Origin of the sequence: uncultured Sphingomonas sp. (assembly GCF_902806265.1) — a bacterium.
GTDB lineage: Bacteria > Pseudomonadota > Alphaproteobacteria > Sphingomonadales > Sphingomonadaceae > Sphingomicrobium.
On record NZ_CADCVZ010000005.1, the window covers coordinates 1 to 54771 of the forward strand.

A 54771-nucleotide genomic window follows, 5' to 3' on the forward strand; every position below is an offset into this window, starting at 1 on the left:
AGGCGCTCGCCGACCTCGCCAACGACCTGCAGACCGACGCCGATACGCGGGCCCGGGTGGAGGGCTGGAAGGAGGAGCTGCTCGCCAACACGTCGGTGGCGCTGTGGCTCGACACCTTGTGGCAGAAAGGCCGGTCGGCGATCATCGCGGCGGCGCGCAATCCCGATGCGGTCATGGCCGGCAAGCTGGGCGAGGTGCTTCGCTCGATGGGCACGACCCTGGAACGAGACCCGCGCATCCGCGGCGCGGTGAACCAGTTCGTGCGGCGCGCGGTGGCCGGCATGGCCGCGAGCTACGGCGGGTCGATCGTCAAGCTGGTGAGCGATACGATCCGCGGCTGGGACGCGCGCACGATTACCTCGCGGTTGGAACAGGCGGTCGGCCGCGACCTCCAATACATCCGCATCAACGGCACGCTGGTTGGCGGACTAGTCGGGCTGGTCCTGCACATGGTCGACACGCTCTGAACCACTCGCTACGCGGCACCGCATGAGCGAGCCAGAAGTCCGCAGCTTCACAGTCGGCGAGGACGACGACGGCATTCGTCTGGACCGCTGGTTCAAGCGGCATCTGGCCGAGGCGAGCTTCAACACCATTTCGCGCTGGGCGCGGACTGGGCAGCTGCGGGTGGACGGCAAGCGGGCGACTCCCGGCGACCGGATCGAGGCCGGGCAGACCATTCGCGTGCCGCCGCCGGAACGCGCGCCGGTCAAGCCCGCTCGTCCTCAGCGCCGGGTCGAGCCGCTGACGTCTGACGAGGAAGCGTTCGTGCGCGAGATGGTGATTGCTGAGACGCCCGACGGCTTCGTGCTGAACAAGCCGCCGGGCCTGGCGACGCAGGGCGGGACCAAGACCAGTCAGCATCTCGACCGGCTGCTCGATGGGCTGGCCGGCGATGGTGAAGCTCGGCCCAAGCTGGTGCATCGGCTCGACAAGGACACCAGCGGAGTGCTGCTGGTGGCGCGGTCGGCCCGGGCGGCGGCGTTCTTCTCCAAGAGCTTCTCCGGCCGGACCGCGCGCAAGGTCTATTGGGCGCTAGTGGTCGGCGTGCCGTCGGCCGAAGACGGGCTGATCGACCTGCCGCTGGCCAAGCAGCCCGGAACCGGCGGCGAGAAGATGCACGTCGATGAGGAGAGCGGACAGGCCGCGCGGACCCGCTGGCGGCTGGTCGATCGAGCGGGCAACCGGGCGGCCTGGGTAGAGCTGCAGCCGCTGACCGGGCGGACGCATCAGCTACGCGCGCACATGGCGGCGCTCGGTCACCCGATCATCGGCGACGCCAAGTACGGCGGGGCGGAGGCGTTCCTGACCGGCGGGATCAGCCGCAAGCTCCACCTCCACGCCCGGCGGCTGAAGATCGATGGGCCCGGCGACGTCATCGACGTCACCGCCGAGCTGCCGGCGCACTTCGCGGAAAGCCTGGCGACGCTCGGCTTCGAGCCGCTGGCGGGCGACAATCTGCCGCTCGATACGCCCGACCCGGCCAAAGACCCGGCAGTCAAGGCTCGCCGTGCCGCCGCCGCCGCCAAGACCGCGCGCAAGGCCCGCAAGGGCGAGCGGCGCTCCCGCGGCGCCGCTCCGGCGAAGGCGAACCGGCGATGATCAAGCTCGCCATCTTCGACTGTGACGGAACGCTGGTCGACAGCGGCCACACCATCCACGCCGCGCTGAGCGACACCTTCGCGCATCACGGCCGCCCCGTGCCGCCGCAGGGCGAGGCCAAGCGGGTGGTCGGCCTCAGCCTGCCCGAAGCGATGGCGGCGCTCGCTCCGGAAGCGGAGGCGGCTGAGCATGCCGCGCTGGCCGATACCTACCGCGACGTGTTCGTCGGCATGCGGGCGCGCGGCTGCGTCGACGAGCCGCTGTTCCCGGGCATCCTCGAGCTGCTCGACACGTTGGAGGCGGACGGCTGGCTGCTGGCGGTGGCGACCGGCAAGTCGGACCGGGGCCTCAACCACTGCCTCAATGCTCACGGGCTGGGCGACCGTTTCCTCTCCCTGCAAACCGCCGACCGCCATCCGAGCAAGCCGCACCCGGGCATGGCTGTCACGGCAATGGCGGATGCGGGCGCGGAGCCCGGCCATTCGGTCGTGATCGGCGACACCGCTTGGGACATGGGCATGGCGCGGGCGGCGGGCGCAGGCGCGATCGGCGTGCTGTGGGGCTACCATGAAGCGGCCGAGCTGCTGTCCGGCGGAGCGCAGGCGCTGGCCGCGGCGCCTGGCGAGGTGGCAGCGCTGGCCCAGCAGCTGGTCGGGGGCGGCGTGCATGGATGACGAAGCCGCCTGGAAGCGCCGCTTCCTGGTTTTCACGGTCGTGCGGCTCGCCGGCCTGGCGTTGTTCCTCATCGGTATGGGGGTAGGCTTTGCCGACTGGCTGCGGCCGGGCGGCGTACCGGCGGCGGGCGTGCCGCTGATGTTCCTTGGCTTAGCCCAAGCGGTGCTCGCGCCGCGGCTGCTGAAGCGGATCTGGCGCGTTTAGCGCGGCCATGAAGCGCTTCTGGAAGTCAGCGGCTGCCGTGTCCTCGAGCGGTGGGTGGAGCATCGAGCTCGACGGCCGCCCGGTCCGCACCCCTGCGCGCGCGCTGCTGCAGGTCGGCCCGGAGCCGCTGGCCCGAGCCGTGGCCGAGGAATGGGGGGCAACCGGCGAGACGGTCGATCCGCGGTCCATGCCGCTCACCGGCCTCACCAATGCGGCGCTCGACCGGGTGCAGCCCGATGCCGAGACGTTCGCTGCCGGGCTCGCGAAGTATGGCGAAAGCGATCTCCTGACCTACCGCGCCGATGCACCGCAGGCGCTGGTAGAGCGGCAAGCGGCCGAGTGGGACCCGCTGCTTCTCTGGGCTCGCCGCCGCTACGACATCGACTTCGTGGTGACGCAGGGCATCAGCTATGTGCCGCAGCCGGCCGCCACCGTGTTCCGGCTGGCGCAGGCGGTCGCCGCGATGGATCCGTTCCGCCTGGCCGGCCTGTCGTCGTTGGTGACGATCGGCAGCTCGCTCGTTGGGGCGCTGGCCGTCGCGGAAGAAGCGATGGCGCCCGAGCAGGCCTGGTCCGCGGTCACGCTGGACGAGCGCTGGAGCCAAGAGAAGTGGGGCGTGGACGTGGAGGCCGAGGCGGCGCTGGAGAACCGCCGCGGCGACTTCATGGCGGCGGCGCGCTTCCTGGAGCTGCTGCGCTCCTAGGCTAGCGGCCCGCGACCAGGTCCCGCACGAATGGCACCAGCCCGAGCTGCCGCTGCCGCTTGAGCCGCTCGGCCGCCACGATGGCGCGGACCTGCGCCAGGCAGGTGTCGGTATCGCGGTTGACCAGCACATAGTCGTACTCGGCCCAATGGCTGATTTCGCTGCCGGCCCGCTGCATTCGAAAGGCGATCACCTCGTCGCCGTCGGTGCCGCGGGCGCGCAGCCGCCGTTCCAACTCCTGCACCGACGGCGGCAGGATGAAGATGCGCACCAGGTCCTCGCCCATGGCCGCGTGCAGCTGCTGCGTGCCCTGCCAGTCGATGTCGAACAGGATATCGCGCCCGGCTTTCAGCGCCGCCTTCACCGGCGCCTTGGGCGTGCCGTAGCGATAGTCGAACACCGGCGCCCATTCGACGAACTCGCCGGCCGCGATCAGCTGGTCGAACTCGCCTTCGCTGACGAAATGATAGTCGCGGTCCTGCTGCTCGCCTTTGCGGATCGGCCGGGTGGTGGCGGAGATCGACATGGTGACTTCCGGGTCGGCGCTCAGCAGCATGCGGGAGATCGTCGATTTCCCCGCCCCGGAAGGCGAAGACAAGACGATCAGGAGGCCGCGGCGTGTGCGGTTCGGCCCAGGCTCGACTGACAAGTCCATAGCCGCCTTTTCCCCACCGTCGCGCATGGGTCAATGCTGCACTGCACAAAGAGCTCTTGATCTTGGGTGCGACGCACTATATTGTGCAGTGCAACAATACACGGGTGAACGCATGGACGAGCATCAGGAACAGCACGCCGATCACGTCGTCGAGGCGATGGAGCCAGAGGTGGTGGAAGCGGTGAAGAAGGTCAACGCCCGCCGGGTGCGGACCGAGCGCAAGCCGCGCCCGAGCAAGGTCGAGCCGAGCCATGCAGAAGGGCTGACCGCCCAGGCCGAGACTGCCGCCATTCCGGCAGCCGAGGTCGAAGCGGCCTTCGCCGAGCCGCAGACCGAGACCGAGACAACCGCCATTCCGGCAGCCGAGGCCGAAGTGGCCTTCGCCGAGCCGCAGAATCAAAAGGAACCGACCATGAACTATGATGCCGCCAATTGGATGAACAGCTTCGCCCAGGTCCCGGGCGCCGACCGCCTGCAGACCATGTTCACCGAGGCCGGTGAGCGCGGTCAGCAGCTGGCCGAGCGTTCGCAGAAGACGACCGGCGAGCTGGTCGAGCTGACCCGCGCCAACGTCGAAGCGCTGGTGGAGAGCGGCCGCATTGCCGCTGCCGGCGCCCAGACCCTTGGCCAGGACGCAATCGCCCGGACCCGCGAAGGGCTCGAGCAGACGGTTGCGCAGGTGAAGAGCCTCACCCAGGCGCAGTCGCCGACCGAGTTCTTCCAACTGCAGGCCGAGATCGCCCGCAGCCAGTTCGACCGCACGGTGGCCGACGGTTCGCGCTTTGCCGAGTCGATGGTCAAGCTGGTCGGCGAGGCGATCCAGCCGCTGTCCAACCGCGCCGCGGTGAACGCGGAAAAGCTGAACAACCTTACTGCCTGACAATCCTCCTCCTGTTGGGCCAGTGGAACGGCCGCTCCTCCCGGGGCGGCCGTTTTTCCTTGCGCGGGCGAGGGGCTAGGCATGCTGCGGGTTGGCAAGCCTCGGGCGCATGCCATATCTCGCGGAGCATATGACCAAGCGATTCCACATGGGCCCCGAGAAGGACACGCCGGGCAAGGGCGACGGCGTCGAGGAGATCGAACGGGGCGTAGTCACCCGCACCCGCCCGCGGACCCGCAAGCCCAGCAACTACAAAGTGCTGATGCTGAACGACGACTACACGCCGATGGAGTTCGTGGTGCTGTGCCTGCAGCGCTTCTTCTCCATGAGCGTGGAGGATGCGACCCGAGTGATGCTGCAGGTCCATCAGCAGGGCGTGGCGGTGTGCGGGGTGTTCACCTACGAGGTCGCCGAAACCAAGGTCGCGCAGGTGATCGACTTTGCCCGCGAGAACCAGCACCCCCTGCAATGCACGCTGGAAAAGGCCTGAGCGTCACCCCGGCGTAGGCCGGGATCCCAGCGGACGAGCAGCGGTTTCACCATGGGAAGATCCCGGCCTGCGCCGGGATGACGTCCTCTTGCGCCACTGCAACGAAGCACTAAACGCCCGCCATGGACTCCATCCACATTCAGGGCGGCAAGCGGCTTGAAGGCGCGATCCCCATCTCCGGGGCGAAGAACGCGGCGCTGACCCTGCTGCCGTGCGCGCTGCTGACGCAGGACAAGCTGACCCTCACCAACCTGCCGCGGCTGGCGGACGTGGACAGCTTTGGCCACCTGCTCAACATGCTGGGCGTGTCGACCAAGGTCGAGGGCGTCAGGCCCGGCGAGTTCGGGCGGTGCATGACGCTGCAGGCGGATGATCTCCATTCGACCGTGGCGCCCTACGACATGGTGCGACGGATGCGCGCGTCGATCCTCGTGCTCGGGCCCATGCTGGCGCGGGCGGGCGAGTCGACCGTTTCGCTGCCCGGCGGCTGCGCCATCGGCGACCGGCCGATCGACCTCCACCTCCAGGCGCTGGAGGCGATGGGCGCCGAGATCGAGCTCGCCGCCGGCTACGTCAAGGCGACCGCGCCCAGGGGCCGGATCAGCGGCGGCGACTTCAGCTTCCCGGTGGTCTCGGTCGGGGCGACGGAGAACGCCCTGATGGCAGCGGTGACCGCTACCGGCCGCACCCAGCTGTTCAACGCCGCGCGCGAGCCGGAGATCGTCGACCTGTGCAAGCTGCTGGTCGCGATGGGCGCCAGGATCGAGGGGATCGGCTCCTCGCACCTGACCATCGACGGCGTTGAGGGACTGCATGGCTGCACCTATGCGGTGATGCCCGACCGGATCGAAGCGGGCAGCTATGCCTGCGCGGCAGGGATCACCGGCGGCTCCATCGATTTGGTAGGCGCCAGGCCCGAGGAGATGCTGGCGACCACCAACGCGCTGGCTCAATGCGGGCTGATGGTCGAGTTCCACGAGCACGGGATCAAGGTAACCGCCGACGGGCAACTGCGTCCGCTCGCCCTGTCGACCGCGCCCTTTCCCGGCTTCGCCACCGACATGCAGGCGCAGTTCATGGCAATGCTATGCCGGGCGGGCGGCGACAGCTTCCTTGAGGAGACGATCTTCGAGAACCGCTACATGCACGTGCCCGAACTGCGGCGGATGGGCGCGGACGTGGAGGTGCGCGGCCGTTCGGCGATCGTGCACGGCGTGCCCCGGCTAACCGGCGCGCAGGTGATGGCGACTGACCTCCGCGCCTCGATGAGCCTGATCCTTGCCGGGCTCGCGGCCGAGGGCGAGACGGAGGTGCTGCGCGTCTACCACCTCGACCGCGGCTACGAGCGGCTGGAGGAGAAGCTCTCCGCAGTCGGGGCGACGATCGAGCGACGATCGGCGGGTTAGTCCACAGCTGTCAGCTGCCGCTGCCCGCTCAGCTTGTGCACCCGGCCGTGCTTCATCACGAAGCCGACGTCCTCCAGGAGTTGGACGTTGCTGAGCGGATCGCCGTCGACCGCGACGATGTCCGCATCCTTGCCCGCTTCGATCGTGCCGATCTGGCTTCCTCGGCCGAGAAGGTCCGCGGCGTTGATCGTCGCCGCCTTGATCGCCGCCATCGGCTGCATGCCGTTGCGGACCATCAGCGCGAACTCCTGCGCGTTCTGGCCGTGCGGGCTGACGGCGGAGTCAGTGCCGAACGCGATCTTCACCCCTTCACGGATCGCGCGGGCGAAGCTGCGCTCGGCGTTGCCGGCGGCTTGGCGGGCTTTCTCATACTGTGCGGGCGTCAACGCACCGCGTTGTCCGTCGCGCACCGCCGCCGCAGGGGCGAGCAAGGTCGGGACGTAGTAAGCGCCGGTTTGGCGATAAAGGCGGAAGGTCTCGTCGTTGGTGAAGCTGCCGTGCTCGACCGAGTCGACCCCGGCGCGCAGGGCAGCGTTGATGCCGTCGACCCCGTGGGCGTGGCTCGCGACCTTGCGCCCGAAGCTGCGGGCGGTCTGAACGATCGCCCGCATCTCGTCCTCCATCATCTGCTGGTTGAGCCCGCCCGCGACGTTGCTCAGCACGCCGCCGGTCGCAGCGAACTTGATGACCTCCGCGCCCCCGCCGATCTGCTCGCGCGTGGCGCGGCGGCAGTCTTCGGGGCCGTTGCAGACGTTGCCCATCCGGTGCTCGGCAATGCCGGCAATGTCGCGGTTGGCGCCGTTGCGCGGATCGCCATGGCCGCCGCTGACCGAGACCATCCGCCCGGCCATCACGACGCTGGGCCCAGCGAACTGGCCCGAGTCAATGGCGTTCTTGAGCGCCCGCAGCGCCGGCGGGTCGCCGCCCAGGTCACGCACGGTGGTGAAGCCTGCGAGCAGCGTCTTCCGCGCGTTGGCCATCGCCGTGAAGGCCTCGTCCTCGTCGTTGCGGCTGTTCTCCAGCAGCCGCGCCTGCAGCCGGTCGTCGAGGCCGCTGAGATGGACGTGCATGTCGATGAAGCCCGGCATCACCGTGCCGCCGCGCAGGTCCACCACCCGCGCGCCGGGCGGAGTGACGAAGCCGTCGCGGACCTCGGCGATCCGGCGGCCCTGCACCAGCACGCTGGCATTCCGCCGCGGGGCCTGGCCGGGAACGGCGATCAGAGTTCCCGCGTGGATCACTGTCAGCGGCTCGGCCGCGGGCGTCTGTGCAGGCGCAGGCTGCTGGGCGACGGCAGGTACGACGAGGGCGGCGGCGGCGGCGCCGCCAAGCAGATGGGCAAGCTTCATGAATCCTCCTGATGTCGCGGAGGAACTTACCCGTCTAAGCGCCCGTGCCAATAGCGGAAGGCTTGCGCCTGCAGCCGTTCGACCAGCCTGCGCGCTTCGGGGCCTTCCCAATCGCCGGCGTGGCCGTGCTTCTCCCAGCTCCCGACCCACCAGCCCTGCCCGGGCAAGCCGTCCGATTGCCGCACCACCAGCACCGCCAATTCGGGTTCGCCGGCGGCCTGCGCGTCCTCGTCGACCGCGGTCAGGATCTTGCACAGGGCGCGCATCTTGGGCCGGGAGAACCGAAAGCCGAGCTGTTCCAGCAGCTCGCCGTAGCTGAGCGCTGTGCCGGCCGCGGCGGCCGCGATCAGGTGCGCCCGCACCTCCTCCGGGGTCGCCAGGCTCACGCGGTTTTTGGTTGCTCCGGCACCGGCGTCAGTTCGAACACATCGAGCTTGGACTGGCCGCGCGGCCACGGGATCACCAATCGCCAGCGGAACGGCGCGACCCGCTCCAGCACGCCGGCCATGTCGCGGCCGTGGTTCTCGCCATAGGCCAGCGGCTGCTCCTCGTTGCCGAGCGCGACGCTGCCGAGGAAGATCATTCGGGTCTCCGCCTCGTCCTCCCACAGCCGGCCAGCGGGCCGCTGGCTACCCGTCTGCTTGACTACCGTCAGCTGCCCGTCCGCGACCTCCACGTAGCAGAAGAAGGGCTTGAACCGCTCATAGGCCCGGGTCTTCTTGGTATATCGGCCGAGCCGCACCAAGCGGCACTGATAGCTGCCAGGAGTGGGCGCGGGCATCGGCAGCGCCGCCGACGGCCGCAGCAGCTCGCGTTCTGCCGCAACCTCCCTGCGGAAACCGGCCAGCCGGGCTTCGGCCAAGGCCGCCTGCCATGCGCCATCCAAGCGGCGAACCCGCTCAGCATCCTCATCGCTGGCGACGCTGAGCCAAGCATCCGTCTTGGCGGGTGGCTCCGCTGTTACCATCGCTCGCCGCACCGGCGGCGTGGGCTGGGCGGACTGACAGCCGCCGAGCAGCGTTGCCGCGGCCAGAAGAAGGAAGCAGGGAGCGATCAAGCGCACGTCAAGAAACCTTTACCGTAGATGTCCGCACGCCTCCGTGTGCCTCCCTACGGTGAGCGCTCAGAATAGTTAACAAGTTCTTTCCAGCAAGTCCGGCGCACCCTAAGCGACGGCGAATGGATGCCACCACCCGGACAACCCCGTCGACGACCCGGGCCGGACTGGCGTTCGGCATCGGAGCCTACGGCTTGTGGGGCCTGCTGCCGATCTATTTCAAGCTGTTGGAGCAGGTGCCGTCGATAGCGATTGTCGCGCACCGTATCGTTTGGTCGCTGTTGGCGCTGGGGCTGCTGGTCGCAGCGACTCGCGGCTGGGGTGAGCTGCGCGCGGCTCTCGCTCATCGCGCAACCCTGCGCCTGCTGCTGGCGACATCGGTGCTGATCGCAATCAACTGGCTGGTTTACGTCCATGCGGTCAATAGCGGGCACATTCTGGCGGGGAGCCTCGGCTATTACCTCAACCCGCTGGCCAACATCCTGCTCGGCTATTTCGTGCTGAAGGAGCCGCTCGGGCGGTTGCAGTGGCTGGCGGTCGGCATTGCGGCGGCCGGTGTCGCGGTGCTGGCGGCGGGCGCGCTGTCGCACCTGTGGATCAGCCTGGTCCTGTGCTGCAGCTTTTCGCTCTACGGCCTGCTGCGCAAGATCGCGCGGGTGGACTCGACCGCGGGGCTGACCATCGAGACCGCCTTCCTGTTTCCGCTCGCCCTGCTCTGGCTGCTGGCGGCGGGTGCCGGCACCGGGCCGGTGTGGGGCGGCAGCAACACGGAATTGCTCCTGCTGATGGGAACGGGAGTCGCTTCCACCGTGCCGCTGCTGTTCTTCACCGCCGCCGCCCGCCGGCTGCGCTACTCGACGCTCGGCATCCTTCAGTTCATCGCCCCTACCCTGCAGTTCCTGGTGGCCGTGTTCCTGTACGGCGAGGCGTTCACCACTGCCCACGCCATCGCCTTCGGCGCGATCTGGACTGCCGCCGTGCTTTACCTCATCTCGTCGTGGCACACCGCTCGGGCGCAGACGCCGGAATAGGTCAGCGCGTGGTGACGTAGCGGCCCGGCGCGTCCTCGATCGCAGGGAGCTTGCCTTTGCCGGGCACGCGCGCGGCGGTGGCGGGCACTTCGCCGGGCGCCTGAGCGCGGAGCCATTTGGCCCAGTCCGGCCACCAGCTGCCCTTGTGCTCGGTCGCGCCGGCGACGAACTCGTCCAGGCTCGTGACATCGCCCTCGTTGACCCAGTGCTGGTACTTGCCCGCGCTCGGCGGATTGACGACGCCGGCTATGTGGCCCGAACCGGCGAGCACGAACCGCTTGGGCCCGCGGAAGTGGTGCATGATCTTCCACACGCTTTCGGGCGGGGCGATATGGTCCTCGCGGCCGGCCTGGATGTAGCAGGACGTCTCGACCTGGCTGAGGTCGATAGGCATGCCGTCAACCGTGATCCCGCCACATTCAGCCAGCTTGTTCCCCTTGTAGAGCGTGTCGAGATAGTCCTTGTGCCAGCCCGCCGGCAGGTTGGTGACGTCGCTGTTCCAGTGGAGCAGGTCGAACGGCGCGGGCTCCTCGCCGAGCAGGTAGTTGCCCACGACATAGTTCCACACGAGGTCGCGGCCGCGCAGCAGGTTGAAGGTCGCGGCCATGTAGCGCCCGTCGAGATAGCCCTTTTCGGCGGTGAGTTGGGTCAGCAGCCCCATGGTTTCGTCGCCCAGGAACAGCTTGAGGTCACCGGCCGCGGCGAAATCGACCTGCGCAGTGAAGAAAGTCGCGGACTTGACCTTGTCGGCCTCGCCCTTCGCCTGGAGGTAGGCCAGCGTCGCCGCCAGCGTGGTGCCAGCGACGCAATAGCCGATGGCATGGACACTCTCGACCTCCAGCAGGTCGCGCACCGTGTCGATCGCATCGACCTGCCCGCGCAGGACGTAATCGTCGAGGGTGACGTGCGCGAGGCTCTCGTCCGCCGACTTCCAGCTGACCATGAACAGGGTGATGCCCTGCTCGACGCACCAGCGGACGAAGCTTTTCTCGGGCGTCAGGTCGAGGATGTAGAAGCGGTTGATCCACGGCGGAAAGACGACCAGCGGCGTCTTCAGCACCTTATCGGTCGTCGGAGTGTACTGGATCAGCTGGTAGAGCGGCGTTTCCTTGACGACCTTGCCCGGTGTGGTGGCAAGGTGGGTGCCGACCTCGAACGCGCCTTTCTTGGTTTGGGTCATCTGCCCGGCGCGGATATCGTCGAGCATGTGCCGGAGGCCGTTGAGCAGATTCTCGCCGCGGGTCTCGACCGTGCGCTTGAGCACCTGCGGGTTGGTCAGCGCGAAGTTGGACGGGCTCAACGCATCGACGAACGCCTTGGTCGCGAAGCGCAGCCGCTGCCGCGCGGCCTCGTCGAGGCCCTCGACCTGCTCGATCCCTGTGAGCAGCTGATCGGAGATGGCGAGGTAGCTCTGGCGGATGGTGTCGAACAGCGGGTTCTCCCGCCATTCGGGGGCGGCGAAACGCTTGTCCTTGGTCTCCGCAGCCTTCTGCGTCGCGGCGAGGAGGTTGCCCCAGGCCTCCAGCCCCTTGCTCCACGCCGCCGCGCCGGCGGTCAGCAGCGCCATGGCGTCCGGCGGTCCGGCTGGCTTCACGCCCGGCAGCGGCTCGCCCGCCTTGAGGCTTTCGGCCCAGGTCTCCATCAGCATCTGCTGCGCGCGCCCCATCACGGACGTCCAATGCTGCCAATCCTCAAGCGTCGGCAGCGGCGGGAGAGTCGTTTCGGTAGCCATGGCGAGAGCATACGCCTGCGCCCGAGTGGCGTCACTCCCAAGCGGGCGTGACGGGAGCGGTCTGCGCTGCCATGAGTTCGCCATGCCCGCTTGGCCCCCACGCTCGCTCCCGCGCCTGTACGTCCGGGCGGCGCTCAGCGAGGGCGCGGCGGTCCAGCTGGATGCGGCGCAGGCCAATTACCTCGGCAACGTGCTTCGGCTCGGAATCGACGCGGAGATGCTTCTGTTCGACGGCGCGTCGGGCGAATGGCTCGCCCGGATCGCGGACAGCGGCAGGAAGCGAATGACGCTCGTGGTCGAGCGCCGGACGCGACCGCTCGAGCAGGTGCCGGACCTCACGCTAGCCTTCGCACCGGTGAAGCGGGCCCAGGTCGACTGGCTGGTGGAAAAGGCGACGGAGCTGGGAGTTGCGCGGCTGCAGCCGGTCATCACGCAGCGCACGGTGGTCGAGCGGGTCAAGCTGGAGCGGCTGCAGGCCATCGCGATCGAGGCGGCGGAGCAGTGTGGACGCACCCTGCTGCCGGAGATCGCCGAGCCGGTGAGCTTGTCCTCCTTCCTATCTTCGCAGGAAGACGCCCTCTACTTCGCGGACGAGACCGGCGGCGAGCCGGTGCAAAGGGCGCTGCGACCTGGCCGAGCCACCATCCTGACCGGCCCCGAAGGCGGGTTCACCGACGACGAGCGAACCGCTGTTCGCGCCCGCCAAGCCGCCCACGCCATCTCGCTTGGCCCCCGCATCCTTCGCGCCGAGACCGCTGCGCTGGCCGCCGTCGCGGCCTATATGGCGCTTGCCGGAGACTGGCGCTAACGCGCCCGTAATGACCACCCGGACCGACACCTCGCCCAGCCCGCTCGTCGAGAGCCGCGACGACCTGCTGTCCGTGTTTGCGGGGGGCGAGAAGCCGCCAGCGCAATGGCGCATCGGCACCGAGCACGAGAAATTCGTCTATCGCGTCGCCGACCATCGCGCGCCGAGCTGGGACGAGCCCGGCGGCATCCGCGACCTGCTGCTCGGGCTCACCGAGTTCGGCTGGCGGCCGGTCGAGGAAGGCGGCAAGGTCATCGCCCTGGCCGGTGAGGACGGCACCATCAGCCTGGAGCCCGCCGGGCAGTTCGAGCTGTCCGGCGCCCCGCTCGAGAACCTGCACGAGACCTGTGCCGAGGCAGCGCGGCACCTTAAGCAGTGCGAGGCGGTCGGCGACCGCCTGGGGCTCGGTTTCCTGGGGCTCGGCATGTGGCCGGACAAGGCGCGGGCCGACCTGCCGATCATGCCCAAGGGCCGGTACAGGATCATGCTCGACCACATGCCGCGCGTGGGCACGCTGGGCCTCGACATGATGCTTCGCACCTGTACCATCCAGGTTAATCTCGACTATCAGTCCGAAGCCGACCTGGTGAAGAAGTTCCGCGTCGGCCTGGCCTTGCAGCCGGTCGCCACTGCCCTGTTCGCCAACTCGCCGCTGACCGAGGGCAGGCCCAACGGCTACAAGAGCTTCCGCAGCCATATCTGGGAGGACACCGACCCGCATCGCACCGGCATGCTGCCCTTCGTGTTCGACGACGGGTTCGGCTATGAACGCTACTGCGACTATGCGCTGGACGTGCCGATGTACTTCGTCTTCCGCGACGGTCGGTACATCGACTGCGCGGGCGAGAGCTTCCGCGCCTTCTTGAATGGTAAGCTGCCGCAGCTGCCCGGCGAGCGGCCGCGGGTCAGCGACTGGGTCGATCATCTCTCGACCGCCTTCCCCGAGGTGCGGCTGAAAAGCTTCTTGGAGATGCGGGGCGCGGACGGCGGGCGCTGGGGCCGGATCTGCGCGCTGCCGGCGCTGTGGGTGGGGCTGTTGTATGATGATGCTGCGCTGAATGCGGCGTGGGACCTGTGCAAGAGCTGGACCATCGAAGAGCGCGAGCGGCTACGCCACGACGTGCCGCGCCTCGCGCTTGAGGCGGCGGTGCCGGGCGGCGGGACCGTGCGGGAATTGGCCGACCGGGTGCTGGAGATCGCGGCGATCGGGCTGACCGCGCGGGCACGGCTGAACGCCGCTGGCGACAATGAGGGCGGGTTCCTCGACCCTCTGCGGGAAGTGGTCTCCACAGGGATAACGCCGGCCGATCGCCTGCTCCAACGATACCATGGCGACTGGAGCTGTGACGTTGATCGCGTTTACGAGGAGCTTAGCTTCTAGCCTGCGACCCGGTAGGTCCGCATCGCCGCCCTCCGCACCTCTTCTGGATAGAACGGAACGGCCCGTAGCCGCCCCTCAGGATAGAGCGGCGCTTGGTCGCGGAAGTGCGGGGACGGGCGGTCGCCGCTCTGCCCGCCCGCGGACAGCGCCATCGCCCGGACCCGCGGGCCGAACTCGACCACGGCGACAAAGCTGTTGCCGCTGTTGCCGTAGCGCCGGACCGAGCCTGGCGGCGTGATCGTCCCGAAGCTCGCCAGCGAGCCCCAGATGCCCGAGGTGAAGCCGACCGGCAGGCTGGGCGCGCGATCGTCGAACTGCGGGACGATGGATGGACTCACCCGCTGGAAGCGGTTGATCTCGCCCCAGGGCACACGCCAGCGCCCATGCTCGCGGGTGAGCTTGGCGACTGCGCGATCCAGCGCGGTCAGCAGCGCCGGACCGTTCGCCGGATCCTGGGCGAAGGCCGCGAAGGCGGTCCATTGCCGCGGGTTGCCGGGCAGCGCCTCACCCCAGTGCACCGCCAAGGTGGTCGGCTCCGAAGCGACGCCCCAAGACCCATCCCAGCGACGCAACAGCGCGACGGGCTCGCGGAGGCGCGCGCGAATGGCCGTGTTCGCCGCGTCGTAAGCGGCGAACAGCGACGGCAGGAGCAGGTCGAAGGCGGTGAGCCGCGAGTCGTAAGCCGCCGAGCGCAGCCGCTCAGGCGTCCAGCGGCGGCTGCCCTGCAGCAACTGGAGCGCGTGCAGCCCGCGCGGGTTCTCTCCCACCGTGTCCATGTAGCCTGGGTAGGAGGCCGGGTTGAGCGAGCCGACGCCCGCCGCCGAGTAGGACCAGTTGTTGGTGTTTAGCGTCCAGCCCGAGCCCGGGTTGACCAGGCTCGGCAGCTCCAACAGCGCATGCACGCCCTGCCAATCGGCCGTCGGATCGCTTCCGTCCGCGGGCTGGCGGCGGTCGAAGGCGGTGCTGCGCCGAGGCACGAACTGCGGATAGAGCATCGCGATCGTGCCCTCGCGGCTCGCCAGCAGCGTGTTGTTGGACGAGTTCGCCTGGAACCGCATCGCGGCCATATACTCGGCGAAGCTGCGCGCTTTGGTGCGGAGAAAGCCTTGTTGCAGCGCCTCCACTGGTCGGTGCATCATGGCCACCGCGAGCCACTTGCCCCCCTCGCTGCGGATCACCGGGCCATGATGCGTGCGCCAGATGGTGAATGTGCGCCCGATTTCGCCGCGCAAAGTGATGCTGACGGTGGAGCGCTCGAACGGCCGAAGCTCCTTGCCATACCGGTAGCAAAGCCCTGCGCCGCACTTTACCGGCGTCACCGCGAACTCATCGACGACGTCCGCGGTGCTGGTGGTGTGCATCCAACCCAGCCGCTCGTTGAAACCCTGGTAGATGAAGAACTGTCCCCAAGTCGCCGCGCCGTAGGCATTCAGCCCCTCGCCGCTCGTCACCTGCTGTTCGGAGCGGAAGTAGAAGCTGGTATGCGGATTGATCAGCAGCAGCGCGCGGCCGTCGCGGGTCAGGCGCGGCGCGATGGCGATGCCGTTGGAGCCGCGGGGTTCGCGGTCTGCGATGGGCGCAGCGGCGACTTGCGGGCCGGTGTAGAACGCCTCCAGAGCCTTTAGATCGATCGCTTCGATGTCACCACCGATGCTCCCTTCGGTGAAGCTCAGCGCCATCCACGGCTCAAACCGGGTGAGCACGCGCGGGCGGACTTGCGGGTGCGTCGCGAGGTAGCGGTTGAGGCCGTCGGCCCAAGCCGCCATGAGCCGCTGCAGCCACGCCGGGCCTTCGGCGAAGCGCCGCTGCAAGGTCTCGGGCCGGTTGACCATGCGGGCGCGGAGGTCGGCCCAGATCGCCTTCTCCCCTTCCGCCTCTGCCGTGCGGCCGAGCGCTGCGAGATAGTTGGCTTCGATCCGCGGGAAATCATCTTCGGCCTGCGCGTAGATCATCCCGAACACGGCATCGGCATCGGTGCGGCCGCTCACATGCGCGATGCCCCAGCGGTCGCGGGTGATGGTGGCGTCGTACGCGCTGGCGGGCGCAGCGGCGACCAGGAAGAGCAGCGAGAGGATCAGGGCGCGCATCGGGCGGAGGCTAGGCCAAGCCCGGTCCGCACGCTAGGCACCACACGAACAGGGAGCCTCCACATGACCGAACGCCGCACGCTCTACCCGCCGATCGAGCCTTACCGAACCGGCATGCTCGACGTCGGCGACGGGCACCGGCTCCACTGGGAGCTGTGCGGCAACTCCCAGGGCAAGCCGGTCGTCTTCCTCCATGGCGGTCCGGGCGGCGGCGCCAGCCCCGAGCACCGGCGGCAGTTCGATCCCGAGCGGTACAACATCCTCGTGTTCGACCAGCGCGGATGCGGCCGCTCGACGCCGCACGCGAGCCTGGAGGCGAACACCACCTGGTGCCTGGTCGACGACATTGAGCGGCTGCGCACCGAGGTCGTGGGCGTCGATAAGTGGATGGTGTTCGGCGGCAGCTGGGGCTCGACCCTCAGTCTGGCCTACGCGCAGACCTATCCGGAGCGGGTCGCCGAGCTTGTGCTGCGGGGGATCTTCCTGTTCGACCAGCATGAGATCGACTGGCTGTACAAGGAGGGCGGCGCCTCGTCGGTGTACCCTGATGGGTGGGAGCGCTTCGTCGAGGCGATCCCGGACGAGGAGCGCGGAGACCTCGTCGAGGCCTACTATCGCCGGCTGACCTCGCATGATCCCGAGGTGCAACTCGCTGCCGCCAAGGCGTGGAGCCGGTGGGAAGGCGAGACCGTGACGCTGCTGCCGAATGCCGAGGTGATTGAGGAGTTCACCGAGCCGCACAAGGCGATCGCCGTAGCACGCATCGAGAACCACTATATGCGCGCAGGCGGCTGGCTGGAGGAAGGCCAGCTGCTGCGCGGAGCCGAGAAGATTCGCGGCATCCCGGGCGCGATCGTGCAAGGCCGCCACGACATGTGCACCCCGCCCCGCGCCGCCTGGGCGTTGCACAAGGCGTGGCCGGAAGCCGAGCTCAACATTGTGCCGGACGGCGGGCACCTGTATAACGAGCCGGGCGTGCTGGATCGCCTGGTCCGGGCCACCGACAGGTTCTCGCGGTGACCGCCCCGGCGAGTTCCGGCTCCAGCGGCCATCGACGTCAGGGCTGGGCCCCGGCGCTCGCCGGAATTCTAGAGGTCCGGTAGCGCCTGCTTGGCCCGTCCCCAGCCCTTGAGCAGGTCGCTTTCCGCCCGTTCGATCAGCGTGTCGGCGTCGCGGATGGTGTAGATGTTGGCTCCAGCGAGCCCGTCCAGCTCCTCCCAGGCCACCGGCGCAGACACCGGCGCACCTTCGCGGGCGCGGGCGGAATAGGGCATCACCGCCGTCGCGCCGCGCTGGTTGCGCAGCCAATCGAGGAAGATGCGGCCCTTGCGCTGGACCTTGCGGATATTGGCGGTGAACATCTCGGGCTCGGCTTCCGCGATCGCGCGGGTGAAGCGCTCGGCGAAGCTCTTCACTGTTGGCCAGTCGCGGGTCTGATCGAGCGGCGCCACCACATGGATGCCCTTCCCCCCGCTCAGCAGCGGGAAGGTAGTGAGGCCGAGATCGCCGAGCAGCGCACGCAGCCGCACCGCCGCTTCCTTCACCTTGTCGAAGTCGAGGCCCACGTCGGGGTCGAGGTCGAACACCAAGCGGTCGGGCATCTCCAGCGGGTCGATGCGGCTGCCCCAACCGTGGAACTCGATCGTGTTCATCTGCACGCATTCGAGCGCGCCGATCGCCTCCTCGACATAGAGGTAGTCCTGCACCTCGCCGTCGTTCTCCGTAACGGGCACATGCAGCACGTGCGCACCCATGGTGCCGCTGTCGTGCTTCTGGAAGAAGCAGTGCTTGGAGCGGCCCTGGGGACAGCGGATCAGGGTCATCGGCCGCCGCGCGAGGTCGATCATTAGCAGGGGCGCAACCGCGGCGTAGTAGTTGGCGAGGTCGCCCTTGGTGAGCTCGTCCTCGGGGAACACCACTCGCTCGGGGCTGGTCAGGCGCAGGCCGAGGCTCTCCGCCGTCGCGCGCTCGCCCGTCTTCTCGGAGGCCTTGAGCCGCTTTGGCTGCTCGCGGACGACCTCCTTCGCCATCTTGTCCTCGCGCAGTGCGATAAAGCTGGCATGGCGCAGCACGCCTTGCTCGGTGAACTCGGCAAAGGCGACCTCGCACACCAGCTTCGGCTCGGTCCATGTTGTATCACGCCGGGCGGTCCGTGGCACGTCCAGCGCCGGCGCATCCAGCGCGAGCGGCCTCATCCGCTCGGACAGCTCCTCGATCTTCTTCGTATCGAATCCCGTGCCGACCTTGCCGGCGTAGCGGAGCTGACCGTCTTCGCGCACCGCCAAGTGGAGCGAACGGAAGCCGCGGCGCTTTTCGCTCGCCTGCCAGCCGACGATCACGAATTCCTGGCGCTGGATGCACTTGATCTTGAGCCAGTTGCGCGAGCGGGTGCCGCGGTAAGCGGCATCCGCACGCTTGGAGATGAGCCCCTCGCCGCCTTCCTTGCAGATCGCCTCGAACAGCTTCTCGCCGCGACCTACGACATGGTCGCCGTAGATGATCGAGGGCGGCGCGGTCTTGAGCAGCGCCGCCAACCGCCCCTTGCGCTCCAGGTTGGGCAGGCCGGTGATGTCCTCGCCTTGGTCAACCAGCAGGTCGAAGGCGTAGAAGGCGAGCTCCGGCCGGTTCTTGCCCGCCGCTGACGGTCCGCCCTTCAGCGTCGCCTGCATCAGCCCAAAGTCGGGCTTGCCGTCCTTGTTCAGCGCCACCGCTTCCCCGTCGAACAGGCAGCCGGCCGGCAGCTTGGCCGCGGCCTTGGTCAGGGGCGCGAAGAAGTCGCTCCAGTCCTTGCCGCCCCGCGTCCAGGCCAGCACCGAGCTGTCGCCTACCGCCAGCAAGAGCCGGTAGCCGTCGTATTTATATTCGTGCAGCCACTGGTTGCCGGCAGGCACCTCGTCCACCAACGTCGCCAGTTGCGGCTCCCGGAAATCGGGCGGCGCTACCCCGACCTTGCGCTTGGTTCGGCCGCCCTTCTTGCCGCCGCGATTGCTCTCCCACACGTCCTCGCCCGCGGCGATCTCGGCCATTGTGCGCTTTGTCGTGACGCTCACCAGGCACTCGTCGACCAGCGCGTCGCCGGCGTCCGCCTTGGCGTGCTCGTCGGTGACCTTCTTGAGCATCCACGCCTCGCCCTTGTCGCCGGGCTTGGGCCTCAGGCGAAACATGACCCACTCACCGTGCATCCGCTCGCCTTCGAGCGTGAAGTGGAGGTGGCCTTCCTCCAGCGTCAGCCTCGGATCCTTGTCCGGGTGCGGTACCCAGCGGCCGCGGTCCCACAGCATCACTGTGCCGCCTCCATATTCGCCCTTGGGGATCACGCCCTCGAAGGTGCCGTAATCGACCGGATGGTCTTCCGTCCGCATGGCCAGGCGATTGGTGGCCGGGTCGAGGCTCGGCCCGCGCGGCACGGCCCAGCTCTTGAGCACGCCGTCCAGTTCCAGCCGGAAGTCCCAGTGGAGGCGGGTGGCGTCGTGCTTCTGGACGACGAAGCTGTCGCCGCTGCCCTTGAGCTTGCGCCCTTTCGGCTCGCCCGTTTTCGAGAAGTCGCGCTTGGCGTTGTAGCTCTCGATGTCGAGACCCTTCGGCCGGGCCGCGCGCGCCATGCGTCAGGCCCGCTTCCGCCCGCCGGCCGCGACCTTCTTCGCGGGCGCGGGCGCAGCCTCCTTCTTGGGCGCGGCCGGCTTTCTCGCCGCAGGCGCTTTCTTCGGCGCTGCCTTCTTCTCCGGCCCGGGTGCATTGTCGTTGCGGGCGTCGTCGCCCAGGCTCTTCTTGAGCGCGGCCATCAGGTCGATGACGTTGCTGCCCTTCTTGGGTGCATCGTCGTCCGGATCCTGGATGATCACCTCACCCTTGCGCTTGCGCTTCTCCTCGATCAGGCCCTTCAATGCATCGACGTAGCGGTTGTGGAACTCGCCCGGCTCGAACTTGCCGGTCTTCTTCTCGATCAGCGTGGAGGCGAGGTCGAGCAGGTCAGGATCGGGCTTGGCGTCCTCGATCTCACGGAAGTAGCTCGACGCCTTGTTGACCTCGTCGGCGTAGCGCAGCGTTTCCAGCAGCATGCCGCGGCCGCAGGGTTTCAGCGCCACCACATATTCCTGCCCGCGCATCGCGAGCTGGCCCACGCCGACTTTCTTGCCCCCACGGAGCGCGTCGCGCAGCACGATGTATGCTTCCTCGGCGAGGTCGTCGGCGGGCACCACGAAATAGGGCTTGTCGTAGTAGATGGCGTCGATCTCGTTGGTGTCGACGAACTGCACCAGGTCCAGCGTCTTGCGGCTCTCCAGCTTGACGCTCTCGATCTCCTCCGGCTCGAGCAGGACGTACTCCCCCTTGCTCACCTCATAGCCCTTGACGATGTCGTCCGTGTTCACCGGCCCGACACCGGGCACCACCTTCTCATACTTGATGCGCTTGCCGGTTGGCTCGTGCACCTGATGGAAGGAGATGGCCGCGCCCGACTTGGCGGCCGAATAGATCTCGACGGGGATCGAGACCAGCGCCAGCCTGATCTGCCCGCGCCACGCCGGCCGTGCCGCCATCTCACCGCTCCTGCTCGTTTCGTTGTTGATCCGATTCAATAGCTGGCAGCCGGAGTCGTTCCGCCGCCGTTTGCAGCCAATGTGCCGTCGGTTCGTCGCAAGCGCGCGGCCGACCACTTGAAAGGAGGCCGCGGCCCGCAACACATTAGCCTTGTTATGATGCGCACCCTTGCCCTTCATGCCGTTACCTACGCCGTCCGCTCGCGTGGGCAACTGCCCGGGCTGGGCGGCTTCGGCGCCGACCTGTACCGCCGCGCGGCGAGCCTGCTCGCGCGGCTGGCGGTCGGCGGCATGGTTGCGGTGGTTGCCGCTATTCTGCTCGGCGCAGTGGCGACGAGCGGCGGGCTCGTGCAGTTGCTGGTGACGTCGTTGGCGGCCGTTGCCCTGTGGCTTCCCGCCTTCTTCCTGGTCTCGCGGATCGCCGAGTGGCGGCGCGGGCGCCGGCGCCGGGCCGCCTTGCGCAGGCCGTTCGAGCAAGCTGTGGCTGGCGGTCGAACCCCGGAGCCGGCCCGCCTCGATGCCGCATGGAGCGGCCTGGCGCAGGTCGCCGGCACCCGCGCGCCCGAAGTACGCAGGCTCGAACAACAGCTGGCCTCCGTTTGGCGGGCCCTTCCCGCTCAGTCGCTCGATCCGCAGGTGCATGAGCTGCAGCTGCTGATCGGCAAGCGCATCCCCGAGCTTATCGACACGCAGCTCACCTGCCTTCCGCTGCGCCGGTTCGAACGCGGTGCGGCGGTCGACGAGCTGCTGCACCTCCTGGCTGACTTCACCGCCGACAGCGTCGAGCGCTACGACCGGCTGGCGGGCTCCGGGCGCGAGCAGCATCAAGTGCTGCGGCGGCGGATCGAGGGCCACCTCGACCGGGACGGGTTCAAGCCGCTCAGCTGACGGTCTCGCCCACGCAAGCGGTTGACCCGTCGCCCGCCGCCATGGCAAGCGGTCGGGCACGCGGGTGTAGCTCAATGGTAGAGCAGAAGCCTTCCAAGCTTACGACGAGGGTTCGATTCCCTTCACCCGCTCCATCTGCCGCCTGACGGCGGAAGATGGAGCGCGCCGGGTCAAGCGACATGCCGGAGGCATGTCGCCCGGCGGGGATCGGCACGCGCCTTGGCCTTCGTCCCGGCCGCCCAAGGCTTCGGCGTTGACACGCCTCTCCCCCGCCGCCATTTGGCGCGCCTCACCTCGTGGAGAGGTGGCCGAGTGGTTAAAGGCAGCAGACTGTAAATCTGCCCGCGCAAGCGTACGCTGGTTCGAATCCAGCCCTCTCCACCACAGCCCCGAGCGGCTGCCGGGCGTTGACGAACTGATCGCTGCGGAGGTGCCTCATGGACAAGATGCCTGCCCTGTTCATCGGTCATGGAAGTCCGATGAACACGCTCGAGCGAAATGGCTTTACCGACGCGTGGCGGGCGTTCGGACAGCATCTGCCGAGGCCCCGGGCGTTGCTGGTGATCTCGGCGCATTGGTTCTTCGGTGCGACCGCCGTCACCGCCATGCCCGCACCCCGGACCATTCACGATTTTTATGGTTTCCCGCCGCAGCTGTTCGAGTTCGACTACCCGGCCCGTGGTGATCCGGAGCTGGCTGAGGAAGTCGCGGAGGTGGTCAAGCCCGAGTGGGTGGGCCTTGACCGCGACCAATGGGGATTGGACCACGGCACCTGGTCGGTGCTCGCACATATGTACCCCGAGGCAGACGTGCCGGTGGTGCAGCTGTCCATCAACGCCTTGCGCCCGCTCGACTATCATCTCGCCTTGGCCGCCCGCCTGGCACCCTTGCGCGAGCGGGGCATCCTGGTGGTCGCCAGCGGCAACGTGGTTCACAACCTCCGGCGGCTGCAATGGGATCAGCGCGACCTAGCGTACGACTGGGCCGAGCGGTTCGACGACGCAGCGATCGAGCAGCTCGCTCGCGAGCCGGGCGACGTTCTGCGCCTGCGGGAGCATGAGGATTACGACCTGGCGGTGCCCACGCCCGACCATTTCATCCCGCTGCTCTACGCCGCCGGCCTGGCCTCGGCGGCCGGGGCGCCGCTGGAGCCGCTGGTGCGCGGCTATGCGATGGGATCGGTCTCGATGACCTGCTACGGCCTCGGCGCGGAGCTCGCAGTGCGCAAGGACGCAACCTGCGCCGCCCCGCTGCCAGCGGGCGTGCCGCCGGACCAAACCAACATGTGACGGGCACCCTGGAACCGCGGTCCGGGACTAAGCGCTTCGTGCCGGCGCGAAGTTACGGGAGCACTCCGCCAGGATTGCGGCTATGCAGGAGCGGCTTGGCGTCAAACGGGGGAGAGAGGCCGCGTGAACAGCCGCCGTCAGATCGGCATCGCGTCGGTGATCATCGGAACTGCGGCCAGCCTGGCGCTGCTCTATTTCCTGCGTAACATCATCATACCTTTGGTTGTCGCCATGGTCCTGGTCGTTCTGGTCCAAGCCCTGGTTCGGGCGATCGGCCATCGGTGGCGCTGGATGCCGGACTGGCTGGTCGCGGTGCTCGCGGCTCTCACCATCATCGTCACCTCGGCGATCGCGATCTATGTGCTGGTGCAAGGGGTCACCCAGATGGTTGGCCAAGGCCCGGCGCTGGTCGCGCGCATCGAGGGCCTGTTGCAGGATGCGCGGCGGACCTGGGGCGTCGAACAGCCGCTGCATGTCTCGACGGTGATCGGCCAGGTCAGCCTGCCGCAGCTGGCGGGGCGGCTCCTGACCGGAGTTCAGGGCCTGTTCTCGGCGCTGGTGCTGGTGATCCTCTACTTCGTGTTCCTGCTCGCCGAACGGCAGAAGGTCGCACGCAAGGTCCGCAACATGGCGGCGTCACGGGCGCAGTCTTCCGCCATCCTGCAAGGCCTGGAGCAGGTCGGCGAGGACATCGAGACCTACATCTGGGTGCAGACCCTCACCGGATTGATGCTGGCCGGCGGGTCGGCGCTAATCATGTTCGCAGTCGGGCTCGACAACGCGCTGTTCTGGACATTCGTGCTGTTCCTCTTGTCGTTCATCCCGATCCTTGGAGTGACGATCGGCTCGGTCGCGCCGGCGCTGTTCGCGCTGCTGCAGTTCCCGACATTGTGGCCCGCGATCATCATCTTCGGTGGTATCCAAGTCATCGCGTTCGTGGTCGGCAATCTCGTCTATCCGACCATGCAGGCGCAGACCCAGAACATCAGCCCGGTGGCAACGCTGCTGTCCCTCGCTTTCTGGACCGCGCTGTGGGGCATGCCCGGTGCGTTCCTGTCCGTCCCGCTGACCCTGATCCTGATGCTGATCTGCGCCAAGTTCGACAGCTCGCGGTGGGTCGCGGTGCTCCTGTCCAACGATGGCGCGCCTTACGCCTTGTCTCATCAGGCACGAGCGGACGCTGCTCGGCACCGACACCAAGACGCGGAAGCCGAAGCCTAGTCCAGCCGACGCAGCCTTTCTTCGCCCTTGCGATCGTGCTCGGGAACCGGGGCCCCGTTGCGAGGCGTTCCTCTACCCTCACCACCCTGCCGCGGGAGAATGGCATGCGCGTCGCCCTGATGATCGGAAGCCTCCGGGAGGGTTCGTATAACGCCCGGGTCGCGCACGCCATGACCCGGCTCGCTCCGGCAGAGGTGCAGTTCGCCATAAGCCGAATCGACGATCTGCCTCCCTACAACCAGGACGACGACAAGGATCAGGCACCGCCCGTGCGGCGGCTGAAGGAGGAGATCGCGGGCGCCGACGGAGTGATGTTCGCGACGCCCGAGTACAACCGCTCGGTTCCCGGCGTGCTCAAGAACGCGATCGACCACGCCTCGCGGCCCTATGGCCTCGGCGCGTGGGCGGGCAAGCCGGCCGGAATCCTCGGCGTGTCGGTCGGCGCGATCGGCACCGCTACCGCGCAGCAGCATCTCCGAAATATCCTGGCCTACCTCGACATGCCGACGCTCGGCCAGCCCGAGGTCTTTCTGCAATGGAAGGACGGGCTGGTCGACGAAGGGGGCAACATCGGGGAGGACAGCCGGGAGTTCCTGGGCGACTGGATCAACAAGTTCCTGGCCTGGGTGAGGCTCCACCCCCGACGGTGATGGCGCGCCGGCACCCTTCGCGGTCGCGGCGGTGGCAGCCATCGGCAGCAGCGCATCCTTGTCGGGCTGCCAGCCCTCCAGGTCGACCGGCTGCTCTAAGCGTTTGTCACGCACCGAGCTGGCCCTCCGCGCCGAATCAATCGGCATGGGCCGAGGCCAATTGGAAAGCTGCCGTCGGCGGTCGAACGTTCGAACCTCAAAAAGCTCGATTCCCGTGCTCCAACTATGGTAGCGGGACAACATGCTTGCCGCCGAACAAGTGAATGAAAGCCAACGAGTAATGAGCCTTCGCCGAGGCTTGGAGAAGAGCGCGGGAGAACCCCCGGCCCACGCGGCAGAGCGTGTTGGACGGCTGTCCGAAGGGCAGCTCCAGGTTCTCCGTCTGGTCGACGAACACCTGAATTCCAAGGAAATCGCAGCCGAACTCGGCATTTCGCCGCATACTGTGGACCAGCGCATCCGCGGGGCGATCAAGACGCTTGGGGTCTCCAAGCGCCAGGAAGCGGCCCGGCTGGTGGCGCAGGCGCAGCCATATCAACGATTGATACATCAACCGTCGCACATCGACGAACCGGGCGAACCCGGCGAAACGGATGGGGCGATCAGTTTTCAGATTCGGCACGCTGATCGTGCAGGAGGGGTCGGGCCCATCGGCCTCGAAACCGAGCAGGGGACGCTGGTGTCCCGGCCCTTCCTGGTACCGCCGTGGTCAACCAGGAGTCATCCCCGGAACGAGATGAGCGTGGGCCAGCGGCTGTTGTGGATCCTGTCGATCGCAATGGGCGCCAGCTTCTCAGCCGGCATGTACCTCGCGGGTCTCGAAAGTCTCGCCAGGCTGGCCGGTCACTAGGTCGCCCGCTCTATCTTCTCCGGCCAACGGTCCGAAGCGCCTAACGCGCCTTGTCGGAGAGGAGAGATCATGCGCAAATTTGAGATCCAGCAGTCAGCCCGCGAAGTCGCCACGCAGGTTCGCGCCGTGGAGGACTGCATCGAATCCGCACTTATCGAACTGGCCGAGCTGCAGAGCCGCCTGATCCGCGCCCGCGCCGTCGCCGGCGTCGGCATCGGCACCGGCCATGACGCGCTCGCCCAGGTCGCCTCGGCGCTGCAGGGGCTGGTCGCGGCGCGGGGCGATATGGCCGGTGCCCACGCGTCGCTGGTCGAAGCCAAAAACCAAGTCCCCGGACTGCGGACGGTTGGGTTCGGTGATGGCGGGGAATGCCCGCCGCAGAAGGCTCAGCTGCGCGCCGTTGGCTGATCCGAAGGACACAGCCAAACCATGTTTGGCGAGCTTAGCTCTTTGAACGCGATGGGGGGACGATGATCAGGATCGTCATTTATTGGGCTCTTCTGCTCATCGTCCTCTTTGCGGCATTCCGGCAAGGCGATCGAGAGACCCGTGGCGCCGCGCTGATTTGCCTGTGCGCTACCCTGTTGTCCGTCGTTCTCGTCACGCCCTATGCAGCCGGCTTCAAGCAGGTGGAGACCTGGGTGGCCCTGGTCGACATCGGCGTTCTGCTGGCGTTCGTGAGCATCGCAGTTCGTTCTGACCGCTTTTGGCCGCTCTGGGTGAGCGGTCTTCAGCTCACCACCGTACTGGCCCACGCGCTTCGCATTCTGCAGCCCCAGTTGGTGGATCTGGCGTACGCGGCGGCCATGCGGTTCTGGAGCTATCCCATTCTCCTGATTTTGGTGGTCGCGGCTTTACGCACCGGCCGCTACGGAACATTGAGGCCTTCCTCCAGCTAGTTGCTTGCGTCGGCATCGCGGCTACAGCGCGGCCATGAGCCCGGTCCCGCTGCCAACCATCGCCCTTCTCGACGCGCTGGAGGAGCCGGCTCTGCTGGTTCACCGGGAACGCACGGTTGCTGCCAACGGTGCGGCGCTTCGCCTGTTGGGCGAGAGTATCCTGGCTACCGACGTTCGCCTCGCGATCCGACAGCCGCAGGCGCTCCGCGCAGTGCTCGCGGCTCGTTCCGCCGACCTCGAAGTCAGCGGCATCGGCGGGCTGGAGCGAAGCTGGGACATGCACGTCCGGCCGCTTGAGCCGGAGCTTCTGCTGGTGCGGCTTACCGACCGTTCGGCCACCCGGGCCGCCGAGAAGATGCGGGTCGATTTCGTCGCCAACGCCAGCCATGAACTGCGCACGCCGTTGGCCACTATCATCGGCTATTCCGAGACCTTGGCCGAGGACGGCGGCCTGGCGCCCGAGCATCGCGGCCGCTTCGCCCGGACGATTCATGACGAGGCGCGGCGCATGCTGCGGATCGTGGAAGATCTGATGAGCCTGTCGCGGGTCGAGGCGGATCGCTTTGTTGTGCCGGGCGGACGGGTCGACTTGGGCGAGGTCGCCCGGATTGCTGCCGGGAACGGGCAACACCTAGCTGCCAGTCGCGGATGCCGGATCGTCGTGGAAGTGGACGATGGGCTGAACCGTGTTCCCGGCGATCTCACTCAGCTGGTGCAACTCGCCGACAATTTGGTCGGCAACGCCGTCCGCTACGGCTGCAGCCCGGCCGCGCCCGAGGCGACCGTGCGGGTGCAGCGCGAGGGCGATGGCGTTCTGCTCAGCGTCAGCGATCGTGGGGACGGCATCGCCGCGGTTCATCTCCCCCGGCTGACCGAGCGCTTCTACCGGGTGGATGCGGCGCGCAGCCGCGCTTCGGGCGGCACCGGCCTGGGGCTCGCCATTGTTAAACATATCGTCGAGCGGCACCGGGGCACGCTCACCATTGTCAGCGAGCCAGGCGAGGGAACCGAGGTGCAGGTGCGGCTGCCCAAGTCCTGAACCTTGTCACAAAACCGCAAACTCAGCGTCACACAGACGACCGAGCCTGCTGGGTAGAGGCGCGTGGGGAGCGGGCTTCGCACGCCCGCTAGGGAGTTTAGCTGATACATGAACAAGATTGCTCTTGCGCTGCCTTTGACAGCGCTTCTCGTAGCCTGCGGCAGCGGGGGCGAAGGCGGCAGCGGTGGCAGCCAGGGTGGCGCCGCCGGTGAACTGCAGGCGGTCGGCTCATCCACTGTTTATCCGTTCACCACGGCCGTCGCCGAAAGCTTTATGCGGGCTAACCGCGGCACCCGCGTGATCGTCGAGTCGACGGGTACCGGGGCCGGCATCAAGCTGTTCTGCGGCGGGGTAGGCGAGCAGTTCCCGGACATGGTCAACGCTTCGCGCGCCATAAAGAAGAGCGAATATGACGCCTGCACCGCAGCGGGCGTTCGCAACGTGATCGAGCTGCCGATCGGCATCGACGGCCTGACCCTGATCGAGGCGAACGGCGCGCCGCAGCTCAAGCTGACCGTTGCCGACATCTACAAGGCGATCGCCGCCAATCCGTTCGGCAAGGGTACCAACACCGCGCAGACCTGGCGGGACGTCAATCCCTCGCTGCCGCCCGTCAAGATCCGGGTGCTCGGCCCCCCACCTACTTCCGGCACGCGCGACAGCTTGGCCGAGCTCATCCTCACCAAGGGTTGCGAAAGCGATCCCGCGATGAAGGAGCTCAAAAAGACCGACGAGGCGCAGCACAAGGACGTCTGCACCAAGGTTCGCGAGGACGGCCTGTTCGTTGAGGCCGGCGAGAACGACAATCTACTGGTGCAGAAGGTTGCGGGCGACCCCGGCTCAGTGGGCGTGCTCGGCTACAGCTTCCTGGCGGAGAACGCTGACAAGATCCGCCCAGTCGAGATCGGCGGCGTGCTGCCGACGGAGCAGACGATCCAGAACCTGAGCTACCCGGGTGCCCGCAAGCTCTACGTCTACGTCAAGGGCGAGCATCTGCAGGCCAAACCGGCGCTCAAGACCTTCACGGCGGAATATGCCCGCATGTGGGGTTCGGGCGGCGAGCTGCAGAAGCGCGGGCTGGTGCCGTTCGGCGGTGCCGAAGCGCAGGCAGCGGCTGCGCAGGCGAGCGCCATGCAGCCGCTCGACGCGGCCGCGCTGAAATAGTCGGGAAACGGCGGCACCGTGACCCTGACGATCGCGCTTGCCGCCGTTCTGGCGATTGCCGTCGCTTTCGCTTACCTGGGCCGCAGCAGGGCTCGGGGTATGCGCAGCGGTGGATCGCGCCTTAACAGCCTGCCGGCCTACCATGCCGGCTACGTCTTTCTATGGGCAGCCCTGCCTGCGCTGCTCGCCCTGGCGGCTTGGTCGCCGATCCAGAACCGATTGGTCGAGCAGGCAGTCCTTGCCAGTCCGGCTGGGCAGCAGCTGCCCGAGTTCGACATGGTGCGCGACACCATCCTGTCGGAAGCCTACGAGATCGCTGCGGGCCAGCGGGAAGCGGGGTTCAATCCGGAATCGACGGCGCTTGCGCCGGTCTACCGCGCAACACTGGCGCATTACGCCTGGATCGGCGGGGGGCTCGCGATCCTGCTGGCGCTGGCTGGCGGTGCCTGGGCCCTGACCCGGGTGCATCCGGGCTTTCGCGCCCGCAGCGGCGTCGAGCGCTGGGTGATGGGCGCGCTGGTCGGGGCCTCGCTGATCGCCATTCTCACCACGCTTGGGATCGTGCTGTCCCTCCTTTTCGAGTCGCTGCGCTTCTTCTCCATGGTATCGCCCTCGGAGTTCCTGTTCGGGACGCAGTGGTCGCCGCAGACCGCGCTGCGGGCCGACCAGGCCGGAAGTTCGGGTGCGTTCGGCTCCATTCCGCTGTTCTGGGGCACCATCTTCATCGGCGCGATTATCGCCATGATCGTGGCGATCCCGCTCGGCCTCATGAGCGCGATCTTTCTGACCCAATATGCGCCGGCCAAGCTGCGGTCGGTGCTCAAGCCGGCGCTGGAGATCCTCGCCGGGGTTCCGACGGTGGTGTATGGCTATTTCGCCGCGCTGACGGTCGCCCCACTGGTGCGCGATCTTGGCATTGCGCTCGGCATCGGCTCGGCTTCGTCCGAAAGCGCGCTGGCCGCCGGCCTAGTGATGGGCATCATGATCATCCCCCTGGTGTCCTCCATGGCCGACGACAGCATCGCCGCCGTTCCCCAGTCGATGCGCGACGGCAGCCTGGCGCTGGGCGCCACCCGGTCGGAGACGATCAAGAAGGTGGTGCTCCCGGCCGCCCTTCCCGGCGTGGTCGGCGGCGTTCTGCTGGCGGTCAGCCGGGCGATCGGCGAGACCATGATCGTGGTCATGGCCGCGGGGCTCGCCGCCAACCTGACGATCAATCCGTTCGACAGCGTGACTACCGTGACCACGCAGATCGTTCAGTTGCTCACGGGCGATCAGGAATTCGATAGTCCCAAGACGCTCGCCGCGTTTGCGCTCGGCTTGGTGCTGTTCCTCATCACGCTGGTCCTGAACCTTATCGCGCTGCGGGTGGTTCGCAGGTATCGGGAAGCTTATGAATAGCGTTGCCCTCACGCGCTGGTCCGGCGAGGACGCGCAGCGCCGCGTGGCCAAGCGCTATGCCGCCGAACGCCGGTTCAAGCTGCTCGGCCTGCTCGCCGTCGGTATCAGCGTGGCGTTCCTCGTCTTCCTACTCGCCACCATGCTCGTCCGCGGAGTGGGGGGGCTGAGCGCGACGTTTCTCGCCGGGTCCGACTCGACCGACCCGGCCATGGCGGGCGTTTGGGGCGCGCTCAAGGGCAGCTTTCTGACGATCCTGGTGACGATCGGTCTGGCCTTTCCAGTGGGGGTGCTGTCCGCCGTCTACCTGGAAGAGTTTGCACCGCGGAACCGCTGGACTGACCTTATCGAGGTCAGCATCAACAACCTTGCCGCGGTGCCGTCGATCATCTTCGGCCTGCTCGGGCTCGCGGTGTTCCTGAACGTGCTGCACCTGCCGCGCTCGGCCCCGCTGGTGGGCGGGCTGACGCTCGCGCTGATGACCATGCCGGTGATCGTGATCGCCGGGCGCAACGCGATCAAGTCGGTGCCCCCGTCGATCCGCGACGCGGCGCTGGGCGTTGGCGCATCCAAGATGCAGGTCGTGTTCCATCACGTACTGCCGCTCGCCCTGCCCGGCATCCTGACCGGCACTATCATCGGCATGGCCCGCGCGCTGGGCGAGACCGCGCCGCTGCTGATGATCGGCATGCGCGCCTTTATCGCCGCGCCGCCTCAGGGGATCAGCGACCCCGCAACGGTGCTGCCCGTCCAAATCTTCCTCTGGTCGGACGAGGTCAGCCGCGGCTTCGTCGAGAAGACCAGCGCCGCCATTATCGTGCTGCTCGTCTTCATGCTGCTGATGAACGGCCTCGCCATCTATCTCCGCAACCGCTTCGAGCGCCGCTGGTAGACCCATGACCATGACCCAGGAAAAACAGCCGATCACCACCAACTCGGCGGTGCCCTTCCCGTCCACCGCCATCGCTGCCGACGCGGCGCGCGACGATGCGGGGATCGCCAAGGAGGATGCGGCCTGGACCGACCGGCCCGAACCGGCTGCGGGACCCGCGCCGATCACGGTCGAAACGCCCTCGCCCGAGCCGCAGGACACGGCCGAGCCTGCCGCCGGGCGCACGCCCAAGATGCGGGCCGACCGGGTCAGCGTCTTCTATGGCGACAAGCAGGCGCTCAAGGATGTATCGATCGAGGTGCACGACGATCGCGTGACCGCCTTCATCGGACCGTCCGGCTGCGGCAAGTCGACTTTCCTGCGCTGCCTCAACCGGATGAACGACACCATCGCCGGGGCGCGGGTCGCGGGCCAGATCGAGCTCGACGGCCACGACATCAACGCGCCCGACATGGACGTGGTGCAGCTCCGCGCCCGCGTGGGCATGGTGTTCCAGAAGCCCAACCCCTTTCCCAAATCGATCTACGAGAACGTCGCCTACGGCCCGCGCATCCACGGGCTCGCCCAGGGCAAGAGCGAGCTGGACGGCATCGTCGAGAAGTCGCTGCGGCGCGCCGGCCTGTGGGACGAGGTCAAGGATCGACTGCAGGAAAGCGGCACCGCCCTATCCGGCGGTCAGCAGCAGCGCTTGTGCATCGCCCGGGCGATCGCAGTCGATCCGGAGGTGATCCTGATGGACGAGCCGTGCTCGGCGCTCGACCCAATCGCCACCGCCAAGATCGAGGAGCTGATCCACGAACTGCGCGGGCGCTACGCCATCGCCATCGTCACCCACAATATGCAGCAGGCTGCGCGCGTCTCTCAACGCACCGCCTTTTTCCACCTCGGCGAGCTGATCGAATACAACCGCACCAGCGATATCTTCACCAACCCGCGCGAGCAGCGCACCCAAGATTACATCACCGGCCGCTACGGCTGATCGGAGCTTCATACCCATGGCGACCCAGGGACATACGCTGAAGGCGTTCGACGAGGATCTCGACCGGCTGCGCGCGCTCATCAGCGAGATGGGCGGGCTGGCCGAGCACGCCATCGGCGAGGCGATGCGCTGCCTGGTCGACCGCGACGTCGACGGCGCGCACCGAGTGATCGAGGACGACAAGAAGCTCGACGCGCTGGAGATCGAAACGGAAAAGCGGGTGGTGCAGCTCATCGCCCTGCGCGCGCCCATGGCCGGCGACCTCCGCGACGTCGTCGCGGCCCTCAAGATTTCGGGCGTGGTTGAGCGGATCGGCGATTATGCCAAGAACATCTCCAAGCGCGTTGCCGTCCTCGAAGACGCCGGCAAGATCGAACCCTTGTCGTTGCTGCCCGAAATGGCTCGCATCGCTTCACAGATGGTGCACGAGGTGCTGAACGCGTTCGTCAATCGAGACGCGGAAGCCGCGCTCCGAGTGTGCGAGCGCGACAAGGCCGTTGACGATTTCTACGACAGCATCTTCCGCACCCTGCTTACGCACATGATGGAGGACACGCACTCCATTCGTCATGCCACCCACCTGCTGTTCGTCGCCAAGAACCTGGAGCGCGTCGGCGACCACGCCACCAACATTGCCGAGATGGTCTACTACGCCGCAACCGGGCGCCACATGGGCGAGCGGGTCAAGGGCGCGGACTCAGTGGCGGCTTAAGCTGCGCCGGGGCCATCCTTTGCTCGTCCTGCGCGAAGCGCGAGCGTGAAGTCCAAGGGCGAGCGAGGAAAGCCGTGACCAACCGCCACCTTCTGCTGGTCGAGGACGACCGGCCGCTCGCCGATCTCATCAGCTTCCACTTCGAGCGGGCCGGCTATAACATCACCCGCACCGGCGATGGAGAGGAAGCGCTGATCCTGGCCGACGAGGTCAAGCCCGACCTGGTGCTGCTCGACTGGATGATCGAGGGCGTCAGCGGCATCGAAGTCTGCCGCCGCCTGCGCCGCCGTCCGGCCACGGCCAACCTGCCGATCGTCATGCTCACCGCCCGCGGCGAAGAAGCGGATCGCATCCGCGGGCTGGAGACGGGCGCCGACGATTATGTCACCAAGCCGTTCAGCCCGAAGGAACTCGTCGCCCGCGCGGGTGCCGTGCTGCGCCGGGTCCGGCCAGCCCTGGCCGCCGAGACGCTCGAGTACGCTGGGCTGGAGATGGACCTTGCGGGGCATCGGGTGCGCCGCAGTGGCCGCCCGGTGCAGCTCGGACCGACCGAGTACCGGCTGCTGCGCCACTTTCTGGAGAACCCGGGCCGAGTCTTCTCGCGGCAGCAACTCTTGGAGACCGTCTGGCCGCACAGCGAGGAGATCGAGCTGCGCACGGTGGACGTGCACATCCGTCGGCTGCGCCTGGCGATCGGCGAACCCGACCTGATCCGGACGGTCCGCAGCGCGGGCTATGCGCTTGACGCCGACGGCTTGAGCTAAGCAAAGGGCGGCATGTCCCGCCGCAAGAAGTCGCACCAGTCCCACGGCACCGCCAACCGCCCGCGCTTCTGGGGCAAGCATGCGGTGGCGGCGGCGCTGGACAACCCGGAACGACGGGTGCTGAAAGCCTGGGCGACGCAGGAAGCGGCCGAGTTCATGCAGTTCCCGGCCGACCTGCCCGTGACCATGGCAGAGGCGCCGGACCTCGGCCGCCTCGTGCCGGGCGACGCGCCGCATCAGGGCGTGGTCGTGGAGGTCGAGCCGCTGGAGGACGTCTGGCTCGGCGACCTGCTCGCCCAGGCGGACGAGCGGGCGGCGCTGCTGGTACTCGATCAGGTCACGGACCCGCACAATGTCGGGGCGATCCTGCGCTCGGCCGCTGCCTTCGGCGCGCTGGGCATCGTTACTCAGGACCGTCACTCGCCACCTGAGAGCGGCGCGCTGGCCAAGGCCGCGTCGGGCGCGCTGGAGCGGGTGCCATGGGCGCGGGTCGTCAATCTAGCTCGCGCTCTGGACGAGATCGCCGAAGCGGGTTTCTGGCGCATCGGCCTGGCCGGCGAGGCCGACAGCGACCTCAAGGATGCGCTGGGGCCGGCCAAGGTAGCGCTGGTGCTGGGCGCGGAAGGGCCGGGCATGCGGCAGAACACGCGCGAACATTGCGACGCGCTTGCCCGCCTGCCGATCAGCGATGCGGTGGAAAGCCTCAACGTGTCAAACGCGGCGGCGGTAGCCCTCTATGCCGCGAGCGTAGCCTGATGGTCCGCACGCGCGACAGCCTCGACGCCGGCCTTGCTCACCTCCAGGCCGCCGAGCCCGCCTTCGCCGCGGTGCTCGACCGCCACGGCCATCCCGAGCCGCGCAACAGCGAGCCGGGCGCCGCGACCCTGATGCGGACCATCGTCGGGCAGCAGGTCAGCGTCGCCGCCGCGAGGTCCATGTGGAGCAAGCTGGAAGCCGCCTACGGCTCGCCGCCGGATCTCGGCCGCGTCTTGCTGGCGAGCGACGAGGAGCTGCGCGCGCTCGGCCAATCCCGGCAAAAGGCCGGCTACCTCCGATCGCTCGCGCAGCTGATCGTCTCGGGCGAGCTCGACCTCGACAAGCTACCCGACGACGACGAGGAAGCGGTGGCACTGCTCACCCGGATCAAGGGCATCGGCCGCTGGTCCGCGGAGATCTACCTGCTGTTCGCGGAAGGCCGCGCCGATGTCTGGCCCGCGGGCGATCTTGCTGTGCAGGTGGAGGTCGGTCGGCTGCTCGGCCTCGAGGCCAAGCCGAGCGAAAAGGCGCTGCGTGAACTGGCCGAGCCCTGGCGCCCGCACCGCGGCGCCGCCGCCGTGCTCGCCTGGCACAGCTACAATTCGGTGGGAACGGCGCTTTAGCGGCGCACGCCGCCGGGTAGCGATCGCGCGACCATCCCGCGGAACTCGCGCGGACCCGGATCGGTGCGCAACGGCCCGAGCTTCTCACTGTCAGCCGCTCCGCGCCCGATCAGATACGCCCTGGAGGTGCGACCCATGCTGTTGCCGGCGCGGTAGACGACGTTTAGCGCTACCAGCGGAACCAGCACCCGGCCCTCGCCGGCGGCATATTCGCGGAACGCTGTCCGGGGCATCCGCACCACCGTCTGCAACACGGCTTGGTCGAGCGGCGCGATCATCTCGGCCGCCTGCGGCTGCGGGTCGGGCCGGGCGAAGAAGGTGGCGAGCTCGCGATCCTGATCGGGCCCGGCGTTCAGGGGCAGGACCTCCACGCCCACCTGCCGGGCAGGCACGCTGCCGCTATTGGCAACCACCAGCTGCAGATGGAGCTGGAGCTCTTCCTCCGTCAGCGCGGCGGCCGCGACTTGCACCTCTAGGTCCAGCCATGGCCGCAGCCGCGTCGACACGATGCCTACGCCCTTGGGATGGCTAAGCGCGAGGGCCGGTGCGGGCTGCGCGGAGGGCGCCGCAGCCCGAGGTGCGGCGGGCCGCGGCTCCGGACGGGGCGCGGGCGGTGCCGGAGCAGCGCCGGCAAAGGCCAAGGCGCCGTCCTCAAGCTGACCATCCGAGCCCGTGCGCCGCCGGCTCCACAGGAACAAGCCGCCGGCAATCACCACTGCAAAGGCGAGCAGCCACGGCCACATGGAAGCGCCGTTTTCTTCGCTGACCGGCGGTGGCAGAGCCGGCACGGCCGGCCCGCTAGGTGGCGTACCAAAGCCCGGCGAGTTGAAGTCAAAGGATGCGGACGGCGCCGGAGTTGGTGGCGGCAGCGCGAGCGAGGTGGTCGGGGCAGCTGCGGTCGCAGGCGCGGACCCGGACGCGGGCGCGCTGCCAGCCGGCGCGCGCTCCGCCACGCCCTCCCGTTCAGTGGGCGAGTTGGTGACCGGCGTAGGCGTCCGGCGCGCGACCGCGGGACGATCGGGGCTGGTGACCGGAGCGCTCTGCTGCGGCGGAGGTTGCTCGGCCGGCTCGGTCCGCTGAGTGTTTGATCCGCCCAGCGAAAAGTCGCGCAGCTGCTCGGGACCGACGGTGCCTTCGCGCGGCGGTGGCGGCGGCGCGACCACATTGCTCTGAGCGGACGCGGGCGCCTCGGCCGACGCGACCAGCGCGCCGACAAGCAGCAGAACAGGCAAGCGAAATCCGCAAAACACTGACGGTGATCGAACCTCGTTAGAGCCGGCGGGCCATTGAAGCGCTGCCGCGCGGCGCCTGAACCCAGCCTGTGTCAGCCGCGCCTCATGCCCTGCCGAGCGCAGAGGCACAAGCATCTCGTGCCATGCCCAGCGCGGCGCGCAATCGGTTGGGCGAATTGGCGCTTAACTCAAACGGAGCCCCGCCGCATAACGCACCGCCTTTTCTGCGTAATGTGCGGCGGAGGCCTGCAGCACCGCCACTTCCCGTTCATTCAGCTGCCGCGCGATCCGCGCTGGTGCACCGACGATCAGCATGCCGGGCTCGAACGTCTTGCCCTCCGTCACCAGCGCGCCGGCGCCGACGATGCAGCCGGGTCCGACCAGCGCGCCGTTCAGCACCCGCGCGCCCATGCCGATCAGGGCTCCGTCCCCAACCGTGCAGCCGTGCAGTGTCGCCTGGTGCCCGATGGTCACCCGGCTCCCGATCACCAGCGGCGCATGCGGGTCGGAGTGGCACACGGACCCGTCCTGGATGTTGCTTTCCTCGCCCACGATGATTGGCGTGTTGTCCGCGCGGATCACCGCCCCGAACCAGACGCTGGTCCGCGCGCCCAGGCGAACGTCGCCGATCAGGTCGGCAGACGGCGCGGCCCAAGCTCCCGCGGCCAGCACAGGCTCGCGGCCTTCCCAATGATACAACGGCATGGCCGCGAGCGTAGCGGTCACCCTGTCCCCATGTCGATGAACTTGTGCTTTGCGTGCGGGATTTCTCCCGCTAGCCAAGTGTTCCAGCATGCTCGACACCGCCCCATCGCCGATCGGCTTCCTCCACAACGATGGGGAATGTGCAAAGCTCATGGCGACCATGGACTGGTCGGGCAGCCTTGGTGATCCCGCGGATTGGCCTTCCAGCCTGAAGGTGGCCACTGGCTTGCTGCTCCACTCCCCCGTGCCGATGGTCATGCTGTGGGGCATGGACGGCATCATGATCTATAACGATGCTTATTCGGTGTTTGCCGGCGGCCGGCACCTGGAACTGCTCGGCTCCAAGGTCCGCGAAGGCTGGCCGGAAGTTGCGGAGTTCAACGACCAAGTGATGACGGTCGGGCTGGCCGGCGGCACCCTTAGCTACCGCAACCAGGAACTGACGCTTCACCGCCACGGCCGTCCCGAACAGGTCTGGATGAACCTCGACTACTCGCCGGTGCTGGATGAAGGCGGCAGGCCGGGCGGGGTGCTGGCGGTCGTGGTCGAGACGACCGCGGCCGTTCGGGCCGTCGAAGCCATGCGACAGGCAACCGAGCGCCTGCGCTTCTTTGACCGGCTTTCCACCGCAACAAGCGTGCTGTCGAGCCCAACGGAGGTCATGGCGGCGACCGCGCGCCTGCTTGGCGAACAGCTCGGCACCTCCGTAATCGCTTACGCCGACATGGATCCCGACGAGGACCGGTTCACCATCCGCGGCGATTGGGCGGCACCGGGCTCCCAATCGATCGTGGGCACCTATAGCCTGACTGCGTTCGGGCCGACCGCCAACGAAGCGCTGCACGAAGGACGACCATTCATCACCCGCGACACGCTGGCGGCGCTGGGACCGGACGAAGGCGCCCTGCTGCTTGATCTCGGGCTTGGAGCGACCGTGTGCATTCCGCTGGTCAGAGACGGCCGGCTGACGGCCTTGATGGCGGCGCACAACAAGCATCCACGTGACTGGACGGCGGCGGAATTGTCATTGATCGCTGAAACGACCGAGCGGAGCTGGGCGCATGGGGAGCGGGTCCGATCCGAAGCGATCCTACGCGAAAGCGAGGAGCGCCTGCGGGTCGTGGTCGACAGCGCAACGGACTATGCGATCTTCACCATCGATCCTGAGCGGCGGATCACCAGCTGGTCGCAAGGGGCCGCGGACATTTTCGGTATCACCCGTGACGAAGCCATTGGCCGCAGTGGAGACGAACTTTTCACTCCCGAGGACCGCGCAGCCCAGCAGCCCGAAGAAGAAATCGCTATCGCTCGCCGGGAGGGCTGCGCCCCGGACGAACGCTGGCACCAGCGGCTGGACGGAACCCGCGTCTTCCTCAACGGCTCGGTCCATCCGCTGCCGCATTACGAGCTTGGGCAGGAGCGCGGCTTCATCAAGGTCGTGCGCGATGAAACGGAGCGCCGGCGCACGGAGGCCGCGCTTCACGAAACGGCGGAGCGGTATCGGCTGATCGCCCAAGCTACCAATGATCCAATCTGGGATTGGGACTTCGCTTCCCAGCACGTCATCTGGAATGAAGCGGTGCGAAATCGCTTCGGTCATGACGAGGCGGTCGGCGGAACCGATGCGCAATGGTGGGTGGATCACATCCATCCCGAAGACCGTGAGCGCATCCACCACAGCATCTATGCGGTGATCGACGGCGGCGGGTCGAGCTGGATCGATGAATACCGCTTCCTTCGCGCCGACGGCAGCTCAGCCCATGTCCTGGATCGCGGGACCGTCATCCGCGACGACCGCGACCGGGCGATCCGGATGATCGGCGCCATGCTCGACCTCAGCGAACGCCACGAGGCGGAGGCCGCGCTGGCCGAAAGCGAGGCGACGCTGCGTAGCGTGCTCGAGCAGATGCCGATCGGGGTGGCGATCGCCGAAGTCCCCAGCGGCAGGCTCGTCCACTACAACCAGGCTTGCGCAAAGATCCTGGGACGGGAGGTACGTCCCGGCGCGACCAGGGATTACGGCATCTTTCATGCGATCAAGGAGGATGGAACAGCGTTCGCCATCGCCGAATATCCCTTGTCACGGGCGGTGATGAGCGGGGAGACGATCATCGACGAGGAGATCCGCTACCGCCGCGGCGATGGTGAGATCGTCACCCTGGAGGTGAGCGCCGCTCCGATAGAAACCGCGCAGGGGCGGTCGCTGGCCGTCACCACCTTCACCGACATCAGCGCCCGTAAGCGCGGCGAGCGCCATCAGCAGCTGCTGATCGACGAGCTTAGCCACCGTGCCAAGAACCTGCTGGCGATCATCCAGAGCGTCGCTCAGCAGAGCTTCAAACAAGACCGACCCCGCGAGGAAATGGTTCGCGCGTTCGAGGGACGACTTGGGGCGCTTGCCGCCGCCCACGGGATCCTGACGCAACAGAAATGGGAAAGCGCTCCCCTCCGCCGGATCATCTGCGACACGATCATCGCCGTGAAAGCGGACGATCACCGGCTGAAACTGGATGGGCCCGAACTGATGGTGTCGCCCAAGACGGGGTCAGCCTGGCGATGGCGGTGCACGAGCTGACCACCAACGCGCTGAAATACGGCAGCTTCAGCAATGACGGCGGCACGGTGGACGTACGCTGGGAGGTTCTCGACGATCGGCTCAATCTTCGCTGGGCGGAGCGCGGGGGTCCCGCCGTGGAGGCCCCGTCCCGCCGCGGCTTCGGCAGCCGGATGATCGAACGCGGGCTGGCGGCCGAGCTCGGCGGAACGGTGCACATCGACTTCCAGCCCGACGGGATCGTTTGCACCGTGGATGCCCCCTTTCCCGAAGCCGCATGAGCCTACTCCACAACAAGCGGGTGTTGCTGGTCGAGGACGAGGCGGTAATCGCCTTTGCCGTCGAGGACGCCTTGCTGGAGCTTGGCTGTGAGGTGGTCGGCCCGGCTTTCTGCCTGGAGGAGGCGGTCGCCTTGGCGAGTGCCGAACCGATCGACGCGGCCATTCTGGACGTCAACCTTAACGAGCAGCGCAGCTATGCCGTGGCTGACGAGCTGAAACGCCGCGGCGTTCCGTTCCTGTTCGCTACGGGCTATGCCGAAGGCGGGCTCGATTGGGACCGCTCGGAAGTGGATGTGCTATCCAAGCCTTACCGCAAGGACCAAATTGCCGCGGCCTTGTGCCGGCTCCTCCGCTTCTAAGGCGCGCCGCGAACATCCAGAGCACGCGGCCACGCGAAGTAAGCTGGAACCAACCGGTGAGAACATGCGCTATAAGGCCAAGGCTTGAACCGGAGTCGCCGGCGTGACCCGCTGCTCCGGCAGGGACGAGCACCAGGAGCCTGAGGCACCATGATCCCCACTCGGAGGCGCGTCGAAGGGTGGAATGCGCGCCTACCCAGGTCGCGCCTGCTCGACCGGGCCGATGCCCGGCTTCCGCTGCTGTTCGCCGACCCGGACCGTTCTCCGCTCGACCGCTACAAGCTGCTGTTCGATTACCTACTCGCCGGTTTCCTGGAGTTCCGGACGCCAAGCGGGGAGCGCGCCTACTACCCTGGCTTCAAGGGCATGAGGGGTCATCGGATCGAAGGTCTCGAAGGTTTCGCACGCACGGTTCCGCTGTTCGCCAGCTGGCTCGCTTCGGGCCGGGGCGAGCAGGTGATCGATCCCCGCACCTCGGCCCCCGTCGACCTCGCGGACCTGATCCGGGGCGGCCTCCTGGCGGGAACGGACCCCGCGGCCCCGACCTACTGGGGCGAAATTGGCGACATGGACCAGCGGCTCGTCGAGGCGGCCGACATCGCGCTGATCCTGTGGCTGACCCGTGCTTCGATCTGGGCCCATTTTACCCCTGCCGAGCGGCAGCAGATCGCAGACTGGCTCCGCCCAGTGGCTGTGCGGGAGGTGTCTCCGAACAACTGGCTGCTGTTCCAGGTGCTCGTCGTGGAAACGCTGATCGCCCTCGGCATGCCCGCGGACAGCGACGCCAGCCAGGCGGCATGGGCGGCCTTCAAAGGGCTCTACCGCGGATCGGGCTGGTTCTACGACCCGCCGATGGGGATCGATTTCTACAACAGCTGGGGGATCAGCTACGCCCTTTATTGGATCGATCAGGTCAGTCCTGCGCTGGATCATCAATTCATCCGTGAAGCGTTAAGCGCTTCGGCCGAGTTGACGCTTCATCTCATCACGGCCGAGGGGTTGCCCATCATGGGCCGCAGCATACCCTACCGGATGGCCATGCCGAGCCCGGTGCTCATCCAATCGCACCTCGACCCCGACCGCCTGGATCCCGGACTCGCCCGGCGGGCGCTCGACGCGGTGTGGCTGTACTTCGTCCGTCATGGCGCTCTGGCCCAAGGCTGCGCCACGCAGGGCTACCACCGGGCGGACAAGCGGCTGCTCGACCGCTATTCCGGTCCGGCGAGCGGCCAATGGTCGCTGCGTTCGCTGGTGCTGGCGTTCCTCCACCCCGACGACGCGCCCTTCTGGACTGCTCCGGAGAAACGGTTGCCCGTGGAGGTTGCGAATTATCGCCGCGAGTATCCAGAGCTCGGCTGGGTAGTTGGGGGTGACAAGGCCGCAGGAGAGGTCAGCATCACCATCCCCGCCAATCCCGAGCGTGAGAATGCTTCACTGCAGCCGCATGGCGCCTGGCGAAAGGCTGTTGAACGTCTATTCCACAAGCCCCATCAGCCGCACAACTACCACGTCAGATACTGGCGCCGCCGCTACTCATCGCGGCGACCTATCGCTTAGTTGAAAAGCTACCCGCGAAGCAAGAGTGGTGCCCAGGAGAGGACTCGAACCTCCACGCCCTTGCGAGCGCCAGCACCTGAAGCTGGTGCGTCTACCAATTCCGCCACCTGGGCACAGGAGCTTGCTGATTAGCTGGTAGGCGGCGGCGCTTAGAGGCGCGCGGCTCGCCTTGTCAACGCTCCATGCGTGCGGCTACGGCGCTCGGCATGATCGACCCTAATGTGAACTGGCGCGAACGGACGGTCGTCGTGCTCGGCGGCGGCGGCTTTGTCGGGCGCTACGTCTGCGAGCAGCTGTTCGCGACCGGCGTCCGGGTGCGCGTGGCGCAGCGCCACCCGCGGCAGGCCTACTTCCTCCAGCCGCTGGCGGCGGTGGGCCAGCTGGACGTCGTCCGGCTCGACATGACCCGCCCTGATACGCTGGCTCCGGTGATCAACGGCGCTTGGGGCGTCATCAACCTGGTCGGCGCGTTCGGCGGCGATCTCCTCCGCGTTCATGCCGAGGCTCCTGCCCGCGCTGCCGAGCTCGCCGCGCAGGGCGCCGCCGAAAGCTTCGTCCATGTGTCCGCGATTGGTGCCGATCCGGCCAGCCCATCCGTCTACAGCTCCAGCAAGGGCGAGGGCGAGCGGCGCGTGCGCGAGGCGTTCCCTTCAGCCACCATCATCCGCCCGAGCCTGGTCTTTGGGCAGGAGGATCAGCTGACCAATCGCTTCGCCGCCATGGCTAAGCGCGCCTTCTTGCCCGTGCTCGCGCCCGGAACCCGCTTCCAGCCAGTCTGGGTCTGCGACCTTGCCCGCGCCCTCGCCCGAGCCGCGGCAGATCCCGAGGAGTTCGGCGGCAAGACTTTCGAGATCGGCGGGCCGCAGGTCATGACCATGCGTGAGCTCAACCGGGAGATCGCTGGGCTCGCCGGGCAAGACCCGGAGATCGTGGACCTGCCGAACTTCGTCGGCGACCTGATGAGCCGCGCAGGCTTTCTGCCGGGCGCTCCGTTGACCCGCGATCAATGGCTGATGCTGCAACGGGACAATGTGGCGAGCGGACCGGGGCTGGAGGCTTTCGGAATCGAGCCCACGCCGCTCGGCACGATCGGCGGAGAATGGCTCGGCCGCTTCCGCAAGGGCGGACGTTTCGCCAGCCGCAACGCGCAAGCGTCCGCCGGCTAGAAGCGCATGCCTATCCTCTTGTTGGTGGTCCTCCTCGGCATTGTGGAGGGCCTGACCGAGTATCTGCCGGTTTCCTCCACCGGCCACCTCATCCTGGCGACCGAACTGCTCGGCTTTCGCGCGGAGGACTGGGAGGCGTTCAACGTCGCCATCCAACCCGGCGCGATTCTGGCGATCGTGGTGCTCTATTGGCGCACCTTCGCCGACGTGCTGACCGGCCTGTTCCGCCGCTCGCCCGATGCCTGGCGGTTCGTGCGCAACCTGGTGGTCGCCTCCCTGCCTGCGGTCGTTCTTGGATTGCTGATCGGCGACATGATCGAAGGGCTGCTCGGCAACGCGGTGGTGGTCGCCTGGGCGCTGATCATCGGCGGGGTCGCCATCCTGATCATCGAGCGGCTGGTGAAGCCGCGCGAGTGCGGCGGCGTCGCCAACCTGTCGATCCGCCAGTCGGCCATGGTCGGCGTGGTGCAATGCCTGGCGATGATCCCGGGGGTCAGCCGCTCCGGCGCGACCATCCTCGGCGCGATGGCGCTGGGTGTGGACCGTAAGACTGCGGCGGAGTTCAGCTTCTTTCTGGCCATGCCGACGCTCGGGGGAGCGACCGTCTACTATCTTGCCAAGCACGGGAACCGCGTTTCGCCTGAAATGTACGGTAACATTCTGATCGGCTCGGCAGTGTCCTTCGTGGTGGCGCTGGTGGTGGTGAAGCTGTTCGTCGGCTTGGTCACCCGCTACGGCTTTGCCCCGTTCGGCTGGTACCGCATCGTCGCCGGCGCCGCGGCGCTGGTCTGGCTGGGGCTGCGCTGACGATCGTTCATCCGCGTGCAAGATCGCCACGCTAGTTTCCTGACTTCTTCGCTGATTCCGGGAATGCCCTCATGCGTCTGCCGTTCGCCATCGCCGCTTTTGCCGCGACCGCCGCGTCGCCGGCGCTTGCCCAGCAGCCTGCGTCTCCGCCGCCGCCAGTGGCGCCGCAGCTGCCGCCGGAGCTGACCGACCCGCGGGCCCTGGATCAGCTGGGCAACGTCGCGGGCGTGCTTGCCCGCGCGTTGCTTGAGCTACCGGTCGGCGAAGTGGAAGCGGCGCTGGAGAACCGTCCGGTCACCGCGGAGGATCGGCGCAAGACGGTTGCGACCGAGACCGGCATGAACCCTCGCGAACTCGATGGCGAAGTCAAGCGCGGCAAGGTGGCGGTGAAGCAGGGCGGCCAGGCGATGGCGCGGACCCTGCCGGTGATTACCCGTGCGCTCAACCAGGCGGGCGAGCAGATCGGCCGCGCGATCGCCAACCTGCCTTCCCCGACCTACCCGCGGCAGTAACGTCATTCCGGCAGAGGCCGGATCTGAACTGTCGGAGATGCCGGCCTCCGCCGGGATGACGCTTGTGGCAACCCCACAGCGCGCTAAAGCCCGCAGCCATGTGGCAGCTTCTGCAATTCCCCCTGTGCCCTTTCTCCCGCAAGGTCCGGCTGCTCATGGCCGAGAAGGGGATCGCGATCGAGCTGGTTCGCGAGCATCCATGGGAGCGGCGCGACGAGTTCGTGGACCTCAACCCGGCGGGCGAGACACCCGTGCTGGTGGAGCCGGGCGGCGGCACCGTGCTGATCGGCAGCCAGCCCATCGCCGAGTTCTTCGACGAAACAGTGGACCGCATGCCGCTGATCCACGGCACGGCCGCGCAGCGGGGGGAGATCCGGCGCCTCACCGCATGGTTCGACGAGAAGCTGTTCCGCGAAGTGGTGGAGCCGCTGATGGTGGAGCGGATGCGCAAGCGGCTGGTCAGCCACGAGAGTCCCGACACCCGGATGCTGCGCGAAGCCATGCGGATCGGCAACAACCACCTCGACTATCTCGACTATCTGCTCGACCACCGCCGCTGGATCGCCGGCGCGAGCCTGAGCCTGGCGGATTTCACCGCCGCCGCGCACCTTAGCGTCATTGACTATCTGGGCGCGCTTGATTGGCGCAGCCACAAGCAGACCAAGGACTGGTACGCGGTGATGAAGTCGCGCCCGAGTTTCCGGCCGCTGCTTAGCGAGCGGATGGAGGTGATCGTCCCCCCGCCGCACTACGACAAGGTGGATTTCTGAGCCGGGCTCGTGACGCAGGTAAAGCCACCGGGCAGACAACCGTTAATGGCCGGTATCGACAGGCCGTGCCGCGTACGGCGCAGCATCAGCCGCCATCCGTCCGCACCGGCAGCTTCCGGCTTACCGCGTAAATCCCGAAGTGGTATCAGCCACTTACCGTGGCCCGCCGAGTGGCGGGTCCGCATCCACAGGAAGGTGGAGCAATGTCCTACTCGAAGATCGCAGCCTTGGGCGCGTCGGCGCTCCTGATGGCGGGGTGCGCCACCCGCGAGGGCGAGAACGGCACGCAGGCGGAGGGCTCGACCACGACGATGTCGGCGCCAACCAACGATATGTCAGTCGGTACGACGGGCGACACGACCACGACCACCGACCCGACCACGGGTACAACCACCACAAACACTACGACCGGCCCGACCAATCAGGTCGACGCCACGACGTCGCCGCCGGGCACAACCACGACCACGACGACCGATACCACAACCAACGTCGGCGTGGGCAACGATAGCAACACCACTACCCCGCCCCCACAGTAGAGGCAGGATCGAGCAAGGCAGGAGAGGGCAGCGCGGTCGAACCGCGCCGCCCTTCACATCTGAAGCTTACTTCTGGACCGTCGTCGGCTGGCTCGCCGCGACGAGCGGCTGTACGGGCGCGGCCACTGCCAAGGGTGCCTGAGGCGCCGCAGCGATGGACAGGGTCACGTCCTAATCGACGAAGCCCTTCACGTTGGCACCCATGGGGACCACGGCGCTGGTGCCCGTCATGAAGAAGCCTGCCACCGGAACAAGGGCGAGCGCCGCGACCACGCCAGCGGTGCCAGTGACGCCCTTGTCGTCGAACGCGCCGCTGAGGCGGATCTGGCGGCCGTTCACCGTCACGTAGAGAACCCGCGCACCGAGGAGGCCCGACTTGCCCCACATGCCCTTGTTCCGCACGTCGGTGATCTCACCCATCGCCGGGCTGCCGACCGGGACCACGGTTACGCCCTGCACGACCACCGGCTCGGAGGTCTCCATGCGGAAGCGCTGGCCGACGCGCAGCTTCTTGCCCTTGGTGGTCAGTTCCTGGCTGAGGCGCAGCGGGACCACGGTGCCGGTCCGCAGAACGGCGTTGGCCATCGATGGCGCAGCGATCGGAGCTGGCGCGGCAGGGACAGCCGCCACCTGAGCAGACACGGAAACGGGCGCGAACAGCAGCGTGCACGCGAGAAGACGCGATTTCATGAATGTACCCCTTTCTTCTGGCTCGATTGCCCCCGAGCCGCCGCGAGATGACGCGACGGGCCCGGTTACGTCCAGACTAGCTAAGGCGCGGTAAACGGCAGCTCAGCCAGTCTTGGTGGCTTAACCGCCCACTGCGCTCACCAGATAGTTGAGGCGAAGGTCCTCGCTGAGGTGCAGCCCGCGCGCAGGCGATGCCGCGATCCCCATCGTGTCCACCACCCGCAGCCCCGCATCCGCCATCAGCGCCGTCATGCGCTCCGGTGGAATGAAGCTGCCGTAGTCGTGCGTGCCCTTGGGAATGCGGCCGAAACCCTCCGCCAAGGTAATGGTCAGCAGCTTCGCCCAGGCCGTGCGGTTGGGGGTGGACAGGATCAGCAGCCCGCCGGGCGCCAGCCGAGTAGCCAGGTCGCGGAGAAAGCCCTCCGGCGAGGCGACATGCTCGATCACCTCCATGGCGGTGACCAGGTCGAATTGGCCCCCGATCTCCTCGACCCCGCACGCCCGGTAGTCGATTGCCAAGCCCTGCCCTGCAGCATGCGCCCGCGCGGCGGCGATCAACTCGGGCGCCGCGTCCACCCCTGTGACCTCTGCGCCCAGCCGCGTCAGCGGCTCGCACAGCAGCCCGGCGCCGCAGCCGACGTCCAGCGCCGTTCTGCCCGCCAGCGGTCGCACCCCACGCTCGTCCTCCTGCCAATGCTGGTCGACCCGGTCACGGAGATAGCGCAGCCGCACGGGATTGAGGCGGTGCAGCATGGCCGACGCGCCGTGCGGGTCCCACCAATCGCCCGCCAGCGCGCCGAAATGCTCCGCCTCCCGCGCCACGATGCTCGTCGGCGCTCCGGCCAGGCTTGTACTTGTTTCCGCCATGACCGCCTCCTAACAGGACGCCGCCGCCAACCCAAGGAACCGCCGCAGCTTCATGGCCCGTATCGTGATGAAGTTCGGCGGCACGTCCATGGCCGGGATCGAGCGCATCTTGAGCGTGGCGGCGCGCGTGCGTCGCGAGGCGGGGGCCGGGAACGAGGTGCTGGTCGTGGTTTCCGCCATGGCTGGCGAAACGGACCGGCTGGTCCAGCTGTGCCGGGAGGCGGCCGCGCTCCACGACCCGCGTGAATATGACGTGGTGGTGGCGAGTGGCGAGCAGGTCACCGCCGGACTGCTGGCAATGACACTGCAAAACATGGGCGTTGAAGCGCGCAGCTTCATGGGCTGGCAACTGCTGCAGGCGAGCGGCACGCACGGCAATGCGCGGGTGGAGGCGGTGGAAAGTCGCTTGCTCGACGAGGCGCTCGGCAGCGGCACGGTGGCGGTGATCCCCGGCTTCCAGGGTGTCAGCCAGGACGGCCGCATCGCCACGCTTGGCCGGGGCGGGTCCGATACCAGCGCGGTCGCCATCGCCGCCGGCGTGCGGGCCGATCGCTGCGACATCTACACGGACGTGGAGGGGGTTTATACCACCGATCCGCGGATAGTGCCCAGCGCGCGCAAGCTCGACCAGATCACCTTCGAGGAGATGCTCGAATTGGCCGGGGTCGGCTCCAAGGTGCTGCAGGTGCGTTCAGTCGGCTTGGCGATGCGTGAAAAGCTTCCGCTGCGGGTGCGGTCGGCCTTTGACGACCGGCCCGGCACCGAGATTCTCGAGAGATTGGACGAGGGCATGGAAAGAAACGCGATCGCCGGGATAGCGGCCGACCGCAACGAAGCGCGGGTGACCCTGACCGGGATCGCCGACCGGCCGGGCACGGTTGCCGCGGTGATCGGGCCGTTGGCGGAAGCCGGGATCAGCATCGATATGATCGTCCATGCGGCAACGCCCAGCGCAGGCGCGTCCGACCTCACGTTCACCCTGCCGCGCGCGAGCCTGGCCCAAGCCGTGGCCGCGCTGGACCGGCTCAAGTCCGACCTCGGCTTCGACCGGCTGCTGACGGACGACCAGGTCGCCAAAGTCAGCATCGTCGGCGTCGGCATCCGCTCCAATCCCCAGCTCGCCGCCCGCATGTTCGATACGCTGGCCGAGCGGCGCATCAACCTCCACGCAGTGACCGCCAGCGAGATCAAGGTCAGCGCGCTGATCGCCGAGGACGAGCTGGAGCTGGCGGTGCGCGTGCTGCACACCGCCTTCGGCCTCGACGCACCGGCGGGAGCCGCGGCGTGAGCGCCGGCCACGTCCGGCTCGCGCAGAAGTCGCAGCGCGGGCGGGAGTTCCTCGGCTGCGAGCATGCGATCCTCGGCGGGGCAATGAGCTGGGTATCCGAGCGCAACCTCGTCTCCGCCATCAGCAACGCCGGCGGCTTCGGCGTGATCGCCTGCGGCGCGATGACGCCCGAGCTGCTCGACACGGAGATCGCCGAAACCAAAGCTCGGACCGACAAGCCGTTCGGGGTGAACCTCATCACCATGCACCCGCAGCTCAGCGAGCTGATCGACGTGTGCGGCAGGCACGGGGTTGGCCACGTCGTCCTCGCCGGCGGCCTGCCCCCCGGCGCAGCGATCGAACGGATCAAGACAGGCGGCGCCAAGCTCATCGCGTTCGCGCCCGCGCTGAGCCTCGCCAAGAAGCTGATGCGCTCGGGCGCCGACGCACTAGTGATCGAGGGCATGGAGGCGGGCGGCCACATCGGCCCGGTATCGACCTCCGTGCTCGCTCAGGAAATCCTGCCCTATATCTGCAACGACATCCCCGTGTTCGTCGCCGGCGGGATCGGCCGGGGCGAGGCCATCGCCGCGTTCCTGGAGATGGGGGCCGCCGGGGTGCAGCTCGGCACCCGCTTCGTCTGCGCCAGCGAGAGCATCGCCCACCCAAACTTCAAGCGCGCCTTTATTCGCGCCTCGGCCCGCGACGCGGTGCCGTCCGTCCAGCTCGACTCGCGGCTCCCGGTCATCCCGGTGCGCGCACTCAAGAACAAGGAAACCGAGCGCTTCACTGCCAAGCAGCGCGAGATTGCAGAGCATCTCGACGGCAAGAAGCTGGAGATGGCCGAAGCGCAGCTCCAGATCGAGCATTATTGGGCCGGGGCCCTCCGGCGCGCGGTGATCGACGGCGATGTCGAGACGGGCAGCGTCATGGCCGGCCAGTCGGTCGGCATGGTGACCAAGGAAGAACCCACTGCAGACATCATCTGCGAACTGGTGGACGAAGCCGCGGCCGCCCTGGAACGCCGCGGCTAGAGTTCAGTGCCAGTCGGTGTCGGCTGCTGGAGCCAGCTCCTTGGCCGCGATGACCACGTCCTCCAACTCCACGGCCGTGTCGAACGGATTCTCGTCCAATGCGGTGGCGCGGTGTAGCCGGTGCTGCCAGCGGCGTAGTTCCGCGACGTAGGGCGGAAAGGGCTTGCGCATCAGCGCTCCGGACGGAAGCCGTTCCAGGTCGGCGATGCCGTTGTTGAGCCACTCGCCATTGTGCCAGTCGGGCATGTCGACCGCCGGGAACAGGCAGATGCCGTGCAGGTCGACGCCGCGGTTCACCGCCGCCAGCGCCTCGCAGGTGACGTCATGGAGCCAATCGCCGCGGCCGCCCTTCAGCCCTGAGGTTTCGGCGATGATCACCGGCCGGCCGTGCCGCTTGGCGCCCTCCTCGATCAGGTCGGCCAGTGGGCGGATGCGCGGGTCGCCCGGCGGAAGCGCTTTGTGCGGGCCCTCCTCCGACAGCTCCATCTGGCCGAAGCTGTAGTTGTTGAAGCCGACAATATCGAGAACCTCCGGGCTGCCGCCGAACTCCGGATGGCGCCCGCCGCCGATCACGTCAAAGGCGATGTGCGCATCTTCCTCGCGCTCGCGGCGCGCCTCGTCTTCAAGGTCCGGGCGGTTCAGCGGTGCGACCACATGGATCAGCGGATCGATATGCACCATGCGCGCGTCGGGGAGCACCTCGCGGATCGCCTTGACCGCAGCGATGTCGGCCCGGCACATCGCCAGCGTCAGTCGGCGGCGGGTCTCGCGATCCTTGCCAAACGGCGCGGCCCAGCCCCATTCTCCCGCCATGTAGCCGAAGAAGGTTATCTCGTTCATCGGCGTGAAGAAGTGCGGGCCGTGGAAGTCATGCTCTGCGACGTGCCGCGCACAAGCCCGCGCGTAATCGGCGAATTCTTTCGCAAAGTCGGCGCTGAAGGGATCGCAGTGATCCGGGTAGCCATAGTGGCACAGGTCCCAGATCGGCAGCACCTGCCAACGGCGCTGCGCCTGCAGGAACGGCTGAATGTAATCGAAATCGTAGGTCCCGCCGCCACGGTCGACCAGCGGCCAGGGGATGCCTTCGCGCGCAACGCCGATCCCCAGCTCGGCCAACATCCGGTAGTCCTCGTCCGCATGCGCCCGGTGCTGCGTTTCCTCGCACAGGTCGCGGCGGCCCTGATCTTTCCACTTAAAGGTCGAACATTCGAACCCGGACAGAAAGAAGGTCGGAAAGATGCCAGGCTTGTGGGTCATGCGAGGGCCAACGCACCGGGCGTGCACCGGGTACCGTTCGCTTGGCGGCCAGGCGCCTTCCTGATAGCGCTGAGCGCATGCCGCTGACCGCCGCCACCGCTGCCCGTGAGATATTGACGGGGCTGCATGAGGTGATGGCCCGGCGCGGCTCGGCGCAGGCCAAGCTCGACCGGGTGGTCGACCTGATCGCCGAAGCGATGAAGAGCGAAGTCTGCTCCATCTACCTGCTGCGCGACAGCAGCCTGGAGCTGTTCGCCACCCACGGGCTGCGCAAGGAGGCGGTGCACGTCACCAAGCTGGCCATGGGTCAGGGTCTTGTCGGCACCATCGCTGCCGAAGGCCGGATCCTCAACCTGGCCGAAGCCTCGACTCACCCGGCCTTCGCCTACCGGCCGGAGACGGGGGAAGAGAAGTTCCACAGCTTCGCCGGCGTCCCGATCGTTCGACGCGAGAACGCTATCGGCGTGCTGGCGGTGCAGCATGCCGACGCGCGGCGCTACGAAGAGGTCGAGATCGAAGCGCTGCAAACGGTGGCGATGGTGCTGTCCGAACTGATCGCCGGCGCCCGCCTGGTCGACGGTTCCAACCGGCGCCGGCAGCGCGACGGCATGGTCCGCCTGGCCGGGCTCAAGCTGGTCGCCGGGATGGCCCGGGGCACCGTTGTGTTTCACGAGCCGCGCGTGCTGGTGGAGCATACGGTCGCGGAGGACATCGAGCTCGAGCGCGCCCGCGTCTACTCCGCGTTCCGCAAGATGCGCGAACAGATCGAGCATATCACCCGCGAGGCCGAGTTCGGCACCGCGGGCGAGCATGCGGAGATCCTCGAGACCTACAAGATGTTCGCCTATGACGAGGGCTGGTCCAGGCGCATCAACGAGGCGATCGACAGCGGCCTCACCGCAGAAGCGGCGATCGAGCGGGTGCAGCAACGCACGCGCGCCCGGATGCTGGAGATCGACGATCCACTGCTGAAGGAGCGGATGCACGACCTTGAGGACCTGTCGAACCGGCTGCTGCGGATCGTTTCCGGTCGGCTGGAAACGGCCGCCAAGACCGGGCTCAACCGCGACGCGGTGCTGATCGCGCGCAACCTCGGCCCGGCCGAGCTGCTGGAGTACGACCGGCGGCGGCTGAAGGCGGTGGTGCTCGAGGAAGGTTCGCTCACCGCTCACGTCACCATTGTCGCGCGGGCGATGGGCGTGCCGGTGATCGGCCGGGTGCCCGACATCCGCCACACCGCTGCGGAAGGCGACACCATCCTCGTCGACGGCGACAGCGGCGCGCTGGTGGTCCGTCCCAGCGGTCCGGTTTCCGCCAGCTTCGATGCACGCATGGCGATGAGCCAGAAGCGCCGCGCCGAATATGTCGCCCTGCGACCCTTCCCGCCCATCACGCGCGATGGGCGGCGGTGCACCATCATGGTCAACGCCGGGCTGGCCGAGGATGCCGAGCAGCTGGAGACCGTCGGCGCGGACGGGATCGGCCTGTTCCGGACCGAGTTTCAGTTCCTGATCTCCGCCACCTTGCCCGGCCGCGACAGCCAGCTCAGGCTCTACCGCAAGGTGCTGGACGCGGCTGGCGACAAGCCCGTCGTCTTCCGCACGGTGGACATCGGCGGCGACAAGGCGCTGCCCTATCTTGCCGACGAAAAGGACGAAGCCGAGAACCCCGCCATGGGCTGGCGCGCGCTGCGCTTGTCCTTGTCACGCTCGACCCTGATGAAGGCGCAGGCGCGGGCGCTGATCGAAGCGGCGGACCGGCGGGTGTTGCGGGTCATGTTCCCGATGATCTCCGAGCCCTGGGAGTATGAGGAAGCCCGCGCCCTGTTCGAGGAGCAGGTCGAGTGGGCCCGCGCGGCCAATCGCCCGGCGCCGGCGCGGATTGAGTTCGGCGCCATGCTAGAGGTGCCGAGCCTGGCCGAGATGCTCGACCAGCTGCTGCCGCGGATCGATTTCCTGTCGATCGGGACTAACGACCTCACCCAATTCCTGTTCGCCGCCGATCGCGCCGACCCGCGCCTGGCGGAGCGCTACGACTGGCTGTCCCCGGCCATTCTGCGCTTTCTCCGCCGGGTGGCCCGCGAGGCCGCCGCCGCCAACGTGCCGGTACGGGTATGCGGCGAGATGGGCGGCCGTCCGTTGGAAGCGATGGCGCTCATCGGCCTCGGCATCAACAATTTTTCCATCACCCCCGCGGCCGTCGGCGCGATCAAGGCGATGATCCGCTCGCTCGATGCCGACGCGGTCGGCGCCAGGATGGAGCAGCTGCTGGCCGCGCCGCCACGCAACATGCGCAAGGCGCTGGCCGACTGGGCCAAGCGGCAGGGCGTCGTGCTGGGATAGTCGGCGTACCGGGGCGGAATGACCGGCCCGCGCGGCTGACAGCCGTTGACAGTGCTCGCTTCCGCTTCGACAAGGCGCCAACACCGGCTTGGGGCAGGGAAAGCATGGTTGAAGCGGACGGCGGGACTGGGGCTAGGGTCGGCGAACGACTGAGGGCCGCGCGTGAGCAGCAAGGCGCAAGCCTGGAGGACGTCGCCGCCCGCACCCGCATACCCACGCGGCATCTGGAAAGCCTGGAGGCGAGCGACTGGAGCCGCCTGCCCGCCACCACCTACTCCGTCGGCTTCGCCAAGAGCTACGCCAGCGCAGTTGGCCTCGACCGCAACGAGATCGGCGAGGCGCTCCGGGCCGAGATGGCCGGCTACAGCACCAAGCCGGCAGCCTCCGAAGTGTTCGAGCCGGCTGATCCGGCGCGGGTTATGCCGCGCTGGCTGGTGATCGTTGCCGTGATCGGGGTGATCGCGGTGGTCGCCGGCCTGCTGTGGGCGCGCCAGCGGGAGCTGACCGGACCCGACGATCCCCCCGCGGCGGCGGCAAGCCAAGCGGCGGCGACCGGACCGGCGCCAGCCGCCGCTCCGGCAAGCAGCCCCAGCGGCCCGGTGGTCATCACCGCCAACGAACCTGCCTGGCTCCAGGTCTACCAGCAGGACGGCACCTCCCTCTTCCAAGGGGAACTGGCCGCCGGGCAGAGCTATCAGCTTCCCGCCGACGCGACCGCTCCCCTGCTCAAGACCGGCAAGCCTGAGGCGTTGCGCATCTCGGTTGGGACCGCCGACGCGCCCTCCGTTGGCTCAGGCACCACTGTGCGCGACGTCAGCCTGCTCCCCGCCGACCTGATGCGTGGCGGCGCGGCAACGCCGCCCGCTCCACCGCCCGCTGCAGCGCCTTAGTTCATCGCGGCGCAATGGAGCAGGGCTGACCAAAGCCAGCGACCTTCTACAGGACCGATCGAGACCCCCATGCGCCTTCTTGTTACTACCGCTCTCGCCATCACTCTCGCCGCTCCGGCAGCGGCGCAGCAGCAACAGCAGCTGCGTCCGGTCGACCGCATCTACCGCCTGGAGCAGCAGGTGGCGGCCGGGCAGGCAGTCGCGGCGATCCAGGCCAACCGTATAACCAATCTTGAGAACCAGCTCACCGAAGTCCTGCGCGCCAATGGGGAGATCAGCCAGCGCCTTGCCGCGGCGGAAGCGCAGCTGAACGACGTCCGGTCGGAGCAGGACCGTCGCAACCGGGCGCAGGAAGCGGGCACGCCCGCGCCGGTCCGGCCGACGATCCCCGTCAGCGGACCGCCCGCGATCAGCGGAGCGCCCAGCCTGCCGCCCGCAAGCGGCAATTTCGAGGCGGACGGAGAGGCGGCGTACGACGTTGGCTACCAGCTGTGGCAGCAGAAGAAGTACGACCAGGCGGTCACCGCACTGCGCGCCATGGCGTCCGCCTTCCCAAACCACCGCCGGGTGAGCTGGGCCAACAACCTGGTCGGCCGTGCGCTGCTGGACAGCGGTCAGCCACGGGCCGCCGCGGAGGCGCTGCTCGCCAACTATCGCGGCAACCCCAAGGGCGAACGCGCGCCCGACAGCCTGTTCTATCTCGGCCAGTCGCTGGTCGCGCTCAAGCAGACGAGCCAGGCCTGCAAGGCCTATGCCGAGCTGGAGGAGGTCTATGGCGACAACATGCGCGGCGAGCTGAAGACGCTCCTGCCAGGCGCGAAGAGTCGGGCTGGTTGCCGGTAAACCAGAACGCGATCGACCCGGCCCTCGTCACCCGCTTCAACCGGGACCTGAGCGCACTCGACCCGGACTGCAAGCGGCTTGGAGTGGCGGTCTCGGGCGGTCCGGACAGCATGGCCTTGCTGCTCCTTGCTTCCACCGCTCGCCCGGGCGACGTCGAAGCCGCCACCGTGGACCACAGACTGCGGCTCGAAAGCGCGGCAGAGGCAAGGATGGTGCGCGAACTCTGCGCGGAACTCGCGGTCAGGCACGAGACGTTAGAGGTCGAAGTTCCTTCCGCGGGCAACCTTCAGGCAGCCGCCCGCGCCGTCCGCTACGAGGCGCTAGGCGACTGGATGCGCATTCGCGGGCTGGCCGCGATCGCTACCGCTCACCACCTCGAC

At 67.8% G+C, this 54771-nt stretch carries 56 protein-coding genes and 3 tRNA genes (1 of these 59 only partly in view); 44 read left to right on the forward strand and 15 right to left on the reverse strand.

Annotation, left to right across the window (positions count from 1 at the left end; genetic code table 11):
* From QZX62_RS01365 to QZX62_RS01385, 5 genes are all read left to right on the forward strand, one after another.
* Positions 1–467 (forward strand): DUF445 family protein (locus QZX62_RS01365; RefSeq protein WP_294171600.1); only part of this gene is annotated, 467 nt, incomplete at its 5' end.
* A 22-nt stretch (positions 468–489) separates the two neighbouring features.
* Positions 490–1602 (forward strand): RluA family pseudouridine synthase, encoded by a 1113-nt coding sequence (locus tag QZX62_RS01370; RefSeq protein ID WP_294171602.1) that lies wholly within the window; start codon positions 490–492, stop codon positions 1600–1602.
* Complete coding sequence (locus QZX62_RS01375; RefSeq protein ID WP_294171603.1) at positions 1599–2276, forward strand: HAD-IA family hydrolase; 678 nt, start codon at positions 1599–1601, stop codon at positions 2274–2276. Before QZX62_RS01370 ends, QZX62_RS01375 begins: the two co-directional genes overlap by 4 nt.
* Complete coding sequence (locus QZX62_RS01380) at positions 2269–2481, forward strand: hypothetical protein (protein WP_294171604.1); 213 nt, start codon at positions 2269–2271, stop codon at positions 2479–2481. The genes QZX62_RS01375 and QZX62_RS01380 overlap by 8 nt, the downstream gene beginning before the upstream one ends.
* A 7-nt stretch (positions 2482–2488) precedes the next feature.
* Positions 2489–3184, forward strand: coding sequence for an ATP12 family chaperone protein (locus QZX62_RS01385; protein WP_294171605.1), 696 nt, complete (start codon positions 2489–2491; stop codon positions 3182–3184).
* Position 3185: 1 nt separating this feature from the next.
* Here QZX62_RS01385 and gmk read toward each other — a convergent pair whose 3' ends face one another.
* Positions 3186–3839, reverse strand: a complete 654-nt coding sequence (gmk, locus tag QZX62_RS01390) for a guanylate kinase (RefSeq protein ID WP_294171680.1) — start codon at positions 3837–3839, stop codon at positions 3186–3188.
* Between the two features lie 112 nt (positions 3840–3951).
* Between gmk and QZX62_RS01395 the strand changes: the two genes are divergently transcribed.
* From QZX62_RS01395 to murA, 3 genes are all read left to right on the forward strand, one after another.
* On the forward strand, positions 3952–4719 hold the full coding sequence (locus QZX62_RS01395; protein ID WP_294171606.1) for a phasin family protein: 768 nt from the start codon (positions 3952–3954) through the stop codon (positions 4717–4719).
* 148 nt (positions 4720–4867) lie between these two features.
* Complete coding sequence (gene clpS / locus QZX62_RS01400; RefSeq protein WP_294171681.1) at positions 4868–5209, forward strand: ATP-dependent Clp protease adapter ClpS; 342 nt, start codon at positions 4868–4870, stop codon at positions 5207–5209.
* A gap of 122 nt (positions 5210–5331) precedes the next feature.
* Complete coding sequence (gene murA / locus QZX62_RS01405) at positions 5332–6615, forward strand: UDP-N-acetylglucosamine 1-carboxyvinyltransferase (protein ID WP_294171608.1); 1284 nt, start codon at positions 5332–5334, stop codon at positions 6613–6615.
* Here murA and QZX62_RS01410 read toward each other — a convergent pair.
* Genes QZX62_RS01410 through QZX62_RS01420 form a run of 3 tightly spaced genes read right to left on the reverse strand, consistent with a single transcriptional unit; the run spans position 6612 to position 9027 of the window.
* Positions 6612–7964 (reverse strand): amidohydrolase family protein, encoded by a 1353-nt coding sequence (locus QZX62_RS01410; RefSeq protein ID WP_294171609.1) that lies wholly within the window; start codon positions 7962–7964, stop codon positions 6612–6614. The two genes, murA and QZX62_RS01410, sit on opposite strands and share 4 nt — an antisense overlap.
* A 26-nt stretch (positions 7965–7990) precedes the next feature.
* Positions 7991–8350, reverse strand: coding sequence for a ribose-phosphate pyrophosphokinase (locus QZX62_RS01415; RefSeq protein WP_366926172.1), 360 nt, complete (start codon positions 8348–8350; stop codon positions 7991–7993).
* Complete coding sequence (locus QZX62_RS01420; RefSeq protein ID WP_294171611.1) at positions 8347–9027, reverse strand: DUF4893 domain-containing protein; 681 nt, start codon at positions 9025–9027, stop codon at positions 8347–8349. Before QZX62_RS01420 ends, QZX62_RS01415 begins: the two co-directional genes overlap by 4 nt.
* Before the next feature lie 116 nt (positions 9028–9143).
* On the opposite strand from QZX62_RS01420, the gene rarD reads away from it, so the two are divergent.
* The gene (gene rarD, locus QZX62_RS01425) at positions 9144–10052 is read left to right on the forward strand and encodes an EamA family transporter RarD (RefSeq protein ID WP_294171612.1); all 909 of its coding nucleotides are present in this window, start codon (positions 9144–9146) and stop codon (positions 10050–10052) included.
* A gap of 1 nt (position 10053) precedes the next feature.
* Here the strand turns inward: rarD and phaC are convergent, their stop codons facing one another.
* Positions 10054–11784, reverse strand: coding sequence for a class I poly(R)-hydroxyalkanoic acid synthase (gene phaC / locus QZX62_RS01430; RefSeq protein WP_294171613.1), 1731 nt, complete (start codon positions 11782–11784; stop codon positions 10054–10056).
* Between the two features lie 82 nt (positions 11785–11866).
* Between phaC and QZX62_RS01435 the strand changes: the two genes are divergently transcribed.
* On the forward strand, positions 11867–12592 hold the full coding sequence (locus QZX62_RS01435) for a 16S rRNA (uracil(1498)-N(3))-methyltransferase (protein WP_294171614.1): 726 nt from the start codon (positions 11867–11869) through the stop codon (positions 12590–12592).
* 10 nt (positions 12593–12602) lie between these two features.
* Positions 12603–13973: a glutamate--cysteine ligase gene (locus QZX62_RS01440; protein ID WP_294171615.1), complete on the forward strand. Its 1371-nt coding sequence runs from the start codon at positions 12603–12605 to the stop codon at positions 13971–13973.
* Here the strand turns inward: QZX62_RS01440 and QZX62_RS01445 are convergent.
* A complete protein-coding gene (locus tag QZX62_RS01445; protein ID WP_294171616.1) occupies positions 13970–16060 on the reverse strand; it encodes a penicillin acylase family protein in 2091 nt (696 codons plus the stop codon). The two genes, QZX62_RS01440 and QZX62_RS01445, sit on opposite strands and share 4 nt — an antisense overlap.
* A gap of 63 nt (positions 16061–16123) precedes the next feature.
* Between QZX62_RS01445 and pip the strand changes: the two genes are divergently transcribed.
* Positions 16124–17080 carry a prolyl aminopeptidase gene (pip, locus tag QZX62_RS01450; protein WP_294171617.1) on the forward strand — a complete coding sequence of 319 codons (957 nt, stop codon included), beginning with the start codon at positions 16124–16126 and terminating at the stop codon, positions 17078–17080.
* A 68-nt stretch (positions 17081–17148) separates the two neighbouring features.
* Here pip and ligD read toward each other — a convergent pair whose 3' ends face one another.
* Entirely contained in the window at positions 17149–19662 is a 2514-nt protein-coding gene (ligD, locus tag QZX62_RS01455) for a DNA ligase D (protein WP_294171618.1), read from the reverse strand.
* A 3-nt stretch (positions 19663–19665) separates the two neighbouring features.
* Complete coding sequence (locus QZX62_RS01460; protein WP_294171620.1) at positions 19666–20598, reverse strand: Ku protein; 933 nt, start codon at positions 20596–20598, stop codon at positions 19666–19668.
* Positions 20599–20754: 156 nt separating this feature from the next.
* Here QZX62_RS01460 and QZX62_RS01465 point away from each other — a divergent pair, with 156 nt between their 5' ends.
* The 18 genes from QZX62_RS01465 to QZX62_RS01550 all read left to right on the forward strand — a co-directional run bounded on the left by QZX62_RS01465 (position 20755) and on the right by QZX62_RS01550 (position 34722).
* The gene (locus QZX62_RS01465; RefSeq protein ID WP_294171622.1) at positions 20755–21486 is read left to right on the forward strand and encodes a hypothetical protein; all 732 of its coding nucleotides are present in this window, start codon (positions 20755–20757) and stop codon (positions 21484–21486) included.
* A gap of 60 nt (positions 21487–21546) precedes the next feature.
* Positions 21547–21620 (forward strand) — tRNA-Gly (locus QZX62_RS01470).
* Between the two features lie 164 nt (positions 21621–21784).
* Positions 21785–21870: transfer RNA gene (locus QZX62_RS01475), tRNA-Tyr, on the forward strand.
* A 53-nt stretch (positions 21871–21923) separates the two neighbouring features.
* Positions 21924–22775: a 4,5-DOPA dioxygenase extradiol gene (gene ygiD / locus QZX62_RS01480; protein ID WP_294171623.1), complete on the forward strand. Its 852-nt coding sequence runs from the start codon at positions 21924–21926 to the stop codon at positions 22773–22775.
* A gap of 123 nt (positions 22776–22898) precedes the next feature.
* Positions 22899–23996, forward strand: a complete 1098-nt coding sequence (locus QZX62_RS01485) for an AI-2E family transporter (RefSeq protein WP_294171626.1) — start codon at positions 22899–22901, stop codon at positions 23994–23996.
* A 104-nt stretch (positions 23997–24100) separates the two neighbouring features.
* Positions 24101–24646: an NADPH-dependent FMN reductase gene (locus QZX62_RS01490; protein WP_294171627.1), complete on the forward strand. Its 546-nt coding sequence runs from the start codon at positions 24101–24103 to the stop codon at positions 24644–24646.
* 241 nt (positions 24647–24887) lie between these two features.
* Entirely contained in the window at positions 24888–25496 is a 609-nt protein-coding gene (locus QZX62_RS01495; protein WP_294171629.1) for a helix-turn-helix transcriptional regulator, read from the forward strand.
* A gap of 69 nt (positions 25497–25565) precedes the next feature.
* Positions 25566–25904 (forward strand): hypothetical protein, encoded by a 339-nt coding sequence (locus tag QZX62_RS01500; protein ID WP_294171630.1) that lies wholly within the window; start codon positions 25566–25568, stop codon positions 25902–25904.
* A gap of 62 nt (positions 25905–25966) precedes the next feature.
* A complete protein-coding gene (locus QZX62_RS01505) occupies positions 25967–26395 on the forward strand; it encodes a hypothetical protein (RefSeq protein ID WP_294171632.1) in 429 nt (142 codons plus the stop codon).
* 34 nt (positions 26396–26429) lie between these two features.
* Positions 26430–27434: an ATP-binding protein gene (locus QZX62_RS01510; protein WP_294171634.1), complete on the forward strand. Its 1005-nt coding sequence runs from the start codon at positions 26430–26432 to the stop codon at positions 27432–27434.
* 135 nt (positions 27435–27569) lie between these two features.
* Positions 27570–28598: a substrate-binding domain-containing protein gene (locus QZX62_RS01515; protein ID WP_294171635.1), complete on the forward strand. Its 1029-nt coding sequence runs from the start codon at positions 27570–27572 to the stop codon at positions 28596–28598.
* Between the two features lie 24 nt (positions 28599–28622).
* On the forward strand, positions 28623–29999 hold the full coding sequence (gene pstC / locus QZX62_RS01520) for a phosphate ABC transporter permease subunit PstC (protein WP_294171683.1): 1377 nt from the start codon (positions 28623–28625) through the stop codon (positions 29997–29999).
* Positions 29992–30888: a phosphate ABC transporter permease PstA gene (gene pstA / locus QZX62_RS01525; RefSeq protein WP_294171636.1), complete on the forward strand. Its 897-nt coding sequence runs from the start codon at positions 29992–29994 to the stop codon at positions 30886–30888. Before pstC ends, pstA begins: the two co-directional genes overlap by 8 nt.
* A gap of 232 nt (positions 30889–31120) precedes the next feature.
* Complete coding sequence (gene pstB / locus QZX62_RS01530) at positions 31121–31867, forward strand: phosphate ABC transporter ATP-binding protein PstB (RefSeq protein ID WP_294171684.1); 747 nt, start codon at positions 31121–31123, stop codon at positions 31865–31867.
* A 16-nt stretch (positions 31868–31883) separates the two neighbouring features.
* Positions 31884–32579, forward strand: a complete 696-nt coding sequence (gene phoU / locus QZX62_RS01535) for a phosphate signaling complex protein PhoU (RefSeq protein WP_294171637.1) — start codon at positions 31884–31886, stop codon at positions 32577–32579.
* 74 nt (positions 32580–32653) lie between these two features.
* Entirely contained in the window at positions 32654–33343 is a 690-nt protein-coding gene (gene phoB / locus QZX62_RS01540) for a phosphate regulon transcriptional regulator PhoB (protein ID WP_294171638.1), read from the forward strand.
* Between the two features lie 12 nt (positions 33344–33355).
* Entirely contained in the window at positions 33356–34099 is a 744-nt protein-coding gene (rlmB, locus tag QZX62_RS01545) for a 23S rRNA (guanosine(2251)-2'-O)-methyltransferase RlmB (protein WP_294171639.1), read from the forward strand.
* Entirely contained in the window at positions 34099–34722 is a 624-nt protein-coding gene (locus tag QZX62_RS01550; protein ID WP_294171640.1) for a DNA-3-methyladenine glycosylase 2 family protein, read from the forward strand. Before rlmB ends, QZX62_RS01550 begins: the two co-directional genes overlap by 1 nt.
* Here the strand turns inward: QZX62_RS01550 and QZX62_RS01555 are convergent.
* Positions 34719–35954, reverse strand: a complete 1236-nt coding sequence (locus QZX62_RS01555) for a hypothetical protein (RefSeq protein ID WP_294171641.1) — start codon at positions 35952–35954, stop codon at positions 34719–34721. The two genes, QZX62_RS01550 and QZX62_RS01555, sit on opposite strands and share 4 nt — an antisense overlap.
* Before the next feature lie 183 nt (positions 35955–36137).
* Positions 36138–36659 carry a gamma carbonic anhydrase family protein gene (locus QZX62_RS01560; protein WP_294171685.1) on the reverse strand — a complete coding sequence of 174 codons (522 nt, stop codon included), beginning with the start codon at positions 36657–36659 and terminating at the stop codon, positions 36138–36140.
* Between the two features lie 88 nt (positions 36660–36747).
* On the opposite strand from QZX62_RS01560, the gene QZX62_RS01565 reads away from it, so the two are divergent.
* The 4 genes from QZX62_RS01565 to QZX62_RS01580 all read left to right on the forward strand — a co-directional run bounded on the left by QZX62_RS01565 (position 36748) and on the right by QZX62_RS01580 (position 41410).
* On the forward strand, positions 36748–39234 hold the full coding sequence (locus QZX62_RS01565) for a PAS domain S-box protein (protein WP_294171642.1): 2487 nt from the start codon (positions 36748–36750) through the stop codon (positions 39232–39234).
* The gene (locus tag QZX62_RS01570; RefSeq protein WP_294171643.1) at positions 39216–39494 is read left to right on the forward strand and encodes a sensor histidine kinase; all 279 of its coding nucleotides are present in this window, start codon (positions 39216–39218) and stop codon (positions 39492–39494) included. The genes QZX62_RS01565 and QZX62_RS01570 overlap by 19 nt, the downstream gene beginning before the upstream one ends.
* On the forward strand, positions 39491–39853 hold the full coding sequence (locus QZX62_RS01575; protein WP_294171644.1) for a response regulator: 363 nt from the start codon (positions 39491–39493) through the stop codon (positions 39851–39853). The genes QZX62_RS01570 and QZX62_RS01575 overlap by 4 nt, the downstream gene beginning before the upstream one ends.
* A 150-nt stretch (positions 39854–40003) precedes the next feature.
* The gene (locus QZX62_RS01580) at positions 40004–41410 is read left to right on the forward strand and encodes a DUF2264 domain-containing protein (RefSeq protein ID WP_294171646.1); all 1407 of its coding nucleotides are present in this window, start codon (positions 40004–40006) and stop codon (positions 41408–41410) included.
* A 26-nt stretch (positions 41411–41436) separates the two neighbouring features.
* Here QZX62_RS01580 and QZX62_RS01585 read toward each other — a convergent pair.
* Positions 41437–41523 (reverse strand) — tRNA-Leu (locus tag QZX62_RS01585).
* A 69-nt stretch (positions 41524–41592) separates the two neighbouring features.
* On the opposite strand from QZX62_RS01585, the gene QZX62_RS01590 reads away from it, so the two are divergent.
* From QZX62_RS01590 to QZX62_RS01605, 4 genes are all read left to right on the forward strand, one after another.
* Positions 41593–42576 (forward strand): NAD-dependent epimerase/dehydratase family protein, encoded by a 984-nt coding sequence (locus tag QZX62_RS01590; protein WP_294171647.1) that lies wholly within the window; start codon positions 41593–41595, stop codon positions 42574–42576.
* A gap of 6 nt (positions 42577–42582) precedes the next feature.
* The gene (locus QZX62_RS01595) at positions 42583–43383 is read left to right on the forward strand and encodes an undecaprenyl-diphosphate phosphatase (protein WP_294171648.1); all 801 of its coding nucleotides are present in this window, start codon (positions 42583–42585) and stop codon (positions 43381–43383) included.
* A 71-nt stretch (positions 43384–43454) separates the two neighbouring features.
* Positions 43455–43895, forward strand: coding sequence for a hypothetical protein (locus QZX62_RS01600; RefSeq protein ID WP_294171649.1), 441 nt, complete (start codon positions 43455–43457; stop codon positions 43893–43895).
* 98 nt (positions 43896–43993) lie between these two features.
* Entirely contained in the window at positions 43994–44665 is a 672-nt protein-coding gene (locus QZX62_RS01605) for a glutathione S-transferase family protein (protein WP_294171651.1), read from the forward strand.
* Between the two features lie 208 nt (positions 44666–44873).
* On the opposite strand, the gene QZX62_RS01610 is transcribed toward QZX62_RS01605, so the two are convergent.
* The 3 genes from QZX62_RS01610 to ubiG form a co-directional block, all read right to left on the reverse strand.
* Positions 44874–45086 carry a hypothetical protein gene (locus QZX62_RS01610; protein WP_294171653.1) on the reverse strand — a complete coding sequence of 71 codons (213 nt, stop codon included), beginning with the start codon at positions 45084–45086 and terminating at the stop codon, positions 44874–44876.
* A 286-nt stretch (positions 45087–45372) separates the two neighbouring features.
* Positions 45373–45891: a hypothetical protein gene (locus QZX62_RS01615; protein WP_366926173.1), complete on the reverse strand. Its 519-nt coding sequence runs from the start codon at positions 45889–45891 to the stop codon at positions 45373–45375.
* A 120-nt stretch (positions 45892–46011) separates the two neighbouring features.
* Complete coding sequence (gene ubiG, locus QZX62_RS01620; RefSeq protein ID WP_294171654.1) at positions 46012–46758, reverse strand: bifunctional 2-polyprenyl-6-hydroxyphenol methylase/3-demethylubiquinol 3-O-methyltransferase UbiG; 747 nt, start codon at positions 46756–46758, stop codon at positions 46012–46014.
* Between the two features lie 52 nt (positions 46759–46810).
* Here ubiG and QZX62_RS01625 point away from each other — a divergent pair, with 52 nt between their 5' ends.
* Positions 46811–48046: an aspartate kinase gene (locus tag QZX62_RS01625; protein WP_294171655.1), complete on the forward strand. Its 1236-nt coding sequence runs from the start codon at positions 46811–46813 to the stop codon at positions 48044–48046.
* On the forward strand, positions 48043–49059 hold the full coding sequence (locus tag QZX62_RS01630; RefSeq protein ID WP_294171657.1) for a nitronate monooxygenase: 1017 nt from the start codon (positions 48043–48045) through the stop codon (positions 49057–49059). Before QZX62_RS01625 ends, QZX62_RS01630 begins: the two co-directional genes overlap by 4 nt.
* Before the next feature lie 3 nt (positions 49060–49062).
* Here QZX62_RS01630 and QZX62_RS01635 read toward each other — a convergent pair whose 3' ends face one another.
* Entirely contained in the window at positions 49063–50316 is a 1254-nt protein-coding gene (locus tag QZX62_RS01635; protein ID WP_294171658.1) for a hypothetical protein, read from the reverse strand.
* A 77-nt stretch (positions 50317–50393) separates the two neighbouring features.
* Between QZX62_RS01635 and ptsP the strand changes: the two genes are divergently transcribed.
* The 4 genes from ptsP to tilS form a co-directional block, all read left to right on the forward strand.
* Positions 50394–52658, forward strand: a complete 2265-nt coding sequence (ptsP, locus tag QZX62_RS01640; protein ID WP_294171659.1) for a phosphoenolpyruvate--protein phosphotransferase — start codon at positions 50394–50396, stop codon at positions 52656–52658.
* Between the two features lie 104 nt (positions 52659–52762).
* Entirely contained in the window at positions 52763–53548 is a 786-nt protein-coding gene (locus tag QZX62_RS01645) for a helix-turn-helix domain-containing protein (RefSeq protein ID WP_294171660.1), read from the forward strand.
* A 69-nt stretch (positions 53549–53617) separates the two neighbouring features.
* Positions 53618–54391 carry a tetratricopeptide repeat protein gene (locus tag QZX62_RS01650; protein ID WP_294171661.1) on the forward strand — a complete coding sequence of 258 codons (774 nt, stop codon included), beginning with the start codon at positions 53618–53620 and terminating at the stop codon, positions 54389–54391.
* Positions 54382–54771: the 5' end (the start) of a tRNA lysidine(34) synthetase TilS gene (gene tilS / locus QZX62_RS01655; RefSeq protein ID WP_294171662.1), read on the forward strand. The gene runs 591 nt beyond the window's last position; only the first 390 of its 981 coding nucleotides appear in the window; the start codon lies at positions 54382–54384; its stop codon lies beyond the right edge, outside the window. Before QZX62_RS01650 ends, tilS begins: the two co-directional genes overlap by 10 nt.

What these genes read in the sequence shown, in the direction of transcription:
- rlmB (WP_294171639.1), top strand. Translation starts at nt 33,356, where the DNA reads ATGTCCCGCCGCAAGAAGTCGCACCAGTCCCACGGCACCGCCAACCGC.
- QZX62_RS01375 (WP_294171603.1), top strand. Translation starts at nt 1,599, where the DNA reads ATGATCAAGCTCGCCATCTTCGACTGTGACGGAACGCTGGTCGACAGC.
- QZX62_RS01465 (WP_294171622.1), top strand. Translation starts at nt 20,755, where the DNA reads ATGATGCGCACCCTTGCCCTTCATGCCGTTACCTACGCCGTCCGCTCG.
- QZX62_RS01410 (WP_294171609.1), bottom strand. Translation starts at nt 7,964, where the DNA reads ATGAAGCTTGCCCATCTGCTTGGCGGCGCCGCCGCCGCCGCCCTCGTC.
- murA (WP_294171608.1), top strand. Translation starts at nt 5,332, where the DNA reads ATGGACTCCATCCACATTCAGGGCGGCAAGCGGCTTGAAGGCGCGATC.
- QZX62_RS01605 (WP_294171651.1), top strand. Translation starts at nt 43,994, where the DNA reads ATGTGGCAGCTTCTGCAATTCCCCCTGTGCCCTTTCTCCCGCAAGGTC.
- QZX62_RS01560 (WP_294171685.1), bottom strand. Translation starts at nt 36,659, where the DNA reads ATGCCGTTGTATCATTGGGAAGGCCGCGAGCCTGTGCTGGCCGCGGGA.
- gmk (WP_294171680.1), bottom strand. Translation starts at nt 3,839, where the DNA reads ATGGACTTGTCAGTCGAGCCTGGGCCGAACCGCACACGCCGCGGCCTC.
- QZX62_RS01595 (WP_294171648.1), top strand. Translation starts at nt 42,583, where the DNA reads ATGCCTATCCTCTTGTTGGTGGTCCTCCTCGGCATTGTGGAGGGCCTG.
- QZX62_RS01600 (WP_294171649.1), top strand. Translation starts at nt 43,455, where the DNA reads ATGCGTCTGCCGTTCGCCATCGCCGCTTTTGCCGCGACCGCCGCGTCG.
- phoU (WP_294171637.1), top strand. Translation starts at nt 31,884, where the DNA reads ATGGCGACCCAGGGACATACGCTGAAGGCGTTCGACGAGGATCTCGAC.
- QZX62_RS01565 (WP_294171642.1), top strand. Translation starts at nt 36,748, where the DNA reads ATGCTCGACACCGCCCCATCGCCGATCGGCTTCCTCCACAACGATGGG.
- QZX62_RS01580 (WP_294171646.1), top strand. Translation starts at nt 40,004, where the DNA reads ATGATCCCCACTCGGAGGCGCGTCGAAGGGTGGAATGCGCGCCTACCC.
- pstB (WP_294171684.1), top strand. Translation starts at nt 31,121, where the DNA reads ATGCGGGCCGACCGGGTCAGCGTCTTCTATGGCGACAAGCAGGCGCTC.
- QZX62_RS01635 (WP_294171658.1), bottom strand. Translation starts at nt 50,316, where the DNA reads ATGACCCACAAGCCTGGCATCTTTCCGACCTTCTTTCTGTCCGGGTTC.
- QZX62_RS01490 (WP_294171627.1), top strand. Translation starts at nt 24,101, where the DNA reads ATGCGCGTCGCCCTGATGATCGGAAGCCTCCGGGAGGGTTCGTATAAC.
- QZX62_RS01570 (WP_294171643.1), top strand. Translation starts at nt 39,216, where the DNA reads ATGGCGGTGCACGAGCTGACCACCAACGCGCTGAAATACGGCAGCTTC.
- QZX62_RS01575 (WP_294171644.1), top strand. Translation starts at nt 39,491, where the DNA reads ATGAGCCTACTCCACAACAAGCGGGTGTTGCTGGTCGAGGACGAGGCG.
- QZX62_RS01435 (WP_294171614.1), top strand. Translation starts at nt 11,867, where the DNA reads ATGCCCGCTTGGCCCCCACGCTCGCTCCCGCGCCTGTACGTCCGGGCG.
- QZX62_RS01615 (WP_366926173.1), bottom strand. Translation starts at nt 45,891, where the DNA reads ATGAAATCGCGTCTTCTCGCGTGCACGCTGCTGTTCGCGCCCGTTTCC.
- pstA (WP_294171636.1), top strand. Translation starts at nt 29,992, where the DNA reads ATGAATAGCGTTGCCCTCACGCGCTGGTCCGGCGAGGACGCGCAGCGC.
- QZX62_RS01590 (WP_294171647.1), top strand. Translation starts at nt 41,593, where the DNA reads ATGCGTGCGGCTACGGCGCTCGGCATGATCGACCCTAATGTGAACTGG.
- ptsP (WP_294171659.1), top strand. Translation starts at nt 50,394, where the DNA reads ATGCCGCTGACCGCCGCCACCGCTGCCCGTGAGATATTGACGGGGCTG.
- clpS (WP_294171681.1), top strand. Translation starts at nt 4,868, where the DNA reads ATGGGCCCCGAGAAGGACACGCCGGGCAAGGGCGACGGCGTCGAGGAG.
- QZX62_RS01385 (WP_294171605.1), top strand. Translation starts at nt 2,489, where the DNA reads ATGAAGCGCTTCTGGAAGTCAGCGGCTGCCGTGTCCTCGAGCGGTGGG.
- QZX62_RS01550 (WP_294171640.1), top strand. Translation starts at nt 34,099, where the DNA reads ATGGTCCGCACGCGCGACAGCCTCGACGCCGGCCTTGCTCACCTCCAG.
- QZX62_RS01445 (WP_294171616.1), bottom strand. Translation starts at nt 16,060, where the DNA reads ATGCGCGCCCTGATCCTCTCGCTGCTCTTCCTGGTCGCCGCTGCGCCC.
- QZX62_RS01395 (WP_294171606.1), top strand. Translation starts at nt 3,952, where the DNA reads ATGGACGAGCATCAGGAACAGCACGCCGATCACGTCGTCGAGGCGATG.
- QZX62_RS01510 (WP_294171634.1), top strand. Translation starts at nt 26,430, where the DNA reads ATGAGCCCGGTCCCGCTGCCAACCATCGCCCTTCTCGACGCGCTGGAG.
- QZX62_RS01440 (WP_294171615.1), top strand. Translation starts at nt 12,603, where the DNA reads ATGACCACCCGGACCGACACCTCGCCCAGCCCGCTCGTCGAGAGCCGC.
- ygiD (WP_294171623.1), top strand. Translation starts at nt 21,924, where the DNA reads ATGGACAAGATGCCTGCCCTGTTCATCGGTCATGGAAGTCCGATGAAC.
- QZX62_RS01500 (WP_294171630.1), top strand. Translation starts at nt 25,566, where the DNA reads ATGCGCAAATTTGAGATCCAGCAGTCAGCCCGCGAAGTCGCCACGCAG.
- ubiG (WP_294171654.1), bottom strand. Translation starts at nt 46,758, where the DNA reads ATGGCGGAAACAAGTACAAGCCTGGCCGGAGCGCCGACGAGCATCGTG.
- phaC (WP_294171613.1), bottom strand. Translation starts at nt 11,784, where the DNA reads ATGGCTACCGAAACGACTCTCCCGCCGCTGCCGACGCTTGAGGATTGG.
- QZX62_RS01495 (WP_294171629.1), top strand. Translation starts at nt 24,888, where the DNA reads ATGCTTGCCGCCGAACAAGTGAATGAAAGCCAACGAGTAATGAGCCTT.
- QZX62_RS01380 (WP_294171604.1), top strand. Translation starts at nt 2,269, where the DNA reads ATGGATGACGAAGCCGCCTGGAAGCGCCGCTTCCTGGTTTTCACGGTC.
- pip (WP_294171617.1), top strand. Translation starts at nt 16,124, where the DNA reads ATGACCGAACGCCGCACGCTCTACCCGCCGATCGAGCCTTACCGAACC.
- QZX62_RS01370 (WP_294171602.1), top strand. Translation starts at nt 490, where the DNA reads ATGAGCGAGCCAGAAGTCCGCAGCTTCACAGTCGGCGAGGACGACGAC.
- rarD (WP_294171612.1), top strand. Translation starts at nt 9,144, where the DNA reads ATGGATGCCACCACCCGGACAACCCCGTCGACGACCCGGGCCGGACTG.
- QZX62_RS01645 (WP_294171660.1), top strand. Translation starts at nt 52,763, where the DNA reads ATGGTTGAAGCGGACGGCGGGACTGGGGCTAGGGTCGGCGAACGACTG.
- QZX62_RS01625 (WP_294171655.1), top strand. Translation starts at nt 46,811, where the DNA reads ATGGCCCGTATCGTGATGAAGTTCGGCGGCACGTCCATGGCCGGGATC.
- QZX62_RS01650 (WP_294171661.1), top strand. Translation starts at nt 53,618, where the DNA reads ATGCGCCTTCTTGTTACTACCGCTCTCGCCATCACTCTCGCCGCTCCG.
- ligD (WP_294171618.1), bottom strand. Translation starts at nt 19,662, where the DNA reads ATGGCGCGCGCGGCCCGGCCGAAGGGTCTCGACATCGAGAGCTACAAC.
- QZX62_RS01505 (WP_294171632.1), top strand. Translation starts at nt 25,967, where the DNA reads ATGATCAGGATCGTCATTTATTGGGCTCTTCTGCTCATCGTCCTCTTT.
- QZX62_RS01460 (WP_294171620.1), bottom strand. Translation starts at nt 20,598, where the DNA reads ATGGCGGCACGGCCGGCGTGGCGCGGGCAGATCAGGCTGGCGCTGGTC.